The 55043-nt window shown below is 63.5% G+C and carries 59 protein-coding genes and 1 pseudogene (1 of these 60 running past the window's edge); 26 read left to right on the top strand and 34 right to left on the bottom strand.

Features of this window, described 5'->3' with window-relative positions:
• Window positions 1-736: the 3' portion of a flagellar hook-associated protein FlgL gene (gene flgL, locus OP497_RS12980; protein ID WP_280549038.1), read on the top strand. The gene continues 482 nt to the left of window position 1, outside the view; the window shows 736 of its 1218 coding nt (coding positions 483-1218); its start codon lies beyond the left edge, outside the window; the stop codon is at window positions 734-736.
• Window positions 737-838: 102 nt separating this feature from the next.
• Here the strand turns inward: flgL and fliR are convergent, their stop codons facing one another.
• The 13 genes from fliR to fliF all read right to left on the bottom strand — a co-directional run bounded on the left by fliR (window position 839) and on the right by fliF (window position 12045).
• Window positions 839-1639 (bottom strand): flagellar biosynthetic protein FliR, encoded by an 801-nt coding sequence (gene fliR / locus OP497_RS12975; protein ID WP_280549037.1) that lies wholly within the window; start codon window positions 1637-1639, stop codon window positions 839-841.
• Window positions 1640-1673: 34 nt separating this feature from the next.
• Window positions 1674-1943, bottom strand: a complete 270-nt coding sequence (fliQ, locus tag OP497_RS12970; protein WP_280549035.1) for a flagellar biosynthesis protein FliQ — start codon at window positions 1941-1943, stop codon at window positions 1674-1676.
• Between the two features lie 22 nt (window positions 1944-1965).
• The gene (gene fliP / locus OP497_RS12965; RefSeq protein WP_280549076.1) at window positions 1966-2688 is read right to left on the bottom strand and encodes a flagellar type III secretion system pore protein FliP; all 723 of its coding nucleotides are present in this window, start codon (window positions 2686-2688) and stop codon (window positions 1966-1968) included.
• 32 nt (window positions 2689-2720) lie between these two features.
• On the bottom strand, window positions 2721-3161 hold the full coding sequence (gene fliO, locus OP497_RS12960; RefSeq protein WP_280549033.1) for a flagellar biosynthetic protein FliO: 441 nt from the start codon (window positions 3159-3161) through the stop codon (window positions 2721-2723).
• Window positions 3158-3667, bottom strand: a complete 510-nt coding sequence (fliN, locus tag OP497_RS12955; RefSeq protein WP_280549031.1) for a flagellar motor switch protein FliN — start codon at window positions 3665-3667, stop codon at window positions 3158-3160. Before fliN ends, fliO begins: the two co-directional genes overlap by 4 nt.
• Window positions 3660-4703: a flagellar motor switch protein FliM gene (fliM, locus tag OP497_RS12950; protein ID WP_280549030.1), complete on the bottom strand. Its 1044-nt coding sequence runs from the start codon at window positions 4701-4703 to the stop codon at window positions 3660-3662. The genes fliN and fliM overlap by 8 nt, the downstream gene beginning before the upstream one ends.
• A gap of 21 nt (window positions 4704-4724) precedes the next feature.
• The gene (fliL, locus tag OP497_RS12945; protein ID WP_280549028.1) at window positions 4725-5204 is read right to left on the bottom strand and encodes a flagellar basal body-associated protein FliL; all 480 of its coding nucleotides are present in this window, start codon (window positions 5202-5204) and stop codon (window positions 4725-4727) included.
• Window positions 5205-5336: 132 nt separating this feature from the next.
• Window positions 5337-6707, bottom strand: a complete 1371-nt coding sequence (locus OP497_RS12940) for a flagellar hook-length control protein FliK (RefSeq protein ID WP_280549026.1) — start codon at window positions 6705-6707, stop codon at window positions 5337-5339.
• Window positions 6708-6726: 19 nt separating this feature from the next.
• On the bottom strand, window positions 6727-7188 hold the full coding sequence (gene fliJ / locus OP497_RS12935; RefSeq protein ID WP_280549023.1) for a flagellar export protein FliJ: 462 nt from the start codon (window positions 7186-7188) through the stop codon (window positions 6727-6729).
• On the bottom strand, window positions 7185-8576 hold the full coding sequence (gene fliI / locus OP497_RS12930) for a flagellar protein export ATPase FliI (protein WP_280549021.1): 1392 nt from the start codon (window positions 8574-8576) through the stop codon (window positions 7185-7187). The genes fliJ and fliI overlap by 4 nt, the downstream gene beginning before the upstream one ends.
• A complete protein-coding gene (locus OP497_RS12925) occupies window positions 8576-9307 on the bottom strand; it encodes a flagellar assembly protein FliH (RefSeq protein ID WP_280549019.1) in 732 nt (243 codons plus the stop codon). Before OP497_RS12925 ends, fliI begins: the two co-directional genes overlap by 1 nt.
• Before the next feature lie 16 nt (window positions 9308-9323).
• Window positions 9324-10328, bottom strand: coding sequence for a flagellar motor switch protein FliG (gene fliG, locus OP497_RS12920; RefSeq protein WP_280549017.1), 1005 nt, complete (start codon window positions 10326-10328; stop codon window positions 9324-9326).
• Entirely contained in the window at window positions 10321-12045 is a 1725-nt protein-coding gene (gene fliF / locus OP497_RS12915; protein WP_280549016.1) for a flagellar basal-body MS-ring/collar protein FliF, read from the bottom strand. Before fliF ends, fliG begins: the two co-directional genes overlap by 8 nt.
• A 253-nt stretch (window positions 12046-12298) precedes the next feature.
• Here fliF and fliE point away from each other — a divergent pair, with 253 nt between their 5' ends.
• The 6 genes from fliE (at window position 12299) to OP497_RS12885 (ending at window position 19057) form a co-directional block, all read left to right on the top strand.
• A complete protein-coding gene (gene fliE, locus OP497_RS12910; protein ID WP_280549015.1) occupies window positions 12299-12628 on the top strand; it encodes a flagellar hook-basal body complex protein FliE in 330 nt (109 codons plus the stop codon).
• Between the two features lie 229 nt (window positions 12629-12857).
• The gene (locus OP497_RS12905) at window positions 12858-14180 is read left to right on the top strand and encodes a diguanylate cyclase (RefSeq protein WP_280549013.1); all 1323 of its coding nucleotides are present in this window, start codon (window positions 12858-12860) and stop codon (window positions 14178-14180) included.
• Window positions 14181-14225: 45 nt separating this feature from the next.
• Entirely contained in the window at window positions 14226-14405 is a 180-nt protein-coding gene (locus OP497_RS12900) for a hypothetical protein (protein ID WP_280549011.1), read from the top strand.
• Between the two features lie 231 nt (window positions 14406-14636).
• Window positions 14637-16298: a methyl-accepting chemotaxis protein gene (locus tag OP497_RS12895; RefSeq protein WP_280549009.1), complete on the top strand. Its 1662-nt coding sequence runs from the start codon at window positions 14637-14639 to the stop codon at window positions 16296-16298.
• Between the two features lie 13 nt (window positions 16299-16311).
• Window positions 16312-18081: a bifunctional diguanylate cyclase/phosphodiesterase gene (locus tag OP497_RS12890; protein WP_348533116.1), complete on the top strand. Its 1770-nt coding sequence runs from the start codon at window positions 16312-16314 to the stop codon at window positions 18079-18081.
• Window positions 18082-18295: 214 nt separating this feature from the next.
• Window positions 18296-19057, top strand: coding sequence for an Rpn family recombination-promoting nuclease/putative transposase (locus tag OP497_RS12885; RefSeq protein WP_280549072.1), 762 nt, complete (start codon window positions 18296-18298; stop codon window positions 19055-19057).
• Window positions 19058-19172: 115 nt separating this feature from the next.
• On the opposite strand, the pseudogene OP497_RS12880 reads toward OP497_RS12885, so the two are convergent.
• Window positions 19173-19307 (bottom strand): annotated as a pseudogene (locus OP497_RS12880) (methyl-accepting chemotaxis protein); the annotation flags it as partial.
• A 101-nt stretch (window positions 19308-19408) separates the two neighbouring features.
• On the opposite strand from OP497_RS12880, the gene fliD reads away from it, so the two are divergent.
• The 4 genes from fliD (at window position 19409) to OP497_RS12860 (ending at window position 26312) form a co-directional block, all read left to right on the top strand.
• Complete coding sequence (gene fliD, locus OP497_RS12875) at window positions 19409-20773, top strand: flagellar filament capping protein FliD (RefSeq protein WP_280549007.1); 1365 nt, start codon at window positions 19409-19411, stop codon at window positions 20771-20773.
• Window positions 20774-21056: 283 nt separating this feature from the next.
• The gene (locus tag OP497_RS12870) at window positions 21057-22256 is read left to right on the top strand and encodes a FliC/FljB family flagellin (protein WP_280549005.1); all 1200 of its coding nucleotides are present in this window, start codon (window positions 21057-21059) and stop codon (window positions 22254-22256) included.
• 113 nt (window positions 22257-22369) lie between these two features.
• Window positions 22370-25888 (top strand): tetratricopeptide repeat protein, encoded by a 3519-nt coding sequence (locus tag OP497_RS12865; RefSeq protein WP_280549003.1) that lies wholly within the window; start codon window positions 22370-22372, stop codon window positions 25886-25888.
• A gap of 46 nt (window positions 25889-25934) precedes the next feature.
• Complete coding sequence (locus tag OP497_RS12860; RefSeq protein ID WP_280549001.1) at window positions 25935-26312, top strand: hypothetical protein; 378 nt, start codon at window positions 25935-25937, stop codon at window positions 26310-26312.
• Window positions 26313-26339: 27 nt separating this feature from the next.
• Here OP497_RS12860 and OP497_RS12855 read toward each other — a convergent pair whose 3' ends face one another.
• Entirely contained in the window at window positions 26340-26576 is a 237-nt protein-coding gene (locus OP497_RS12855) for a hypothetical protein (protein WP_280549000.1), read from the bottom strand.
• A gap of 147 nt (window positions 26577-26723) precedes the next feature.
• On the opposite strand from OP497_RS12855, the gene OP497_RS12850 reads away from it, so the two are divergent.
• Together OP497_RS12850 and OP497_RS12845 are read left to right on the top strand one after the other, a co-directional pair.
• Window positions 26724-27800 carry an XRE family transcriptional regulator gene (locus OP497_RS12850; protein WP_280548999.1) on the top strand — a complete coding sequence of 359 codons (1077 nt, stop codon included), beginning with the start codon at window positions 26724-26726 and terminating at the stop codon, window positions 27798-27800.
• Entirely contained in the window at window positions 27790-28281 is a 492-nt protein-coding gene (locus OP497_RS12845; protein ID WP_280548998.1) for a hypothetical protein, read from the top strand. Before OP497_RS12850 ends, OP497_RS12845 begins: the two co-directional genes overlap by 11 nt.
• Window positions 28282-28436: 155 nt before the next feature.
• Here OP497_RS12845 and OP497_RS12840 read toward each other — a convergent pair whose 3' ends face one another.
• The 5 genes from OP497_RS12840 to OP497_RS12820 form a co-directional block, all read right to left on the bottom strand.
• Window positions 28437-28724 (bottom strand): HigA family addiction module antitoxin, encoded by a 288-nt coding sequence (locus OP497_RS12840; protein WP_280548996.1) that lies wholly within the window; start codon window positions 28722-28724, stop codon window positions 28437-28439.
• Window positions 28725-28734: 10 nt separating this feature from the next.
• Complete coding sequence (locus OP497_RS12835) at window positions 28735-29016, bottom strand: type II toxin-antitoxin system RelE/ParE family toxin (RefSeq protein WP_280548994.1); 282 nt, start codon at window positions 29014-29016, stop codon at window positions 28735-28737.
• 265 nt (window positions 29017-29281) lie between these two features.
• Entirely contained in the window at window positions 29282-29695 is a 414-nt protein-coding gene (locus tag OP497_RS12830) for a type II toxin-antitoxin system HicB family antitoxin (protein ID WP_280548993.1), read from the bottom strand.
• 35 nt (window positions 29696-29730) lie between these two features.
• Entirely contained in the window at window positions 29731-29913 is a 183-nt protein-coding gene (locus OP497_RS12825) for a type II toxin-antitoxin system HicA family toxin (protein WP_280548991.1), read from the bottom strand.
• A gap of 93 nt (window positions 29914-30006) precedes the next feature.
• A complete protein-coding gene (locus OP497_RS12820) occupies window positions 30007-30162 on the bottom strand; it encodes a hypothetical protein (protein ID WP_280548989.1) in 156 nt (51 codons plus the stop codon).
• A gap of 260 nt (window positions 30163-30422) precedes the next feature.
• Between OP497_RS12820 and OP497_RS12815 the strand changes: the two genes are divergently transcribed.
• Both OP497_RS12815 and OP497_RS17520 read left to right on the top strand, forming a co-directional pair.
• A complete protein-coding gene (locus OP497_RS12815) occupies window positions 30423-30716 on the top strand; it encodes a hypothetical protein (RefSeq protein WP_280548987.1) in 294 nt (97 codons plus the stop codon).
• 625 nt (window positions 30717-31341) lie between these two features.
• Complete coding sequence (locus OP497_RS17520) at window positions 31342-31746, top strand: OmpA family protein (RefSeq protein ID WP_348533118.1); 405 nt, start codon at window positions 31342-31344, stop codon at window positions 31744-31746.
• 8 nt (window positions 31747-31754) lie between these two features.
• Here OP497_RS17520 and OP497_RS12805 read toward each other — a convergent pair whose 3' ends face one another.
• Entirely contained in the window at window positions 31755-32294 is a 540-nt protein-coding gene (locus tag OP497_RS12805) for a FlgO family outer membrane protein (RefSeq protein ID WP_280548985.1), read from the bottom strand.
• Between the two features lie 144 nt (window positions 32295-32438).
• Here OP497_RS12805 and OP497_RS12800 point away from each other — a divergent pair, with 144 nt between their 5' ends.
• From OP497_RS12800 to OP497_RS12785, 4 genes are all read left to right on the top strand, one after another.
• Complete coding sequence (locus OP497_RS12800) at window positions 32439-33398, top strand: tripartite tricarboxylate transporter substrate binding protein (protein ID WP_280548983.1); 960 nt, start codon at window positions 32439-32441, stop codon at window positions 33396-33398.
• Window positions 33399-33689: 291 nt separating this feature from the next.
• A complete protein-coding gene (locus OP497_RS12795) occupies window positions 33690-33917 on the top strand; it encodes a DUF2835 domain-containing protein (protein WP_280548981.1) in 228 nt (75 codons plus the stop codon).
• A gap of 293 nt (window positions 33918-34210) precedes the next feature.
• The gene (locus tag OP497_RS12790) at window positions 34211-38188 is read left to right on the top strand and encodes an EAL domain-containing protein (RefSeq protein ID WP_280548979.1); all 3978 of its coding nucleotides are present in this window, start codon (window positions 34211-34213) and stop codon (window positions 38186-38188) included.
• 238 nt (window positions 38189-38426) lie between these two features.
• Window positions 38427-39587 carry a Fic family protein gene (locus OP497_RS12785; protein ID WP_280548978.1) on the top strand — a complete coding sequence of 387 codons (1161 nt, stop codon included), beginning with the start codon at window positions 38427-38429 and terminating at the stop codon, window positions 39585-39587.
• 12 nt (window positions 39588-39599) lie between these two features.
• Here the strand turns inward: OP497_RS12785 and OP497_RS12780 are convergent, their stop codons facing one another.
• The 7 genes from OP497_RS12780 to OP497_RS12755 form a co-directional block, all read right to left on the bottom strand.
• Window positions 39600-40346, bottom strand: a complete 747-nt coding sequence (locus tag OP497_RS12780) for a M15 family metallopeptidase (protein WP_280548977.1) — start codon at window positions 40344-40346, stop codon at window positions 39600-39602.
• Between the two features lie 16 nt (window positions 40347-40362).
• Window positions 40363-40551, bottom strand: a complete 189-nt coding sequence (locus OP497_RS12775; protein ID WP_280548976.1) for a hypothetical protein — start codon at window positions 40549-40551, stop codon at window positions 40363-40365.
• 76 nt (window positions 40552-40627) lie between these two features.
• Window positions 40628-40843: a hypothetical protein gene (locus OP497_RS17515; protein WP_348533115.1), complete on the bottom strand. Its 216-nt coding sequence runs from the start codon at window positions 40841-40843 to the stop codon at window positions 40628-40630.
• Between the two features lie 62 nt (window positions 40844-40905).
• Window positions 40906-41049, bottom strand: a complete 144-nt coding sequence (locus tag OP497_RS17510) for a hypothetical protein (protein ID WP_348533114.1) — start codon at window positions 41047-41049, stop codon at window positions 40906-40908.
• A gap of 102 nt (window positions 41050-41151) precedes the next feature.
• Window positions 41152-41442 carry a type II toxin-antitoxin system RelE/ParE family toxin gene (locus OP497_RS12765; protein WP_280548975.1) on the bottom strand — a complete coding sequence of 97 codons (291 nt, stop codon included), beginning with the start codon at window positions 41440-41442 and terminating at the stop codon, window positions 41152-41154.
• Window positions 41430-41708, bottom strand: a complete 279-nt coding sequence (locus OP497_RS12760; protein WP_280548974.1) for a CopG family ribbon-helix-helix protein — start codon at window positions 41706-41708, stop codon at window positions 41430-41432. The genes OP497_RS12765 and OP497_RS12760 overlap by 13 nt, the downstream gene beginning before the upstream one ends.
• A 503-nt stretch (window positions 41709-42211) precedes the next feature.
• The gene (locus OP497_RS12755; RefSeq protein WP_280548972.1) at window positions 42212-42424 is read right to left on the bottom strand and encodes a hypothetical protein; all 213 of its coding nucleotides are present in this window, start codon (window positions 42422-42424) and stop codon (window positions 42212-42214) included.
• A gap of 162 nt (window positions 42425-42586) precedes the next feature.
• On the opposite strand from OP497_RS12755, the gene OP497_RS12750 reads away from it, so the two are divergent.
• From OP497_RS12750 to OP497_RS12735, 4 genes are all read left to right on the top strand, one after another.
• Complete coding sequence (locus OP497_RS12750; protein WP_280548970.1) at window positions 42587-43528, top strand: IS1595 family transposase; 942 nt, start codon at window positions 42587-42589, stop codon at window positions 43526-43528.
• Between the two features lie 86 nt (window positions 43529-43614).
• Window positions 43615-43803 carry a hypothetical protein gene (locus OP497_RS12745; protein WP_280548968.1) on the top strand — a complete coding sequence of 63 codons (189 nt, stop codon included), beginning with the start codon at window positions 43615-43617 and terminating at the stop codon, window positions 43801-43803.
• Between the two features lie 189 nt (window positions 43804-43992).
• Window positions 43993-44847, top strand: a complete 855-nt coding sequence (gene purU / locus OP497_RS12740) for a formyltetrahydrofolate deformylase (protein WP_280548966.1) — start codon at window positions 43993-43995, stop codon at window positions 44845-44847.
• A gap of 12 nt (window positions 44848-44859) precedes the next feature.
• Window positions 44860-45531 (top strand): energy-coupling factor ABC transporter permease, encoded by a 672-nt coding sequence (locus tag OP497_RS12735; protein ID WP_280548964.1) that lies wholly within the window; start codon window positions 44860-44862, stop codon window positions 45529-45531.
• A 624-nt stretch (window positions 45532-46155) separates the two neighbouring features.
• Here the strand turns inward: OP497_RS12735 and OP497_RS12730 are convergent.
• The 3 genes from OP497_RS12730 to lexA all read right to left on the bottom strand — a co-directional run bounded on the left by OP497_RS12730 (window position 46156) and on the right by lexA (window position 48759).
• Entirely contained in the window at window positions 46156-46530 is a 375-nt protein-coding gene (locus OP497_RS12730; RefSeq protein WP_280548962.1) for a transposase, read from the bottom strand.
• Window positions 46531-47022: 492 nt separating this feature from the next.
• Window positions 47023-48081, bottom strand: a complete 1059-nt coding sequence (dinB, locus tag OP497_RS12725) for a DNA polymerase IV (RefSeq protein ID WP_280548960.1) — start codon at window positions 48079-48081, stop codon at window positions 47023-47025.
• A 24-nt stretch (window positions 48082-48105) separates the two neighbouring features.
• A complete protein-coding gene (lexA, locus tag OP497_RS12720) occupies window positions 48106-48759 on the bottom strand; it encodes a transcriptional repressor LexA (RefSeq protein ID WP_280548958.1) in 654 nt (217 codons plus the stop codon).
• Window positions 48760-48978: 219 nt separating this feature from the next.
• Here lexA and OP497_RS12715 point away from each other — a divergent pair, with 219 nt between their 5' ends.
• Window positions 48979-49647 carry a TetR/AcrR family transcriptional regulator gene (locus OP497_RS12715; protein WP_280548956.1) on the top strand — a complete coding sequence of 223 codons (669 nt, stop codon included), beginning with the start codon at window positions 48979-48981 and terminating at the stop codon, window positions 49645-49647.
• Complete coding sequence (locus OP497_RS12710; RefSeq protein WP_280548955.1) at window positions 49647-50165, top strand: L,D-transpeptidase; 519 nt, start codon at window positions 49647-49649, stop codon at window positions 50163-50165. The genes OP497_RS12715 and OP497_RS12710 overlap by 1 nt, the downstream gene beginning before the upstream one ends.
• 210 nt (window positions 50166-50375) lie before the next feature.
• Here OP497_RS12710 and OP497_RS12705 read toward each other — a convergent pair whose 3' ends face one another.
• The 3 genes from OP497_RS12705 to pilB all read right to left on the bottom strand — a co-directional run bounded on the left by OP497_RS12705 (window position 50376) and on the right by pilB (window position 54001).
• The gene (locus OP497_RS12705) at window positions 50376-50567 is read right to left on the bottom strand and encodes a DUF2283 domain-containing protein (protein ID WP_280548954.1); all 192 of its coding nucleotides are present in this window, start codon (window positions 50565-50567) and stop codon (window positions 50376-50378) included.
• A gap of 123 nt (window positions 50568-50690) precedes the next feature.
• Window positions 50691-51923: a type II secretion system F family protein gene (locus tag OP497_RS12700; RefSeq protein WP_280548953.1), complete on the bottom strand. Its 1233-nt coding sequence runs from the start codon at window positions 51921-51923 to the stop codon at window positions 50691-50693.
• Between the two features lie 281 nt (window positions 51924-52204).
• Window positions 52205-54001 (bottom strand): type IV-A pilus assembly ATPase PilB, encoded by a 1797-nt coding sequence (pilB, locus tag OP497_RS12695; protein WP_280548951.1) that lies wholly within the window; start codon window positions 53999-54001, stop codon window positions 52205-52207.
• Window positions 54002-54362: 361 nt separating this feature from the next.
• Here pilB and OP497_RS12690 point away from each other — a divergent pair, with 361 nt between their 5' ends.
• Window positions 54363-54806, top strand: coding sequence for a pilin (locus OP497_RS12690; protein ID WP_280548949.1), 444 nt, complete (start codon window positions 54363-54365; stop codon window positions 54804-54806).
• Window positions 54807-55043: the final 237 nt, after the last annotated feature.

Below are 55043 nucleotides of genomic sequence, written 5' to 3'. Positions count from 1 at the left end.
CCGCGAGCAGCGCATCGACGCTTCACGGTTGATGAAGGTCAGCGACAATGGCAAGACCATCTTTCAAAGCGTGCCCAGCGGTGCCGGCTATGTGGCCGAGGCGGACCCTGGCAATGCCGGCAGCGTCACCTTCTCCGGCCCACAGGTGATCGACAACGAGGACGCCGACTACGGGGAGGCGTTTCGTGTCATCTTTACCAGCGATACGGACTATGACATCGAAAAGAAAAACTCGACTGGCGGCTGGGACGCGCTGACTAGCGGCAACCCATACAACGGAGAGTCCGGCATCGTGGAAATCGGCGGTCTGCGTCTCGAGCTCAAGGGCGAGGCCGTTACTGGCGATAGGGTCGAATTCGCCCCGGCTGACGAGATGAACACCGATCTCTTCAGGTCCTTCGAGAAGGCCCTGGGGGTGCTGGAGAGTCCCGCCGAGACGGAGGGGGAAAAGGCCGCGCTGCGCAACACCCTCAATACGGCGATGCGCGAGTTCGATAACAGTCTGGATAACGTCCTGACCACTCGAGCTTCCGTCGGGGCGCGCCTCAACGAGCTGGACGTGGTCGACAGCGTGGGTGGTAACCGCATGCTCAATTACGAGCAGACGCTCTCTAATCTGGTCGACCTCGACTACGCCCAGGCGATCTCCGATTACAGCCTGCGCCAAGTGGGCCTCCAGGCGTCCCAGAAGACCTTTGCCGACATGAAGGGCATGTCACTCTTCAACTATCTTTGATAACAGGTCTCTGACATTCGGTCCCTGATGACCATGGTGACGGGCCTAGCTCAGCCATGGTCTTTTACCGCTTCGGTGCCTTTCATGGCCGGGGCGGTTTTTTTAATTCGCTATCGGCAGCGGTGCCAAGATCTCCAGCAGGTTCTGCAGGAAGGCCAACCCCTGGCTGAACAGTCGCTCCAGGAAGCTTGCCAGGTCGGTCATCAGGACCATCAGCAGGGTCAGGCCGACGGTCAGCGATGTCGGGAAGCCGATATTGAAGACCGTCAGCTGGGGCGCTGAGCGGTTGAGGATACCCAGTGACAGGTTGATGATCAGTAGCGATGCCACCAGTGGCAAGGCAAGCAGCATGCCCGCCGTATAGATGGTGCCGCCGTAGCGGGCCAGCATGATGAAGGCGTCTGGATTGAAACGGCCGATTCCGATTGGCAACGTCTGGAAGCTGGTGACCAGAACTTCCAGCACCATCAGATGGCCATTGAAGGCCAGGAACATCAGCAGCGTGACCATGTAGAGGATGCGTGACAGCACCACCATGTTGGTACCGCTGGAGGGATCAAAGAAGGTGGCGAAGGCCAGGCCCATCTGCAGCCCGATGAAATCGCCTGAGGCCTGCACCACGGCCAGCATCACTCGTACCGTGAGCCCGATGGCGGCGCCGATCAGCAGTTGCTCGACCAGGATGCCGAATCCCGCCCAGGAGAAAAGCGGCACCTCCGGCATGGGCGGCAGTACCGGGGCGATCACCACCGCTACGGCGCCGGCCAGGGCCAGCTTGGCCTGGCGCGGTATGCTGGAATGGCCCCACAGCGGGGCGCTGAGCATCAACGCCGTGATCCGTGCGAAGGGCCACAGGAAAGCAACCAGCCAGATGTGGAGCTGGTCAAAGGTAACCTCGACCATCAGCGGGCGCTGCTCTTCACAAGCTCATTGGGAGTCACGAGATCATCGAGGGGATGTTGGTGAACAGCTCGATGGTGAAGTTCGTGATCAGCTTGAGCAGCCAGGGCCCGGCCAGCACCAGTACCGCGAACACGGCGAGGATCTTGGGGATGAACGAGAGGGTCATCTCGTTGATCTGGGTGGCCGCCTGGAACAGGCTGACCAGCAGGCCGGTGGCCAGGGCGGTCAGTAGCAGGGGGCCCGCCAGCAGCAGCGTGACACGCATGCCCTGGTAGGCAATGTTCATTACCTCTTCCGGTGTCATGTTGGCCTCCTCGGGCGTGCGTTCACAGGTAGAAGCTTTCCGCCAGCGACCCGATGATCAGCTGCCAGCCGTCCACCAGCACGAACAGCATCAGCTTGAAGGGCAGCGAGATGGTGATCGGAGGCACCATCATCATCCCCAATGACATCAGTACGCTGGCCACCACCAGGTCGATGATCAGGAAGGGGATGAAGATGGTGAACCCGATCTGGAACGCTGTCTTCAGTTCGCTGGTGACGAAGGAGGGCACCAGCACCCTCATCGGCACGTCTTCAGGCCCCTGAAGCTCTCCGATATCGGCGAGGCGGGCGAACATCGCCAGGTCGGGTTCGCGGGTCTGGGCCAGCATGAATTCCCGGAAGGGGCCCTGGGCCAGCTGCAGAAACTCATCGAAGTTGATGTCGTCATTGGAGAGCGGTGCCCAGGCCAGTTCGTGCACCTGACTCAGCACCGGCGCCATGATGAACAGGGTGAGGAAGAGGGCCAGCCCCAGTAGCACCTGGTTGGGTGGGGTAGCCTGCGTGCCCATGGCCGTTCTCAGTAAGCTCAACACGATGATGATGCGCGTGAAGCAGGTCATCATCAGCAGCACGGCAGGCAGGAAGGCCAGTGAGCTGAGCAGCAGGAGCGTCTGCAGCGATAGCGACCACTGTTGTCCCCCATCGTCCAGGGGGCGGCTGACGATACCGGGGATCTGCTGGGCCAGGGCCAGTTCGGGCAACGTCAACAGGACCGCCAGGGCCAGCGTATAAAGCACATGTTTGGCCGCGACTTGCCTCACGCCTTCCCCCGTCGTCCCAGGCCGGCATTGTGTCGGACGGCCTTGGCGAAGCGCGTCCCGAAGGCGTCTCCTGCATCAAATCCCGGTCCGCCAGAGGTGACGGATTCCCGATGCTCGTCCGGGGCCGGCATGTCATGCAGTTTGTTGACCTGGCCACCGCCGACACCGAGTACCAGCCAGGTGTTTTCCACCTCGACAATCACGACGCGTTCCTTGGTACCCACCGCCGTGCTGCCGACGACTCGAAGGTGGCGGCCATGGCGCTGGTGGGGGAGTCCCCAGCGGCGTAGCACGGCGGCGGCCACCAGGATAATGACCAGTATCAGTCCCAGCGCAGCAGCGGTCTTGCCAAGCGTGGCCATGCCGATCAAGGCCTCTCCACCGGTTACGGCCGCATCCAGGCCCGCCTGGGGCTCATCGGGTATTGCCGCGGTCATCGATTCAGCTTCTGGACCCGCTCGGAGGGGGTGATGATCTCGGTGATACGGATACCGTACTTGTCTTCGACAACCACGACCTCGCCCTGGGCGATCAGGTAGCCATTGATCAGGATATCCATGGGCTCGCCCGCCAGACCGTCCAGTTCAATCACCGACCCCTGGGCAAGTTCCAGCAGCTGCTTGATGGTCAGCTTGGTCCGGCCGAGCTCCACGGTGAGCTTGACCGGGATATCCATGATCATTTCCAGGTCGCGTCCCTGGGCCACCCCCTGGCCCGCCTCGAGAGGGCGGAAGACGCTGCTGCCCGCGGACTGAGCAGCGGGCGCAGCGGTGGGCTCTTCTGCCTCCTGCTCCTGACCGGCAGACTCGGTGGCCGCCTGCTCGGCCATCGCCTCGGCCCAGGGGTCGTCATCGTCAGCGGGGGCGTCGTCCTGCTGCTCCGACATGGCGGCGGCCCAGTCGTCTTCGCTGATATTCTGATCGGGGTTGTTGGGATCAGTCATGGTTGGATTCCTTGGATTGCGGCCTGGAGCCTTTGACGAAGGCATCGGCCGGCGCATGGTCGGCGGCATGGTCGAAGATGTGCAGCACGCGCAGGGCGCGCTGCTCATGCTGGCTGCCGTATTCGCACTCCATCACGGGCACGCCATCCACGCTAGCCGTCACCATCTCGGGAAGTTCCATGGGCAGCACATCGCCGGTCTTCAAGGCCATCACGTGGGCGATGCGACTCGCGATATCGGTAAAGTTGGCCACCAGTTCCACCTCGGAGTGGCGTATCTCGCCGGCAATGCGCTTCGTCCAGGTACCGTCCTGATCCTGGCTGCCATCACTGAGCGGGTTGGTCAGCAGGTCGCGCAGCGGTTCGATCATGGCGTAGGGCATGCAGATCTGGAAGCTGCTGGCAAGATTGCCCACCTCGAGATTGAAACTGGTGTTCACCACGATCTCGTTTGGCGAGTTGGTGATGTTGGCGAACTTGGATTGCATCTCCGAGCGCAGGAAGCTGATCTCGAGGGGGTAGACGGACTTCCAGGACTCGCTGTAGGCGTCGATGGCCAACTGCAGCAGGCGCTGGATAATGCGCTGTTCGGTGTTGGTGAATTCACGCCCCTCGGACTTGGTCACGAAGCGTCCGTCACCGCCAAAGAGGTTGTCCACCACCATGAAGACCAGGCTGGGGGGGAACACGATCAAGGCCGAGCCCCGCAGGGGCTTCATGGCGATCATGTTGATATTGGTCGGCACCGGCACATTGCGGGAGAACTCGCTGTAGCTCTGGTAGCGCACCGAGTCCACGGTGATATCGGCGCTGCGACGAATCAGGTTGAACAGCCCCATGCGAAAGTGACGCGCAAAGCGCTCATTGATGATGTCCAGGGCATGCAGGCGCTCGCGGATGATGCGATGCTGGGATGCCGGGTCATAGGGGCGCACGCGTGATGTCCCGTTGCTCTTGGCCTCGGGTTCGTCATCACCGCTCACCCCCTTGAGCAGGGCATCGATCTCTTCCTGGGACAGCAGATCATCTTGGGACATGGCGTCTTGGCTACCCTCTGCCTATTGCACGATGAACTCGGTGAAGAGCACGTCGTCGATGGCCACTTCCGGCTGGCTTTCCGACATGGGTGCCTCCAGGGCGGCAATCACCTGGGCTGCCAGGCGTTGCTTGCCACCTGGCGAGGTCAGGTCGCTGGCCTGCTTGCCGGAGAACAGCATCAGCAGGCGGCTGCGAACCTGGGGCATGTGCTGCTCGAGGATCTCCTGGCTGGTCTCGTCAGCCAGCTTCAGTGACAGGCCGGTATAGAGCAGACGAGGCCCGTATTCGTCATCGGCAAGGTTGACGGTGAAAGGCTTGATCGGCAGGAAAATCGGCGCCTTCTGTTCAGGCATCTCCTGGGTGTTGATCGCCGATTGCGCCTCGCTGCCCGGCTGGGTAAAGACCATATAGAGCGCTACCGCTGCCACGGATGACGACAGGATCAGCAGCACCATCATCGACCACAAAAGCTTGCGGGAGCCACCACGCGATTTCGCCATTCTCTTTCCTAGGTTGCAGTGTGTTGCCGATGCTGACCTCGCAGTATGCGTGTCGCATCGTGATCACGATGACCCGAACAGCCCCGCTGATTGCGCCTATCTTGTCCGTTTGGCGCCTAGCGTAGCTGGGGGTCAGGCATAGAGGTCCACGCTACCATCCAGATTCAGCTCACGCGTCACCTTGGCATCGATGGCGCCTGATGACCCTTCATCACTCCCTTCCACCCCGGCTGATGCCAGCATGTCGCCTGGCTGTCGAGGGGCGCCGTCGCCGTCGCCGTTACCGGTTCGCTGTTCGCCTACCGACGTCTCACCCAGGCTGATGCCCTGTTCGGCGAGGGCATCACGCAATTGCGGGATGGCCTGCTCCAGCGCCTGGCGGACCTGGGCATGGGCGGAGATGAACTGCGCCTGTGCGCCGTGGTCGCCCATCTTCAGGGACACTGACAGAGGCCCGAGCTCCGCTGGATGCAGCTGCAGCTCGACGCGTTGTTCACCGCCCTGCTGGCTCAGTCGCACCAGCTGCTGACCAAGCTGCTGGGGCCAGGCAGGGCTGGCGACCGGCGCCGGCAGGCTGGCCTGGGCCGGCATCGATGAGGCGCTGGTCATCGCCCCGCCCGTCGCACCGTTCATCGCATTTGCCGCGCCCTGGCCGGCCAGTTCGAGGGCGCCGGCGCCCCCCGACGCCTCGCCATGCTGGGCCAGCTGCGCGTCGCCGGCGGTCGCGACGCGCAGCGCCTCGTCGCTCGCCGCTGAAGCCTGGCCGGCGCCGGCCAGGGAGGGGACGAGTCGCTCTGCCGCGGCGGAGCCTGCCGCCGCGTTCGGCTGGGGCGCGCGGCGATCGGCGGCGATCGCCTCGAGCAGCGGATTGGTGCGCAGCGCCTGACTGGCCTCGCGAGACTCAGGGCCGGCGACACTCGCCGCGTTGGGCGCGTCGGTACTGCCGGTGGCCGGGAACCCGGCGGCGGCCAGGGGCAGCAGCGCGAGGGCGTCGTCCGCCTCGGGACGGCCGGCCTGTTCGATCAGCGCGAGGCGCTCCTGCAGCGCGTTCCAGACGCCGTTACCGGCCGCGTCGCTGCCGCCTGGCTGCGGGTCGCCCTGCTCGAGCGACTGGAGGGCCGACTCGACGTCTTCGGCCGAGAGGCGCGACCAGGCGGCCCTCCCGGCCTCGGCGCCAAGCAGCGGGGTCAGGCCGGCGCTCTCGCCCGTCTTCCCGTGCTCGACCTTGGTGTCCGTCGTGCCCGATACCTCGGCCAGCCGAGCCTTGAGCGCCTCGTCCCGCATGGCGGCGCCGGCGGGCGTATCGCCCTGGCCGTGCGTTGCGGCCGCTGGCGCCTGCGAGGACGACGCCTGTGGCGTCGGGGTGCCGGCCCCCTCGCCGCGGGCCTGGCTCGCCCCGGCCAGGTGGCGGGCGAACGCGTCCCCCGGTGCCTTGTCCCCCTCGGGCGAGGCGCGGTTTCCGGCGGCATTCACGGGGGCATTGACGAGCAACTGGATATCCATCGACAGTCTCCTTGCTGGCTCAGTACTCGCCCTGGGGCGAGCGCTGGCGAACCAGGCGGTTGTTGACCAGGTCGTCACTGACGTGCTGTTCCCGGCGTTGTTCATCGCGGCGGCTGGCGATATTCCGCCGTTCGGCCAGGGTGTCGTAGGACGACAGGCGTTGCTGCTGTTGCTGCCAGTGCTGGCGAGTCTTCTCGACCCGCTGTTGCTGGGCGGCCACTGCCTGCCGGGCACGCACCAGGGCGTCGTCCAGCGAGGCGAGGAATTGCTGGTAGTTGCGCATGGTGGCCGGGTCGATGCCATCGCGCATGGCCGCATTCAGCTTTTCGGCATACTCCTGCCGATAGCGATGCAGCGACTCCAGCTGCTGGCTGACCTGCTGGCTGGTGCGCTGTTCGCCGGCCAGGTTCTGCCCGGCCTGGTCCCGGTCATTCCGGGCGAGGTCGACGAGGGTGTCGAGCGGCGAGTGGCGGTGACTCATGACGTGCCTCCCACGACGCCCGCCAGGGCCTGGCGGGCGTTTTCCAGGCTGCTGTTCTCCTCGATGCGCTGCTGCAGGAAGCTCTCGAGGTGCGGATAGCGCCGCACGGCCTCATCCAGTTGCGGATCATGCCCCGGTTGGTAGGCACCGACACTGATCAGGTCGCGGTTGCGCTGGTAGCGCGAGAAGAGCCCCTTGAACTGCTGGGCCTGCTGCTGCTGTGGTGGGTCGATGATGGCGGTCATCGCCCGGCTGATGGAGGCCTCGATGTCGATGGCCGGGTAGTGGCCAGCTTCGGCCAGCGTTCGGGACAGCACGATATGGCCATCGAGGATGGCGCGTGCCGAATCGGCGATGGGGTCCTGCTGGTCGTCGCCCTCGGTGAGTACCGTATAGAAGGCGGTGATGGAGCCGCCGCCGCGCTGGGCATTGCCCGCGCGCTCGACCAGGTTCGGCAGCTTGGCAAAGACCGAGGGCGGATAGCCCTTGGTTGCCGGTGGCTCGCCGACGGCCAGGGCGATCTCGCGCTGGGCCATGGCGAAGCGGGTCAGGGAGTCCATGATCAACAGGACATTGCGTCCCTCGTCACGAAACCCTTCTGCCAGCCGGGTGGCATAGGACGCCCCTTGGAGGCGCTGCAGTGGGGAGGTGTCCGCCGGTGCGGCTACCACGACGGCACGGCGAAGGCCCTCTTCGCCCAGGATGTTATCGATGAAGTCCTGGACCTCGCGACCCCGTTCGCCGATCAGGCCCACCACAATCACGTCGGCGCGGGTGTAGCGAGCCATCATGCCAAGCAAGACCGACTTGCCGACACCGGAGCCGGCGAACAGCCCCATGCGCTGGCCACGGCCCACGCTCAGCAGGGCATTGATGGCACGGATGCCCACGTCGACCTGCTCTTCGATGGGCGCGCGCGCCAGGGGATTCAGCGGCGGTGTGGCTAGCGGGGCGCGGGGGGCATCATCGAGCGGACCCATGCTATCCAAGGGCGTCCCGTTACCGTCCACGACACGCCCCAGCAGGGCCTCGCCGAGCGGAAAGCGGCGGGCGCTATTGTGGGCTCCATCGGCAAGGGGGAAGACTCTGGCTCCCGGCATCAGGCCGGTGATCTCGGCCAGTGGCATCAGATACAGCCTGTCGCCGGAGAACCCCACGACCTCTGCCTCGGCGAAGCGGCCCGCTTCCTGACGACCGGCCGGAAGCTCGATACGACAGGCATTGCCCAGTGCCACCTGCAATCCCACCACCTCGATCACCAGCCCGGTGGCACGCACCACCCGACCGCTGGCGCGGCAGGGGGGTAAGGGCTCCACGCGGGCACGTACGCCACGCAAGGCGCACTGCCAATGAGCCTGGTGAGGGTTGGTGGACAGCGGCTCGGTCACTAGTGCTCGTCCCCTTGTGCCTGATGCGTGGTCGGGCTGCGATGTCTCACCTGGGTCTTCACGGCTTGCCAGCGACTCTCCCAGGTGGCGTCGAGTTCGCCATTGGCGCTGGTCACTCGGCAGCCGCCACGGCTGAGCTGGTCATCGGGCTGCAGCGTCCAGCCGGCAGCCGATAGCTCTTCGCCCAGATGCTTCTGTACCAGCTTGTGGTCCAGCGGATGCAGCCAGAGACGTTGCTGGCCGATGAGCGGGGGCTCGGTATGCAGCAGCGTGCGCACCAGTTCCAGCACCTGGCGAGGTCTCGCTTTCAGGGCCTCGCCGGCGAGCTGATGGCCGGTGGCCAGTGCCAGGTCGACCAGATCCTCGGCGATGGTGTCGTCAAGTTGCTCCAGGGCAGCACCGAAGGCGGTAGCCAGGGCCGCGATGGGTTCCAGCGCCTCGGCGAGGCGCGCCTCCAGCTCGTCCTTCGCCTGCTGGCGCCCTTCCTCGAGCCCACTGGCCAGTCCCTCGGCATGGCCCTGTTCGCGGCCCGCTTTCAGGCCCTCTTCATGGGCTTCTCGCCGGACCCTCTCGCGCAGCGCTTGCAGTTCCGCCTGGCGCTTGAAGGCCTTGCGTCGCTCGTCATCTGGCGTCGCTTGCGAATTGCCCTGGGACTCGGATGGAGCAGCGCGCCGTGGTCTCTGCAGCTCCCCCATCTGCCAACGGCGCCAGGGTGTCTGGTCCTCTGCCATGCCTGATTCACCACGCTCAGACATAGGTTTCGTCTCCGCCGCTCAGCACGATCTCGCCACCATCGGCAAGGCGACGCACCACCTGCAGGACGGCTTTCTGTTCGGCTTCGACCTGGGAGACACGGATCGGCCCCCGGGCCTCCATGTCCTCGCGCATCAGGTCCGCGGCGCGCTGGGACATGTTGCGCATGAACTTGTCCATGAGGGTTTCCGGTGCCCCCTTGAGCGCCACCACCAGGGAGTTGGTGTCGATCTCCTTGAGGATGAGCTGGATGCTGCGGTCGTCCAGGTCGATGAGGTTTTCGAACAGGAACATCTCGTCGATGATCTTCTGGGCCAGGTCTTCGCTGTGCGAGCGAACCGTCTCGATGGCAGCCTCTTCCTGGTTGGAGTTCATCAGGTTGAGGATCTCGGCGGCGGTACGTGCGCCCCCCATCTTGCTGCGCTTGAGGTTCTGGCCATCCAGCATGTTGGTGAGCACCTCGGTGAGCTCCTGCAGGGCCGCGGGTTGCACGCCGCTGAAGGTCGCGATGCGCAGCACCACATCGTTGCGCAGCTTCTCGTCGAACAACGCCATCACGTCCGCCGCCTGGTGTCGTTCCAGGTGGATCAGTACCGTGGCGATGATCTGCGGGTGCTCGTCGCGGATCAGCTCCGCCACCATCGAGGCTTCCATGAGATTCAGGGCATCGATGCCGGAGCCGGTGCCGCGGGTTTCCAGCACGTCCTCGATCAGGCTGGACGCGCGATCGCTGCCGAGCGCCTTGGTCAGCACCGAGCGGATATGCTCGCTGGAGTTCAGGTTGAGCGCGATGAACTCCTCGGTTTCGTCATGGAAGGCCTGTAGCACCTGGTGCATGTCATCGTGGGAGACCTGGTCCAGTCGGGCCATCTCCGTACTGATCTGCTGGATCTCGGTCGGGGAGAGGTACTTGAACACCTCGGCCGCACTATCCTCGTCGAGTGCCAGCAGCAGGATCGCGCTGCGCCGCGCGCCGCTTATCTCCTGGAACTTAGTCATGCTTGTTCATCCAGCCGCGAACGATCATGGCCACCATGCGCGGATCCTCTTCTGCCATCTCGCGAAGATCATTGAGGTTGTCCTCGTAGCCAGAGGCCTTGCGCTTGCGTCGCGGCTTGTTGTAGGTGGATTCATCTTCCTGCCCTTTGACGGAGGCGTGTTCCTCGTCATCCTCGCCGACCCTGGTCTGGAAGGTCGGTGCGGGCTGCGTGGCCGCCTGGGGAGCCTGGCTGGCGCGCTTGACCAGCGGACGCAGGATCAGCAGGTAGAGCAGCAGGACAGCCAGGCCCACCAGCAGATAACGGCCCAGGGTCATGGCCAGCTGCTGGACGTCGGGCTGCTGCCACCACTCGAGGGGCTCGATCTCCGGGGCCGCCCGAGTGAAGGGGCTGTTGACCACGGCAATTTCGTCCCCACGGGCCTGGGAAAAGCCCATGGCCCGGCGTATCAGCCGCTCGACCTGGTCGATCTCGGTCTCGCTGAGCGGTGTTGGCTGCATGACGCCCTGATCGTCAGGGGTTGGGCGGTAATTGACGACGATCGCTGCCGAGAGTCGCTCCACCTGGCCGCGACGGTACTGGACGTGCGAGATGCTGCGGTCGACCTCGTAGTTGATCACGTCATCACGATCGAGGTTGCGCGTCGCCGCCGGGGTGTCCCCGTTTGCCTGCCCACCCGCGGCATCCGCGGCATCTCCCTCGGCGGGCGGATTCTCCACCAGTGACGGCGCGGCGCCGGGAGGGGTGTTGCTCAGTGCCCCGGGGATCCCGTCGGCCAGGTCGTCACTGCCGTTGTAGCTGACGCTGCTCTGACGGCTGCGCACGGCGGCCTCGTTGGGCGGCTGGTTGGGGCCATAACGCTCCGAGGTTTCCTCGCGGCGGGAGAAGTCCACCTGAGCCGTTACCTGGGCCTTGACGTTTTGACTGCCCAGGATCGGCGTCAGGATGGACTCGATGCGCCGCTGGTAGGAGCGTTCCACCTCGGCGATATAGTCCAGCTGCGTGCCGTCCAGCCCCAGGCCGTTGGCATCAGGGGCCGTCAGCAACCGGCCATTCTGATCGACCACGGTGACGGCCTCGGCTGCCAGGTCAGGAACGCTGCTGGACACCATGTGCACGATAGCGTTGACCTGTCCCTCGCCGAGCGTGCGCCCGGCATGCAGCGTCAGCACCACCGAGGCCTTGGCCGGCTCACGGTCGCGCACGAAGACCGACTCCTTGGCCAGCGCCAGGTGAACCCGGGCCCTGTTGACCGGCCCCAGTGATTCCATGGACCGCGACAGCTCGCCCTCCAGGCCCCGCTGATAGTTGATCTGCTCGGCGAACTGGCTGATGCCGAAGGCCTGGTTCTCCATCAGCTCGAACCCGACGTTCCCGCCTTGTGGCAGTCCCTGTTCCGCCAGTTGCAGGCGCAGCGTGTGAACCTGGTCACCGGGGACAAGCAGCGCCTGGCCACCCTGGCTGAACTGGTAGGGGATGCCACGGGTGTCGAGCTCGTTGATGATGCTGCCCCCGTCCGCTTGGCTGAGGTTGCTGTAGAGCACGCGGTAGTCGGGGCTGCGGGCCCACATCAGCAGGGCGACAAGCAGGGCGATCGAGGCGGCACCGGCAATCAGCAGGACCAACAGCGGGTTGCCACGCAGCTGATCCTTGAGGCGCGCAAGGCCCGCCGAGCCCTGGTTGGCTTGGCTATCGGTGGCTGAAGCGCCACTGCTCATGTGGGCCTCCAGACGCGGCTGGCTCCATGAGCAAGATTCATTGAGGAAGAAGGCATCGAGTGCGGTCCGTCCATCGCGGTTGGCCGCCCCTGGAGTGGGCGGAACTCTGATGGAGGCCATTATCCGCGGCCGCTGTCACCCTAAAGGTCAGAAAAGCCCAGTTTTTATGGGGCATTTGACCGCATGGCCGAGACATTCCGTCAGGTAGTCTGATGTCTCTTTTCTCGTGACCCTATAGGCCAAGGTGGTTGTGATGAGTGCTCCCGCGATCGAGTCAGTTCTCTCCCAGATGCAGTCATTGTCCAGTCAGGCGGCATCCCAATCGTTCAGTGGTCAGCGGGTGGACACCCAGGTGGGGGCGGGCGGCTTCACCGGCGAGCTGCAGTCCGCCATCCACCGCATCAACGAGCTCAAGCTCGATGCCGATGCCAAGGCTCAGGCCTTTCAGGCCGGAACCCCGGGCGTGGCGCTCAACGATGTGATGGTCGACATGCAGAAGGCGAGCGTGGCCACCGAGATGGGAATCCAGGTACGCAACCGTCTGGTCACGGCCTACAAGGACATCATGAACATGCAGGTGTGATCGGGCCTCCCCCTCTTCCGGACATGACGGGCGCCGGCTTTAATGTCGGCGCCCTATGTACCGTCTTGGGCCGTTCGGGCCCGATGTCGCTCGTTGATGATGCGTCTCGCCTCGGCACAAACCTCATTCGACTTCGTGGGTCAGTCGTCCCTCGCCTTGCTGGCCATATGCCCGGGGATAGCTGGAGAGGGACGGCGGGGTGTGTCCGAAAAGAAGAGGAAATCGTTTGATGAGCGAAGCCTGGGTGGGCCCCGTGACAGGGCCGGATTGCGTTCAGGGAGGCGTATGCGAGGACATCACGTCGCTGCGCAAGCGTTTCTACCAGCTCTATATTGCCGTCGAGCAGAGCCCGGCGGCCACGGCGATCACCGACGTCAAGGGACGCATCGAGTTCGTCAATCAGCGCTTCCTGGACGTGACGGGATATTCGCGCGAGGAGCTGATCGGGCAGACGCCGGCGATGATCCAGTCCGGTGAGACATCCGACGCGGTCTATCGTGACCTATGGCAGACCCTGCAGGCCGGTCGCGTGTGGCAGGGCGAGCTGCTCAACCGGCGCAAGAACGGTGAGCTCTACTGGGAAGCCGAGGTGATCACGCCGGTGCGTAATGACGCGGGCGAGGTCGTCAATTTCGTCGCGGTCAAGGAGGACGTCACCGAACGCAAGCGACAGGAGAGCGAGCTCAAGCTGCTGGCCACCGCCTTCGCCACCGGGCAGGCGACGCTGATCACCGATGCCCATATGCAGATCGAACGCGCCAACCAGGCCTTCACCGACATCACCGGCTATCGCGAGCATGAGGTGCTGGGCAAGACTCCGCGGCTCTTCAAGTCCGGGCGCCACTCTGCCGATTTCTATGCGCGACTTTGGGATGACCTGCTAAACAATGGGCACTGGCAGGGCGAGATATGGAACCGCAACAAGTACGGCGATATCTACCCGCTCTGGCAATCCATCACCGCGGTTCGTGACGACAGCGGCCAGATCCGCAACTTCGTCGCCGTGTTTCACAACATCGCCGAACGCAAGCGCATGGAAGATGAGTTGGAGCGACAGGCGACACTCGATCATCTCACCGGGACCTACAATCGACGCGCCTTCGACACCGCCCTACGTCAGGCCATCTTCCAGGCCGAGCTCGGCGATGAGAGCTTCTCGCTGCTGCTCTTCGACATCGACCATTTCAAGGAGGTCAACGACCGACATGGCCATGATACTGGCGATGCCATCCTCAAGCAGTTGGCCGATCGTGTTTCCAGCAGCCTGAGGAGTACCGACGTCCTCTCACGCTGGGGTGGGGAGGAGTTCACCATCCTGCTGCCCGACACCCGGCTACGAGGAGCCAGCACCTTTGCCGAGCGATTGCGCTGTCAGATTGCCGAATCACGCCTGCAGGGCCTGACCATCACCATCAGCACCGGTATCACCGAATATCGTCCGGGTGATGGCATGGACAGCATGCTGGCGCGGGCCGATGAGGCGCTCTATCGCGCCAAGTCAGCGGGCCGCAACCGTGTGGTGGTCGATGACACCACACGGGTGGAGGAGTAGGGCAGAATGCATCGAGGTGGTGTCTCAGGGGCAGAAGAGAGAAGGATGGCGCGCGAGGCTCTGGAGCAGCGTGATCAGGCGCTCGCTCAGTCACGCCGAAACCTGCAGCTGGAGGCGCTTTCCCGCTATCACGTCACCCTGATTCAGGGGTATCTCACCGGTCGCCCGGTGGATCCCGAGACTTTCGCCGAGCGCTACCTGAATACCCAGCACGTAGGTGCCTGATCATCCTCGCTGCCGTGTCGCGGGGGGATGACCTCGCGCTGTCAGGCACCGGAACAATCGCGTGTGTGCGTCTCTCCTCGGGCGGCCGACTGAGGGCCATGGCGGGCTTCCGCGCCCATCGTGGCCGGGTTGTATCGCATTGCCATCGGAATGTCATGAAGCGCTGATATAAAGTCTGCGCATGCCGGCCGTTGTGACCGGTCGACCGACTTACCAGCGACAGGACCCCCGATGCGACGTCTCGACCGAATGACCATCCGGCTCAGCTGGAGCCTGGTGCTGCTTGCCTTTGGCGCCATCATTCTCGGCATCGGTGCCCTCGGCCTCTATGCCAATCATCACGGTCGCACCGCCTTCGGGGACCTGCACGAGGTTCAGGTGCAGCAGTCCCGGGCCTTGAACCAGGCCTATATCGCCACCCTGAGAGCCCAGGTCGCCATGGACCGCGCGGCTCATCTGATGCGTGTGCCCTCATTCGATCGTCCCGGGCCGGTCGTCGACCAGGCCAGGGCCTACATGCGTGATGCCGAGGCGGCCTTCGAACGCTTCCAGGCCCTGCCCGATGCAACGGCCCAGCAGGGCGCCATGGACGACCTGGCCTCGCGCTTCCAGTCGCTGTTGAACACCGGGCTGTCGCTGCAGCTGATGCTCCTCGAGGAGGAGGATCTTGGCGGCTACGACGCAGGGAAGTCCCGGGTAGCGGAGTTGAGCCAGGTCTTCATGGACGCTGCGGATGATTTCTTCGCCGCCAAGGCGGAGCGTGGCGATGCCCTGGCCGAGCGCTTCAATGCCATGGCCGGTTGGCTCAACCTGGCACTGGCCGGCGCCCTGAGCGGCGCGCTGCTGCTCATGTGGGTGGTGATCTGGGGCGTGCGGGCCAATGTCATTCGGCCACTGTCGCGCATCATCGAGCACTTCCGGTGTATTGCCGACGGTGATCTGGCGACTCCAGTGGAAGCGCGAGGCGACAATGAGATCGGTCAGCTTTATGCCGAGCTCGACGGCATGCGACGGGCCCTGGCAGAGACTGTCGAGCGGGTCCGAGACGGTGGCGATCGAGTACTCGACAATGCCGCGCACCTGAGCGAGGGCAATCAGGAGCTGTCGGCCCGCACCCAGCAGCAGGCGGCCTCTCTCGAGCAGACCGCCTCCAGCCTGGATGAAATGACCGCCTCGGTTGCCGACACCGCCGGCCATGTCCGCGAGGCCAATACGCTTGCCGAGCAGGCCACCGGCAAGGCCCGTCAGGGCAATGATGGGGTAGGCGCATTCGTCGAGACCATGGCCGAGATTCGCGAGCGCTCAAGCCGAATCGGCGAGATTGTCGGATTGATCGATGACATTGCCTTCCAGACCAACCTGCTGGCACTCAATGCTTCGGTAGAAGCCGCCCGGGCAGGCGAGCAGGGGCGCGGTTTCGCGGTCGTGGCCGAGGAGGTCCGACTGCTGGCCTCGCGCAGTGCCCAGGCGGCCCAGGAGATCCGGGCGCTTATCGAGGCCTCCCGGGGCAGCGTCGAACGGGGTGATGGGCTGTCGCGTCGGGCCAGCGAGGACATGGCCGCCATAGTCGACGCCATCCAGAGGCTCGGCGAGTGTACTGACTGGATCGCGCACGCCGCCACCGAACAGCACCGCGGTCTGGATCAGATCAACCAGGCCATGCATCAAATGGGCATCGTCACGCAGCGCAATAGCACCATGGTGGAGCAGGCCAATCGAGCCGCGGCGGCCCTGGAGGATGAGGCCGGGCGCATGCGGGACTTCACCGCGCGCTTTCGCCTGCCATCATCGACCCGGTGGCAGGGGGATGTGGATGGCCGCGATGCGGCGGAGGACGCGTCTCGCGACATCGAGGCGAGCAAGCCAAAGGAACTCGAGGCACTGCCTGCCTGAGGGAGAGAACGCGATGCACGATGCCACTACCCAGGCGAACAACGTGCCCGATGCCATGATCGATCACGAGGCCCAGGAGCTTGACCACATCCTCAAGCAGGGCCGCATCACGCCACTCTTCCAACCCATCGTCGATGCCAGCTGCCAGGGCGTCTTCGGTTACGAGGCCCTGTCCCGGGGGCCGTCGGACTCGGCGCTGCACTCGCCGCTGACGCTGTTCGACACGGCTCGGTTGACCGGTCGGCTGGTGGAGCTGGACCTGCTGTGTCGCCGCGCGGCCATCGAGGCCTTCGCGCGGCTCGAACTCCCGGGGCGGCTCTTCCTCAACGTCATGCCGACCTCGCTCCTCGAGGACAACTTTCGCGAGGGACTGACGCGCGCCTATCTGGATGGGGTAGGGCTGTCGCCCGAGCGAGTGGTGATCGAGTTGACGGAGCATCTGCCGATCCACGACTACGCCCTGATGCGCCAGGCCGTGGACCACTACCGGCGCATGGGCTTCCAGGTGGCGCTGGATGACCTGGGGGCCGGTTATTCCAGCCTGCGCCACTGGGCCGAGCTGCGTCCCGATTTCGTCAAGATCGATCGCCACTTTGTCGAGGAGATTGACCGTGACCCCGGCAAGAGCCAGTTTCTCGGTTCGCTGCTCGAGGTGTCGCGCAGCCTGGGGTGTCAGGTCATTGCCGAGGGCATCGAGACCGCCGGCGAGCAACGCTGCCTGTGGGGCATGAACTGTACTCTGATGCAGGGCTACTATTTCGCGCGGCCGGCCCGAGAACCCCTTCGCCGGCTCGAGCAGCCCCCGTCGACGCCCAGGGCCGTCTCGGGCAACTTCGGCACCAGCGCCGCCATGCTATGTCGCCACCTGCCCCCCGTGGCGCAGGGCACGCCGGTCCCCGAGGTGGTGACGCGTTTTCGCGAGGACCCCGGCCTGCGCTGCCTGGCCGTGCTGGACGACGACCAGCGCCCCGTGGGCGTGGTTCGCCAGCACGAGTTCCTGTCCGAGTTCACCAACCCCTTCAGCCACTCTCTGCATGCCCGGCGTTCCATTGATGCGCTGATGGACCGCCGCATGCTGATCGCCGAAGAGTCCATGCCGCTGGAGACGCTCAGCCGCCAGATCACCGGCTCGAGCCAGGGGCGCCAGGACGACTTCGTGATTGTCGATGCTGACGGGCGCTATCGCGGACTGGGTCAGGCCATCGACCTGCTACGCGAGATTACCGCCCTTCAGGTGCGTAGTGCCCGGCAGGCCAATCCATTGACCGGGCTGCCGGGCAACGAAGTGATCAACGACACGCTGGCGGCGCGACTGGCTGCCGGGGAGCCTTTTGTTGCCGTCTACGCCGACCTGGACAGCTTCAAGGCCTACAACGACGTCTATGGCTATGCTCGGGGCGACCAGGTGATCCTGGCATTAGGGCGCATGCTCCAGGAGGTCTGCGGGGATCACGGCTTCGTTGGCCACGTCGGCGGCGACGACTTCATGCTGGTGCTGGACCCTGCGGAGGCTCGGGCCTGCTGCGAGGCAATCCTCGAGCGCTTCGCACGCTTCATCCCCACCTTCTACACCACGGCGCATCGACAGACCGGCGGCTTTCCGGGGCGAGATCGCCACGGACGGGAAGTGATGGTGCCGCTGATGACGCTGTCGATGGCCTATCACGCGGTGTCGCGTGGCTCGGGGGCGACCGCAATGGACATCGCCAGCGTTTTGGCGGAGCTCAAGGGCCAGGCCAAGCGCCAGGCGGGCAACAGCCTGTTCATCGACCGACGTCGATGAGGTGGTGATCAGCGGCGCCACGCCGCTGCCGACCATCAAAAACAGCATGTCGCCACCGGCCTGCCGGGCGTGCGGCATGGTCATCACCCTTAGGCTGGTGGGGGTGGGGTACTCCACGGGGTTGATTATTTCGCGCATCGTCACCCTTGATCGGCTGTCACGCGAACATGGAGGCCCTGGTAGAGGTTTGTAGGTAGGGACCAGCTACAAGGAGCTGTTCAGCTATCCAGAGTTCGTTCAGCAGCTGATCGAGGGCTTTACGCCCAATGAGATCGCTGGGCTGATGGACTTCTCGACGCTCAAGAACCATAGCGGTCATTACATCACCCCGCTGTTCGAGGAGAAGATCGAAGACGTGGTGTGGTCGGTGGAATTGACCTGGCAGGGTACGTCCCAGCGAGTGTTCCTCTACATACTGCTGGAGTTCCAGTCGGCAGTTGATCGCACCATGCCGATACGTCTCCAGCCTCACCTGCGCTACTATCTGGTCGACGAAGGGCGATATACTGACGCGGATTTGGGCTTGCGCCAGACGCCACTGAGCGGCGTGTTCAGTGTCGAGAACGCCGGGGAGAGCTGGGAGTCCCTGCAACGTGCCGTGGACCGCGTGGTGGCGATCATCCAGACCGGCCCTGACAAGGAGCGCATCGACCGGATCATCACCCGCTGGCTCAAGCGCCATTTGCATCGGCTGGGGGCCGAGGTCAACTTGAATCGGCTCGAAAGCCTGGTGGAGGATAAAGATATGTTGGCAGAGAATCTCGGGAATCTGGTCAAGAAAGAACGCCTGGAAGGCCGTCAGGAGGGCCGTCTGGAAGAGGCGCGTGACATGGTGCGTACCCAGCTCACCTTCAAGTTCGGTGAGGTGCCAGAGTGGGTAGAGGCGAGACTCGCCCAGGCCGACCATGAACAGTTGAAAGGCTGGATGCGTGACGTCCTGTTTGCCAACAGCCTGGAAGAGATGATGAAACGCTGACTCCTCCTGGCGGATCACGCCTCGATCCGCCATGCACTCCTTGGCAAACAACTCTCTGGTCCCTCTTCTTCCGATGCCCGCCTGACGGCGTGAGCCCTACGCCGCGCCCTGCTCGGCGGTGGGCGAGCTGGCGCACCTCGCCGGCCACCACCGCGAAGCCCCGGCCGTGCTCGCCGGCGTGGGCCGCCTCGATGGTGGCGTTGAGCGACAGCAGGTTGGTCTGCTCGGCGACACACTCCTGGACCACGTCGCGCGCCTCGACTTGAGCAGGCACCACTCGGCCTAAAGTTCCCCGGAACCTCGCCGATATGATTTACGATATCGCTTCAGTCGCTCGACAGGGGGCTTCGCATGGCAAGCATTTCATCTCTCGGCATCGGTTCCGGCCTGGATCTCAACGGCCTGCTCGACCAGCTGCGCTCTGCCGAGCGCGAAAAGCTGGCGCCGTTGACGACCCAGAATACCCAGGAGCAGGCGAAGATCTCCGCCTATGGTCGGCTGCAGTCCGGTCTGAGCAAGTTCCAGGACGCAGTGGCCAAGCTCAACGACACTTCGCTCTATGAAAAGCTCGCCGCCAAGGTGCAGGGGGAGGGTATGACCGCCAGTGCCAGTGCCGACGCCAGCCCCGGTAGCTACGAGATCGCCGTGACCCAGACGGCCCGTGCCGGCAGCTTGGCCAGCACCCGAGTGACGAATCTCAACGATCAGCTGACCGCAGCGAACGCCACGCTGGATCTGACCTTCGGCGATGGCGGCACGAAAAGCATCGCCCTGGCGGAGGGCGCGACCCTCGAGCAGATCCGAGACACCATCAATGCCGATGCTGCGGCCGGGGTGGATGCCTCTATCATCAACGATGGCACCGGTAACCGCCTGGTGCTCAGTTCCCGCGAGAGCGGTGCCGATGCTGGCATCACGGATATGGCCTTCACCAACCTGGCGGGGGGCGTCACCCTGGGCGGGGATGCCAACACGGCTCAACTGGGCCGTAACGCCGATCTGGATATCAATGGCATCACCATCACCAGCGCTACCAATACGGTAGAGGGCGCCATCCAGGGCGTGACCCTGCAGCTGGATCCTTCCTCTACTGGTCAAACTCTGAGTCTGGACGTGTCGCGTGATACCGGCGCTCTCAAGGAAGCCGTCGGCAAGCTGGTCTCCTCCTATAACGAGCTGCAGTCCACCATCGGCCGCATGACCGCCTACGGCGGCGGTGATAGCGCCTCCGGTGAGCTGATAGGCGACCGTACTGTACGCAATATCGAATCGGACCTGGTGCGCGACCTGACCAGTAGCGTGGCGGGGAGCGAGCTCACGATCATGTCGCAGCTTGGCGTCTCGCTGAACGAGAAGGGCCGCCTGGAGCTGGACGATGTCAAGCTCGACAAGACTATCGCGAATGATCCCCAGTCGCTGTCGGATTTCTTCGCCGGTGCCGATGAAGCGGGCGGCATGGCCGGCCGCATGGAGGTCACCCTGGGGCGCTTCCTGGACGATGGTGGGCGGATCGACAGTGCGATCGACAGCTCCGCGAGCCGCGTGGAAAGTCTCGACCGCCGCTATGCGCGCATGGAGCAGAGCGTGGAGCGCACCATCGAGCGCTATCGTACCCAGTTTGGCCAACTGGACAGCATGATCGCCAGCATGAACCAGACCAGCAGCTACCTGATGCAGCAGTTCGACTCCCTGAATGCCCAGCTCGGCCGCGACTGAACCTTTCCCTGCCCACCGTACTGCGCAAACTTGCGTCCCGGCCATTCGGCCGGGGCGATGGCGTTTGCGGGGGCTCCGCCAGGCCTCGTCAGGCGTAGTGCCGTGTCAAGGCTTTCGCGCCCCGGCGGCAAAAAAATGGCGATTTTCCCTAAAGTCCCCCCACGGGCTGCCGTTATAGAGAGTAACGGCCAACGGCGCCGTTGTGGCAGGCCCGCTGGGCCTTGAACACCCATCGCAGCGGGCCCGCCAATGGAGCCCTCAACTTACGGGAAGGAATCACACCATGTCCGTGATCAATACCAACATCACCTCCATGATCGGCCAGCAAAACCTGATGAAGTCGCAGAACGACCTCGCGACCTCCATGGAGCGCCTGTCTTCCGGCCTGCGTATCAACAGTGCCAAGGATGATGCGGCCGGTCAGGCCATCGCCAACCGCATGACCTCTCAGATTACCGGTCTGGCCCAGGCGCAGCGCAATGCCAACGACGGCATCTCCGTCGCGCAGACCGCCGAAGGCGCCCTCAACCAGGTCAACGACAACCTGCAGCGCATCCGCGAGCTGTCCGTTCAGGCCCAGAACGAGACCAATTCCAAGGACGACCTGGAGTCCATCCAGGGTGAGATCAACCAGCGCCTCAACGAGATCAACCGCATCTCCGAAGAGACAGACTTCAACGGCGTCAAGGTGCTCGCCAACGACGCCTCCCTCTCCATCCAGGTCGGTGCCAACGATGGCGAGACCATCGATGTCTCCCTCGAGGAGATCAACTCGAACTCCCTGAGCCTGGATACCTTTAACGTCGACGGTCCGGCCAATGCGGCCGCAGCGACCAATGTTACCGCCGCAAATGACTTTGTCTCCGCCAGCGTCGGCACTACTGTTGCCGTAATCGATACCGTCGCTGCCATGACTGGCACGGATTTCGGCTTCGCCAGCGCGACAGCAGCCAGTGGCTCCACCACCCTGTTCACCGCTGACGATGGTGGCTACTACGCCAAGGTCACCCTCGACGGCACCGCACTCACCGACAGTGAGGTCGAAAGCCTGGCCGCAGAAGGCATTCGCGTCGACACCACTTCCCAGACCAATGTGACCTACATGTCGCTGCAGGCGGACGAGGCGTCTGTCACTGCGACAAACGGCACGCTGACCTTCGACGCGACCGGTGCTAATGCGAACATCTCCGAGCTCTCCTACGAGCGCACCACCGGCTCGCTGGCGGCCATGGATTCGTCGCTGAACCAGGTGGACAGCCTGCGCTCCGACCTGGGTGCCATCCAGAACCGCTTCGAGTCGGCGATCACCAACCTGCAGACCAACGAGACCAACCTCTCGGCGGCGCGGTCCCGCATCGAGGACGCTGATTATGCTTCCGAGGTGGCCAACATGACCCGCGCGCAGATCCTGCAGCAGGCCGGCACCTCGGTTCTCGCCCAGGCCAACCAGACGCCGCAGAACGTGCTCTCGCTGCTGGGCTGATCTGGCATCGCCACAGCGAGTGTTGCACCATACGGGGTGGCCTTGGCCACCCCGTTTTTTATCGGGTCATCCTGTCGGCCAGATCGCCCCCACCTTCCGGAGAAAGCTGTACCATGGCACGCAAGAATCGTCTCTCTCGCCGCCAGTCGTCCCCTTCGGCGCTGCGGCGCAAGCTGGATTCCCAGGCCGAGGCATTCCTCGCGTCCTATCAGCGCCGTGACTTCGCCTCGGCCCGGCTGGCGGCCGATACGCTGACCCGCGATTTTCCCGGTGTGGCCTTCAGCTGGAAGGCCCTGGGGACCTGCCTGCTGGAAAGCGGCGACGCCGCACAGGCCCTGCCGGCCCTCGAACGTGCCCTGGAGATCAAGCCCGAGGATGTCGAGGCCCTGGCCAACCTGGGCAAGGCCCTGCAGACGCTGGGGCGCTACGAGGATGCCAAGCACTACCTTCAGTGCGCTCTTGAGTTCGAGCCCGACAACCACCAGGCGAACCTCAACATCGCCCATGTCTACAGCCAGCAGGATGATCGTCGCGAGGCCATAGCGCACCTCGACAAGTCCATCGAGGCTACACCGACCAACTTCTTACCAAGAATGCGCAAGGCCACGGCACTGGTCGAGGAGCGCAACTACGATGCCGCCCTGGACATCCTCGAACCCCTGGCGCAGGCTCACCCCCGAAACCCTGGCGTACAAAGCAACCTGGCCAACCTCTACAGCACCATGGGGCGATTCGACGAGGCCGAGCACCATTACTGGGAGGCCGTCGAAATGGCACGGGGAAATCCGCTCCCTTATTCAAACTACTACTTCACGGCTCACTACAATCCCCGGCATGATGCTGCCGCCTTTTTCGAGATGGCCGAGGATTGGCGGCAACGCTACAGCCCGGCACGGCGCCCGGCGCGCCCCATCACCCCGCGCGAAGCGGACCGCTCCCTGCGCGTGGGACTGGTATCCAGCGGGCTTCGTGTTCACCCCGTGGGGCAGATGATCACCGTGGCACTGGAGCGCATCGGCAGTGAGCACCTTGAGTTCGTCGCCTACTCCGACAAGCTTGCCAATGATGTGCTCGCCAGGCGCATCCAGAACACCGTGGCGGACTGGCGCGATGTCGGCCACCTTTCGCATGGCCAGCTGGCGGAGCAGATCCGCGAGGACGAGATCGACATCCTCATCGACATGACCGGCCACACCTCTGGCAATCGATTGATGGCCATGGCCCAGGAACCGGCCCCGCTGATCGTCAAGTGGGTAGGGGGGCTGTTCAACACCGTCGGGCTCGACGCCTTCGACTACCTGATCAGCGACAGCATCGAGACACCACCCGGCGTCGACGGGCTCTACTTCGAGAAGCTGATTCGTCTGCCCGACGACTACATCTGTTACATGCCGACCCGCGATGCCCCGTCTGCACCGGGGCCGCTGCCGGCATTGGGCAATGGCTATATCACACTGGGCTGCTTCAATAACCCGGCGAAGCTCAACGAGCCGCTGCTGCGGGAGTGGGCCAGTCTACTGCACCAATTGCCGAAGTCCCGCTTGTTCCTCAAGGGGGGGCAGTTCACCAACGAAGCCTACCGGGAGAGCATTCACCGGACCCTGGAGAAGGCGGGCATCGAGCGAGAGCGGATATTGCTGGAGGGGCCTTCGTCCCATGCCGAGCTGATGCGGGCCTATCAGCGAGTGGACATTGCCCTCGACTCCTGGCCCTACTCCGGCGGGTTGACCACCTGCGAGTCGCTTTTGATGGGGGTGCCGGTCGTCACCCTTCCGGGGCCATCCTTCGCCGGTCGTCACAGCGCGACGCATCTGATCAATGCGGGTCTGCCGGAGCTGGTGGCGGATAGCTGGGACGAGTATCGCCAGCGGGTGGTCGAGCTCGCCGGCGACCTGGATAGCCTGGCGCTGATCCGCCAGGGGCTGCGCCAGCAGCTGCTGGACTCCCCCGTCTGCGATGCGCCCCGCTTTGCCCGCCACCTTTTAAAAGCCCTGCGCGCCATCTGGCAACGCCGCTGTGAAGAAAAGCCGCCCGCCGCGCTCACCTTCAACAAGGAAGGCGAAGCCCGGTTCGAGGGGGAGGCGCAACCCGTCGCCATCGACATCCCGGAAACCGCCACGGCGTCTCCCGCCGCGAACGCGAAAAGCGGCGAGGCGTTCCACTGGCAGCTGCCGGGCAAGATCGTGGTCATCGATAACAGCGCCAAGCTGGTTCGTGAACAGGATTTCGAACGATTGATAGGACTCGATGCCTTCGGGGTGGTGGCCTTCGATCCAGCCAGTCGGGTAGCGGAGGCAAGCCGGTTCGAGGGAAGCGGCGATGTTCAGCTCTTTCCCCACGCCGTGTTGGGGGATGGCCGGCCGGCGACGCTGCACGCCTGCCTGGACCCGGCCATGAGCAGCACGCTGCGCCCCTTGCCAGTGGAGCAGCTGGATGACTCGCAACGCCAGGGCAGCCGGGTGCTGACCGAACTGCCCATCAATACCATCACGCTCGACAGCATCGAGGGCCTGGAAAGCCTCGACTGGCTGATCCTGGACGACCTGAGCGATGCCGTCGCCATCCTCGAGAACGGCGAAGAGGCGCTGCAGGATACCCTTCTGGTCCAGGTGCGTATCGCCTTCCAGCCGACTCACGAGTGCCAGCCCAACTTTGCCGAGGTGAGTCACTGGATGGTCCGCCATGGTTTTCGCTTCTACCGTTTCAATGACATGGCCCATAAAAGCCACTTGCCGGAAAGTGTGCTTTTCAGTCAGCGTCAGGCATCCGACTTGATGGGTGCCGATGCAATATTTATCCCTAGTCATGCGCGGATCGCCGATATTGGAAAGAAAGGGCGTGTCAAGCTGGCCTTTCTGCTGCATGCCATCTTCGGTATCAAGGACATGGCTCACCTGCTCTTGTCTTCAGTAGATGAGGGCAAGGCACAGCAATACCTTGTGGCTGAGGGATTGGTGCAGCCACTTGCTGAAGAAGAAGCAGGGGAAGAAGCAGAAGCAGGAGCTGAAGAAGAGAATAAAGAATCATCAGGTGATGCACATGAAGAGTCAGGCTTTACAGTTCCCCAGGCACCCTTCATGTCGTCAGCGGAGCGCGACCTTTTCAGAAAGTCGCTCTTTCGAGCAAAGCATTATTTCGAGTTTGGCTCTGGTGGCTCGACTGTCTGGGCGGTAGAGCAGGGGCTGACAGCGTACGGGGTGGAGAGTGATGCCAACTGGGTCAATGCGTTGAAAGCCAAGCTGGGGGATGGTTGCCAGGTCAAGGTTGTGGATATCGGGCCGACCCGGGAGTGGGGCTATCCAGTCTCGCTCGATCACAGCGAGCGATTCCCCGACTACAGCCGTGCGATCCATTCCCACGATATGGCCTTTGACTTGATTCTCGTGGATGGTCGCTTCCGGGTTGCCTGTGCGCTTTCCGCAGTGAAGCATCTGTTGAAACATCACCCCGATCCTACGGAAGCGAGGATATTCATCCACGATTTCTGGGACAGGCCTCCCTACCATGCTGTGCTGGAGTTCCTGGAGCCCCTGGAAAGTGTGGAGACAGCTGGGCTTTTTCGGCTGAAGGAAGACATCGACAAGCAACGCCTAGACCAAGTATGGAAGGTGTTCTCCCGTCAGCCAGCCTGATGCAATGACATCGCTTGAAGCCTGAATTCACGAATAAGGACCGGGTATGAGCGCAATCGCTCCATCTCTCACAACCCTGCGCGAGCTGCTCCACGAAATCCTGCCCAAGCTCAAGGCTTCCGAGCGGCTGCTCGGCAATACTCTGCATGCCATCATCGAGGCGGCTGAGGATCCCCGAGAGCGAGCCCGGCGCCGTGAGCAGAAGGACGCCCTGGAGCTGGAGCTGTTCACCATCCGGCTGAACGTGGAGAGCCTGCTCAAGCGGCACGCCCAGGCGGTGCGGGACGCGGAACGGCAGGAAGGGGAGGGCGAAGATGCGGTGCTCTCCCTCGACGCCAATGAGGCTGCAGCCATCGAGAAGGCGAGGGACTTCCACGAGAAAGTTCAGGCGCTGCAGCAGGGGCGTTCGGTCTGGCAAGAGTAGGGGTAGTGCGGAACGCTTGATCGGGTTTTACGCTACGGCGCGCAGCAACGCTTCGGTGTCGCCGTCGCGGCTGGTTGCCTCGATCGCCGTGTAGTGCTCGACTCGCGGATCGCGTTGTGTCGCGGGTGAGTCGCTGCCGTCCCTTCCTCCAGCCTGCGGGGCCGATTGGCGCTCTGCGCTTTGCTGCTGGGCGAGCTCGAGCTGGACCGTCAGCAGCCGCTGACGCGCCTGAGCCGCGACCTGGTGGTCCTTGGGGGAGGGCACGACACTCATCCTGACAGTGGGGGAATGTGGTCCGTGAGTGAATCGGGCTGCTCATGAAGGTGGCGGGTGTGTGGATGGGTTGACGTTTAGACAACTTGATCCAAAAATGTCAACCTAAGCATGTAAGACCCGGGAAGGAGATGAACCATGCTGCATGAACGTATCCGCCGTGCGCGTACCCTCAAGGGGATGTCCCTGCAGCAACTTGCCGACGCCATGGGCGACATCACCAAGCAGGCTTTGTCCAAGTTCGAGCAGGGCAAGGATGTGCCCAACTCGACTCGTCTTCTGCAGCTGTCAGATGCCATGGGTATCAGTGCCGAGTTCTTTTTCCGCCGCGATAGCGTGGAGCTGGGCGAGGTGGACTTTCGCAAACACTCGGCCTTCGGAAAAAAACAGCAAGACGCGGTAAAGGAACAGGTACGTGAGCACTTGGAGCGCTACCTGGTGGCAGAGCAGCTTTTTGCGAGTGAAGCACCGATTCATGATTTCGCCTATTGGCGCAAGAGTTATCAAGTCAACGACATTGAAGACATAGAGCCTGCGGCAGAACAGCTGCGTGAAGAGTGGGAGTTGGGATTGAACCCTATCAGCAACCTCACCGAGGCTCTGGAAGAACGCGGCATCAAAGTGGTTGGGTTGGCAGCCCATGAAAAGTTCGATGGTCTTTGTGCTTTGGTGAATGGCGGTGGTGACGCTGTCATTGTGAGCAATCTTGAGCGACCCGGTGAGCGACAGCGTTTTAACCTTGCCCATGAGCTTGGTCATCTGGTGCTGGAGATCCCGAATGAAGTGCATGGTACTCGTGATGAGGAGAACTGGTGCCACCGCTTCGCTGGTGCCTTCCTCTTTCCAGCCAAGCAGGTGAAAGAAGTATTTGGCCAGAATCGAAAGCATGTGCTGTTGGAGGAGTTCTTGCTCGCGAAGCAGGAGTGGGGGATCTCGATTCAGGCGATCCTGCGTCGCCTTTATGACCTGGGTATTGTAGGCCCCAGTTTTTACCGGCAAACCGCAAAACGGTGGTCGATAAAGGGCTTTCGCCGAAATGAGCCAGGGCCGTTGTCGTCGGAATCTTCCTGTCGACTGAGGCAGCTCGTATATCGGGCTTTGGCAGAAGAGCTCATTACACCTTCCCGTGCCGCCGAGTTGCTGGACACCTCGTTATCCGAGATCGAGGTGATCATGCGAAACAGCCGTGACGGTGAGGGCGTTGATGGCCGGTAAGGTCGTCGTCTCAGATACCAATATCTGGATCGATTTGTATCGTGGCGGTTTGCTGTATATGGTCTTCCAGCTCGACCATCGGTTTGTTACGACAGATTTCGTGTTGCGGGAACTCCAGCGTCCGGATGGGCAGGAACTTGTTGGGTTGGGGCTAGGCATCGAGGCGCTGTCAGGAGTCGAGGTGCTCTCGTTGTATGAGCTGAGGAGTTCACTGGGCAACTCCTCCCTCGCTGATGTGTCCTGCTATTTTCTCGCCAAAGAGCGAAACTGGACTCTGTTGACAGGAGACGGTTCTCTTCGACGTTCCGGTCATCAAGGGCAGCTCGATGTGCGTGGTGTCCTCTGGATACTCGATCAATTGTATGACACTAAACTGGTATCCGGTGGGGCGCTTGCCGACTCACTGGAAACGATGTTGGAAAATGGCGCTCGTTTACCGGCAGGTGAATGTCAGCGCCGGATAAAAGCGTGGCGGTGTTGACCCCTGGAGTAAAGACCATGCACAGAGTGACGCAGGTAGAGCCCTTGCCGGGCCGCTGCCGGTAGCCCCCAGGATTGCTGCCTTGCCCTCCATCGACGTCGTCATCAGCCTTTCCCCCGAGGCGTACCTTGCCCACTACCAGGGGGCAGGTGAGGCTAGGCGGCGTGCGGGCGGATGCCGTTGAAACGTCCTTTGCGCTTGGCCTGCTCCAGGTCGTAGGCATTCTGCAGCCGCAGCCAGTAGCCTTCGCTGGTACCGAAATAACGGGACAGGCGAAGATCGGTGTCGGCGGTGATGGCGCGCTCACCGCGGGTGATCTGGCCGATGCGGGTGGCCGGTACGCCGATGGCTGTGGCCAAGGCGTTTTTGGTCAGCCCCATGGGCTCGATGAAGTCCTCGAGGAGGATCTCGCCCGGGTGGATGTTGGGCAGTCTTTCCGTCATGGTCGCCTCCTCAGTGGTAGTCGACGATTTCAACATCATGGGCATTGCCGTCTTTGAAGCGGAAGCACAGCCGCCATTGAGCGTTGATGCGGACGCTGTACTGGCCTTCACGATCGCCGTGCAGCGCTTCCAATCGATTGCCGGGTGGAATGCGCAGATCGTCAAGGTTGTCGGCAGCTTCCAGCTGGCGCAGCCCCTTCAAGGCATTGCGCTGCATGTCTTGTGGCAGCTTGCGTGACATCCTGCCGCTAGCGATGGTGGCGGTCTGCTTGTCCTTGAAGCTCTTGATCATGTCGCGCCCTGCGATGCCCTGATCTCAACATAACGCATGGCGGCATATAACGCAATGCGGCATATTATGCGGTTGCGGTAGAGTCGGGCAAGAAGAGCGGCTCGCTGGGTGTGCTGAAGCGAATCGCCGGGGCTCTGGGCGTTGAGCTTGGTGATCTGACATAGAGTGGCAGCTCAGCGCAAGGCGCCCCTGGCCCGCTTGGCACGCCGTAGGGCGTTGTCGCCATTGATAAATGATGTGCCCCGTACATCCCGGGGCGCTAACGTCATTGGGCGTGGCGTTCGAGTTCGTGCAGGGCGGCGCGGGCGAGAAATCCCGAGCGGCTCTTGAATTCAGCGTGGCGCTCGACAGCGGTATCGATGCGCTTGATCAGCAGGTCGGGCAGGGTGACGTTGACCTTGTGGCTTTTCCCTAGATAGGGCGTCATGTCGATCTCGACGGCAGCCCATACCCAGCCGGCATAGTCGGGATTCGCCAGGTGTTGTTCGATGGCGGTGGCCGTAGGGATGGGGTCCCCGTGCTCGGCCAGGCTCTCGAGATGCCCCTCGATGGCCTCGCGGGCATTGATGATCGCCTCGTCGAAGGTGTCACCGGCAGAGAAGCAACCCGGGAGGTCAGGCACTGCCACGCCATAGGCGTGCTGATCGTCGCCGACTTCAATGGCAATGGGGTAATGCATGTCGTTTCTCCTGTGGTGAGCCGGAGTGGTCGGCCTCACCTGAGGCCAGCCTGCTTTCTGATTCCCTGTACCAAGCCTTTCTTGAGGTCCTTCTTCGGGTGCGGCACGGTGATGGTGCCGGGCTTGGTTGGGTGTCTGAAGTGGTGGTGGCTGCCTTTGATGCGGTCCAGTATCCAGCCGTCCGCCTCGAGTTCCTTGATCAGCTCGCTGCTCTTCACTTCAGGCTCCGTTCGTATATGGGGTTATAGTAACCCTGAGGCCGTAGTTGGTCAAAAACTACAACTCCAATAACTCCGCCATGTGACAACGCTTCAGCGCGAGACGTCGCGGGCCCGCTTGGTTCTCAGCAGGGCACGGTCGGCGCGCTCCACCAGCGAGGCGAAGTCGTCGTGTGGCGTGAGGTCGGCGATGCCCAGGCCGAGGGTGCAGCCGCAGCGCTGGGCCACTGCCGCGCGCAGGCGCTCCACCAGGTGGCCGCGACCGCCTCGCGCTACCAGGGGCAGCTGGCCTCCTGCGAGGCGGAGTTTCGCTGCGACGGGCTGCTCGAGATCTGGCCCTTCTGCCGATGACGCCGCTTGGATGATGTATCGCGGCTGAACGCCTTGAGCGTCGCCCATCCCATGGCGAGGTGCGATACCATATCAGGCTTTAAGGCAATGACGCCGGATCGGCGTGTGGGCGTCAGGGCGCTGACCACCGCAGGATCAATGGGCTGAAGGAGGAAAGCATGCAGCGTCGGGAGTGCCTTGCCTTGCTGGCCGGGATGGCCAGCCTGCCGCTCGGGCTGTCCGGCTGCTCGCTGCGCGACGACCTGACGTTCGGCCTTCACCCCTGGCCCGGCTATGAACCTCTCTTCCTGTCACGCGGTTTCGGCTGGCTGCCGGACGGCATCACCCTTCAGCGCGGCGCCAATGCCGGTGAATCGCTGGGGGGGGTTGCGTCGCGGCGGCCTGGCCAGGTTGTTCGGAGCCTCTGGCCGTTGGGCTCAGGAACGGTTGTGCCGGGCGTCACTTGCGCCTAAGGTTGGCGGCTTTCTGAACGTGCCTGATGAGTGCCGGAGAGGGCTGCATGATCGAGGAGCACCGTGGGCAGGGCCGCCACGATAACCTGATGCGACCCCTGCCGCCGGACGAGGACGCCAGCGGCTGGATGGTCAGCTATATCGACGTCATGACCCTGCTGGTGGCACTGCTGGTACTGATCATCACGTTAGGCGAGATTGGCACTGGCTCCGGGACGGAGGATGCAGCTGTAGAGCCGCATGCCGGGCCGTTGGCGGCGGTGAATCACGGCGTGCCGCTACCCGAACCCTTGCAGCGGGTCGTGGCGGGCCGAGAAAACATGCCTGTCGAGCGCGGGAGCGTATCGGCCCGTGCCATCTCGGCCGCGTTGGGGGTGGCCGGCTTGCCAGCGTCTCGTCCTGCGCAACCCCCGAGGTTGCTGGCCCGTGCGGACTCGGCTGTGGCGCGAGGCGAGGCGTTATCTGATGGGCCGCAGTGGCTGATGCCCACCGAGGTCGACCCCTCGCGCCCGCTGGCCGACTATCTGGTGGTGTTAACCGACAGTCCTCCCTTGGGTGTCGAGAAGGTCGATAACGCCGCCATCGATGGGGCACGCTTCGTGACGGCGTCGCTCGAAGACGCCCAATACCTGGCGGATCTGGCGGGCATGGAGGTCTCGCGGATTCCCGAAGGCGTCCGGTTACGGGTCGAGGATCGCCTGCTTTTCCCGACCGCCGAGGCCGAGCTGACCGAGGCGGGGCGCGCCCTGGTCACCGAGAGGCTGCACGAGATGGTTCAGCGTCACCCTGGCGAGGTGGCGGTGGAGGGCATTCCGACAGTCGATCGATCAATACCGACCGTTTCCCCTCCAACTGGGCGCTGTCCAGCGCCCGGGCCATCGCCATCGTCGAGGCGCTGGTGGAGGCCGGCGTCTCCCCGGCGAGGCTGCGCGCCGTGGGCCTGGCCGATACGCGCCCCCTGGCAAGCAACGATACCGCCGAAGGACGTGCCTGCAACCGCCGCGTGGAAGTGGTGATCCAGGCGCGGTGAGTCACGGGTCAACGTGCGCGCAGTAGCTCACGCAGATTGCCGTCGAGCGTCAGCGAGAGACTGCTACTGCCCAGCACCCGGTTAGTGCGCAGCTCCACTACGCGCAGGGCCAGGTAGAGGCGGTCATGCCCCTGGGCATAGGTGCCGATCAGCAACGTCCTGGCACCTTCCCACTCCCCCAGGCGACGCACCCGGCGGCTCAGCAGGCCGTCACTCCCGCTCACTTCCAGCAACTGGCCGCCCTCCAGCAGGAGCTCCCGCACCGGCACACCCTCACGGGCCAGCGCCGCGGCCGAGAGCTCCGCGGCGATGCGGTCGAAGGGCGAGGCCCGTCCTGTGCCATCCACGTCGATGAACGAGGCCGTGATCATCGGGCCCTGATCGGTGAGCTCCGGGAAGGCTGCGACCATGTCACGCATGGCGTCGTCGAGGGCATCTGCCAGCCCCGGCTCGGGCGGTGCGTTGTACAGGGCGCCTTCATGCTGGGCGCAGCCGGTCAGTCCCAGCAGGAACAGCAGGAGACAGGCCAAGCGTAGAGAGTAGGGCATGATGGGAAAACTCCGGGGACGATTTCGCTGAGTAGATCGGCGCGTTCTCCGCTAACTTGAAGACGAGTGACCCGAACGTGACTGCTTGCATTCCACGCCTATCAAGGCAAGCCTTTAGGCTGATATTGCGCAGGAGAATCAAGGATGCCCCGATCGGGCTACAGTTGGCTGTCGATGAGTGTGCTCTGGGTAGTGCTGTCGGGGTCGGCATTGGCCGATGAAGACAGCAGGGGTGATGTTAGCCTGATCATTCCTTTCGGTCCCGGCGGCGCGAGCGATGTCCTGTTCCGGGACCTGGCCAGGGCCGCCGAGCCTCATCTCGGTTTCTCTCTGCAACCTGTGAATCGACCTGGCAATGGAGGCGTTCGCGGTGCTCTGGAGGTCAAGGAGGCGGAGCCGGATGGCCAAACCCTTCTGGGTAGCCATCAGACGCTGTCGCTCTCTTTCCTGTCGGGTGCCGCACCGTTTTCGCATGACGCCTTCGAGCCGGTGGCACTTCTCACCCGGACCGTGAATATTCCGGCAGCAAGTCGCAGACTTGGCATTACCACGGCCGCAGAACTGGTCGTTCATCTACAGGAACAGCCTGAGGCGCTTCGGGTCGGGATGATTCGAGGTGCCACGGATCACTTTTTCTGGCGACAGTTCTTGCGCACGACGGGCCAGGCGGTCTCTGACGTTGGCTGGGTCGGCTACCCCGACACCGGCGCCCAGGTGGCGGCCTTGCTGGCAGGCGAGATCGACCTGGCGATGCTCAACCTGCCCTCTGGCGAGTCACTCTTCACGCATGGCGCCCTTGTCCCGCTGGGGGTCGCCGATGAGTCGCGGCTCTCGGCATTGCCCAAGGTGCCAACCCTGAAAGAGCAGGGAATCGATCTGGTCAACACCACCGATCGCGGGCTCTTTGCGCCTCGAGGCAGTGATCCCGCCTTTCTGGAGAAAGTCGCAGCGGCCTTCGGTCAGGCGCTCAAGCAGCCGGCAATGGTCGAGCATCTCGAGAGTGACTACGGCACCCGGGTCGATTTCCGGCCATTGGACGCGTATGAAACCTACCTGGAGACTCAGGCGGAGCAGCTGGCCTTCTTGATGCTGAAGGCACCTTGACGTCGTTTGGCCGCGTCCGTTCCTTCCCCGCGGGGGTTCTCGCGGCTGGGGGCGCATCGGATCGGGCGGCCTCGCCACGCTCGCCGCGTGAGCCGTTCTCCTGGCTCAAGGTCGTCGCACCCGCCACGACCTGGTTGGAGGGGAGGGGGACGGGGCCAACGACGGTGGAGGCGAACATGGCAGTGTCCTGATAGCGCCCGGCAGCGAGGGCAATTGATGATGGCAATTGATGATGGTAATTGATGATAAAGTATCAGCGACCTTAGTGCGGACGACAAGTCAGTATTCCCCATGCCCAGTATCGATGTGGTGATCGAGCTCTCCCATGACGCCTGCCTGGCGCACTACGCGGGGCGGGTGCCCAACGTCCAGACCCGCAGCCTGGACGGCCGTCTCGTGGTATTTCCCGCCGAAGCGCTGAGACGGGTGGTGACTCGCGACGGCGTGCATGGTCGCTTCAGGCTGACGTTCACCGAGATGGGGCGCTTCTGTGCGATCCAGCGCCTGGTGTCATCATAAGGTCGGCCATTACTGGCGCGAGGTTCGTCGAGCCCAGAACGCTGTATCACCCTGTCTACGGGGTCGTCGAGCCGAGGCGCATCACCCGGTGTTTCATCAAGTTGCGACGAAAGCCGCCGATAATCCAAGAGGTCGTGAATGATACGCTGAGAACTCTCAGCCCATTGGATGAGGACACAGGCTGGTGTCCTCGCGCGACACCCCGCCCCATCCTGGGCACATAACAACAAGGAAGCGACCGGACGGGTTTGGTTCAGGCCCCTGGTTGACCATGCGCAGGGAGCACAACGTTCATGCCGTTCAAGACCCGCGATATCGCCCTGGATAGCTGGCTGCTGATGGTCTCGGCGGCGTTTGTGCTGATGGGGCTGGCCGGGATGGTGCAGTGGGTATACGACCCCTTGCACACCTTGCTGGTGCCGGATGCCTCGCTGGCGGCCATATTGTCCGGTGTAGGCCTGCTGGCCGTGGCCCAGCACTGGCATCGGGCGCGTCTTGTGGCAGGTAGCGCCCTGCTGGCCCTAGTGCTGTATACCCTGCTACCCATTGCTGGGACCGGCGGGAGTCGGGTGGGCGTCTCGTGGCTGTTTGAGAAGCCGCGGGTTTCCTCATGGGTCGCCGCCACGCTGGTGATGGTAGCCACCGGCTTGTTGTTGGGGCTCGGGCGGCAGGTACTGCGTCGGTTGTGGCAGCTATCCGGGTGTCTGCTGCTGCTCGTCGGACTCTCCGTGCTGGTGCTCGTCTTCTCGGCCGATGGTCCTGAATGGGCGGCCATGACCTCATCCCCGCTGGTGGTGGCGCTGTTCGCGCTGATGTATGGCGCCGGGATGCTGGCGGCGAGTGCCAGGACGGGCCACAGCAGGCTCAAGCTGGGAAGGGCGGCAATCACGGTAGGCCTGGCAGGGGTGTTGGTCAGTACTCTGGCGTGGTGCTTGCTCAGCTGGCAGCAGCAGCAACGGATTTACCAGCAGGCAGAGTATCTGCTCGACAACGTTCGGCTCAACGCCGAGCAGGTGCTGGGCTCGCATTTGATGCTAATGCAGCGCATGGCCGAGCGGCTGGATGCGTCCGCTGTTGGATTGGAAGCCGCTGTACTCGATCGCGATGTGGCCAATCACTTGCGAGATACCCCCAGTCTCGAGGTCATCGGCCTGCTGGATAGCCACCAGGACTGGCGCTGGCGCCGGGCGCGCAGCGCTGAGGCACAGCGCTGGTTGACGCAATGGGCGGGCTCCGAGCGCGTTCGCGACTGGTTGCGCATGCCGTTTCCCCAGCCCCGTCTCATGGTGCCCGATGACGAAGCGCCAGGCCTGGCGATCATGGCGATCGCGGTACCGCGGCGCGACCGGCAACTGGTGGCCGTGCTGGACATGGCCACTCTCCTTGATCGTGAGCTACGCATTCAGCTGGCCGGCTTTCAGGTGAGCCTGTCCCGTGATGACGAGGTGCTTATCTCCCTGGCAGCACCGGGCAGGATTGCCCGTGATGTCACCGGCTCGCCAGCACTTGCATCGCGACACATCGGCTTACCGGGCGGCCCGATGCTCAGCCCCTCCGTGCATGCCGGTCCCGAGGCGGGCTGGCTGCAGGCTGGTATCGGACCGTCAGCCATTGGCATTGGGGGCCTGACGTTGACGTATCTGCTGGTTTTCAGCCTGGGGATGGTGCGCCTGGTACTCGGGCATTCCCGGGAGTCGATGGCTGCGCGGGAGCAGCTCGAACAGCAACAATCCATCCAGGCGATGATAGCCGAGGAGGTCCCGCGCGATCAGACGCTCGAGGCCATCTGCATGATGCTCGAGGGCCAGCTGCCAGGAGCGCTCTGCTCGATCATGCTGGCCGACGACGACGGCCGCGAGCTGCGCCTGGTGGCAGGTAACAGCCTGCCGTTGCGTTACCGGGAGGCGGTCCGCTCGGTTCCCATCGGGGCCGGGATTGGCGCCTGTGGCAGCTCCGCCCATGGTCGGGAAGTGGTGGTCTGTGAGGACATCGAGCATGATCCCCGCTGGAAGGGGTTCAGGTCCCTGGCCACCAACGAGGGGCTCAGGGCCTGCTGGTCGTATCCGGTGATCGCCAGCGAGGGTCGGCTGCTGGGGACCTTTGCGACCTACCATCGACGCCCGGCAAGGCCGGGCAGCAGCGAACTGGACATGATCCGTCAGGCCGTGGACCTGGTCGCACTGGCGGTGGAGCGCGAGCAGGATCGGCGTTCATTGTGGGAGAGCGAGCAGCGCTATCGGTCGCTGTTCGCCTACAACCCGGATGCGGTGTTTTCGCTGGATCTACAGGGACACTTCGTCACGGCGAACGATCATTGTGCTGCACTGACCGGCTCCCCCGTCGAGCAGATACTCGGCACGCACTTTTCAGAATTCCTGAACCCGGACGACCTGGCGCATGTTCAGCAGAAATTCGACATTACGGCGGACGGTGAATCCTGCCGCTATGAGCTGCAGATTTTGCATCGGGATGGCAAGGTCAGGCGGCTGGATATCACCAACCTGCCGATTATCGTCGGCCAGCGTATCAAGGGGGTCTATGGCATCGCCAAGGATGTGACGCAACGGCGGGAACACGAGACCCGCCTGCGGATCCTCGAGCGCGGGGTGGAAGCCAGCGTCAACGGGGTGTTGATCGCTGACGCGGGCGAGCCCGATCTGCCGATCATCTACGCCAATGACACCTTCCAGCGCATGACGGGCTACACACGCGAAGAGATCATCGGCCGCAATTGTCGCTTCCTGCAGGGCGCCGAGACCGACATGGCGGTGGTGCAGCAGATTCGCCAGCAGTTATCTCGAAAGCGCGAGGTCCATGTCACCCTGCGCAACTATCGCAAGGACGGCACCCCCTTCTGGAACGACCTGTATATCGCACCGGTGCGCGATGAGCAGGGGCGGGTCACCCACTATGTGGGCATTCAGAATGACATCTCCGAACACAAGGCCTATGAGGCCCGCCTGGCCTACCACGCCAGTCATGATGCCCTGACGGGGTTGGCAAACCGCGCGTTGCTCGAGGATCGGCTGGTCCATGATTTCGAGATGGCCAGGCGTCAGGGGCACCTGCTGGCGGTGCTCTTCGTCGACCTCGACGAGTTCAAGCCGATCAATGACAGCCTGGGCCATGCCATCGGCGACCAGCTGCTGCTGGGTGTCGCCAAGCGCCTGTCCGCGACGATGCGCCCGGGAGACACCCTGGCGCGTCTGGGCGGCGACGAGTTCGTGGTGCTGCTGCCGGACCTGCACCATGCAGAGCAGGCGCTGCAGGTGGCCGAGCGGCTGCTGCCGATCATTGCCCGGCCCTATCGGGTCGGCGAGCATGAGCTTTCGCTGTCTTGCAGCATCGGCATCGCCATCAGCAGCGCGGACGTCGCCCAGCCCATCGAGCTCATCCAGCAGGCGGACATGGCCATGTACCGGGCCAAGCAGCAAGGTCGCAATGCCTACCAGTGGTTCACGCCCGAGATCACCCGCCGGCTGGGGGATCGCGTCGCGCTTCGCAATGAGCTCCAGGAGGCGATCGATGCCCAGGCCTTCGAGCTGCACTATCAGCCGTTGATCGATCGCCAGGGACGGGTCGCGGGCGTGGAGGCGCTGTTGCGCTGGCCAAACCCCGTGCGCGGTTATGTCTCTCCCGCACAGTTCATTCCCCTGGCCGAGGAGACCGGCCTGATCATTCCCATCAGCGAGTGGGTGCTCTCCCGAGCCTGTCAGGACCTGCGCATGCTCGACCAGGCGGGGCAGGGCATCCTGAACGTTGCGGTCAACCTCTCGCCGCTGCAATTTCACCGTTCGAGCTTTCTCGGCAACCTGCGCCAGACCCTGGCGGTGACCGGGTTGCCAGCGCCCAAACTGTCATTGGAGCTGACCGAAGGCGTGCTGATGAACGATACCGAAAGTGCCATCGACATCTTGCATGCCCTCAGGGGCATGGGCGTGGGCGTCGCCATCGACGACTTCGGGACCGGCTTTTCCAGCCTCAGCTATCTCAAGAACCTGCCCATCGACAAGGTGAAGATCGACCGCAGCTTTGTCAGTGAGGTCACTCACAGTGCGGAGGATGCCGCGATCATCCAGGGCATCATCTCCATGGCCCACCACCTCGGGCTGAAGGTGGTCGCCGAAGGCATCGAGCATGAGCGGCAGCACCACCTGCTGATGACGCATGGCTGCGATCTCTTCCAGGGCTTCCATTTTGCGCGGCCCATGCCACTGGAGCGCCTCATCGAATTCCTCGAAGAGACCCGAACAGTCCCCTTGGGTGAGTAGCGTTGCCGGCAGTGTCTGCATCCCCCCGATGAGAACTATTCTGTTCATGCGATAGCCCGTGGAACACGGGGCAAGAAGGGCTACCGGTGGGGGTGCAATTGATCGCCGACCGCTGGCAGCCATTAACAAGGGGACCTCACCACTTGCCTGCTGAGTCGAATGGGCGCATGATTCAAATCAAAATGTGAGCCGAATATGGTTTGTATTCGGCTCTCTGTCTTCATAATGGCGATTTGAAATGACTGTTCAAGCTCCGAGATGGATCTGGCAGCATCCCGACTGGCCTTGTTTCACCTGGCAGGCGGGAGAGGTTCAGCCTCGTCTACAGAAGTGCTGGAGGAATCTGGGCATCTTGCTTGGCCGATCAGGAGCTCTCAGCCTCGGTGATGAACAGGAGGCAGAAGCGAGGGCGGCGTTGGATACCCTTTTGCAGAACATCGTCACCTCATCGGCGATTGAAGGCGAGCGCCTCAATGTCGCCTCTGTACGTTCTTCTCTTGCACGGCGGCTTGGCATTGAGGAACAAGATGGCCCACCCTCGCTGCGGGCCGAAGGCCTGGCCGAATTGATGCTGGATGCCATCCTGAATTCTGATTCACCGCTTGAGTCAGAGAGACTGCTTCAGTGGCATCGATGGCTATTCCCTGATGCTGAATTTTCTCTGACGGAACGGCGGCCTGGCCAGTGGCGCGGACGGGAGCCGATGCAGGTTGTGTCGGGCCGAATTGATCGACCCAGGGTGCATTTCGAAGCGCCGCCCGGAGAGGGTTTGGAGGTAGAGATCGATCGGTTCCTGGATTGGTTCGAGTCCAGCCGCCATGATCCCGTGCTGGACCCTCTCATCCGAGCGGGCTTGGCGCATTTTTGGTTTGTGACCCTTCATCCGTTCGAGGATGGCAACGGGCGTATCGCTCGGGCAATCGCCGATCGCGCCTTGGCGCAAGCGGACCAGCAGAGTATTCGCTTGTATGCCATGTCAGCAGCGATTCTGGCGCGCAGAGACGAATACTACCGCTGCCTGGAAGCGAGCCAGCGGGGAAGCCCAGACCTCACCGCGTGGCTCGCCTGGTTCTTGGATACCTTGGACGCCACGCTGTTGGATGTACTCGACAGGATCGGTCGTACCCTGGTCAAAGCCCGTTTCTGGCAGCGCTTCAGTGTGGCTGGTCTGCTCCCCGAGCAGATCAAGGTGCTTAACCGGTTGCTTGATGGAGGGGAAAGGGGTTTTGCGCAAGGTATCAGTGCTTCTCAGTATCAGAAAGTGACAACGGTCAGTAAGGCAACGGCCACGCGCCACCTGGCCGGGCTTGTGGAGAAAGGTTGCTTGGTAAGGCTCTCTGCTGGAGGTCGAAGCACGCGCTACCAGATTCCGGAACGGCTTCGTCAGGAAGAGGGTTAGTAGGCCCCTGGCTCACAGCTGTCGCCGCCAGCGGCTTTCGATGGTTTCCCGCTCCGCCGGCCCGTAGAGGGCCTGGGCATGGCCGCTGTAATGGGCCCATAGCTGGTCGCCGGCATCGTAGTGCCACCACTCGCTCGGCAAGTTGGTAAAGCCCTGTTCCCGCATGGCGCCATGGAGGCGGCGGCGGTTGTCGCGGGCCTGCCGCTGTCGGGCGTCCGGGCGAGAAATCGCTTCCAGCGCGACCGTATGGGAGGCCGGCACGGCCTCGTCGAACAGGGTGCCCATGTCCAGCGGCAGCCCGTCGGCATCGCTCAGGGTCACATCCACGGCACCGCCGGTGAGGTGGGGGCTCGGCGAGCTCGCCTCGCGACTGGGCACGGAAACGAATTCTCGCGTTCGTTCCAGCAGTGACTCGTCGCTGAGTTCGGGATGGTGAGAGCGGATGGCCTCCTGCAGCGTATCGAAGAGGTACTGCTGCACGCGCCAGGGCCGCCAGCCGTCCAGGATTACCAGCCCGACCTCCGCGGGCAGGGAGCGTGCCACCTTCAGCAGCCGCCGATAGACCCCTTCACGGACATAGCATTCGTTGATTGCCCCGGGAATGTCCTGCTTGGCATAGACCGGGAAAACCTTGATCGGTGACGGTGCCAGGCTCAACGGAACCAGGGGCTCGTCACTTCCCGTGATGGGGATGCGGCTCACCACCGACCAGTCGGGGTCGGGGTGGCGGACGATGGGCGATGACAGTGAGCGGTTCACGACGGTCTCCATGGGGTCAGCCAAGCTGGGTCGGTAGCCAGAGGTTCAGGGAAGGGAAGAGGATGAGCAGGATCAGTACCAGTATCGCCGTCACCACGAACGGCCCGAAGAGGATCACCGCCAGATCGATGAGCAGCAGGCTGCTGGCAACAGTTAAAGACACGGACCGGCAGATGGCCAGTACGCGAGAGTTCGAAAACGCCATAGTGGATGCCATCTGTCATGGGGCAGGGGGGAGTAGCCCCTGCCCGAACTGCAAGACGTCTTGAGGACGGCGCGGCTTACTCGGCCAGGTGGGTCATCCCGGCATCCTCGAGCGCCATGTCGATGAAGGAAGGATCGATGTCCTGCTCGCCGAGCCATTCCAGGTAGGCCGGCTGGCCCTGCTCGCGGAACGCTGCCAGCGCGTCCTCGGATGGCCGGATCACCTCCATGCCCTGTTCCTCGAGGTAGGCGATGCGCTCGTCGACCCGGGTCTCGTTGTGCTCGCGGGCCATCTGGTTGGCCTCCGAGACCGCCTCCAGGAAGGCCTCGCGCGTCGCGTCGTCCCAGCCGTCGATCAGGCGCCGTTGCCGACCAGGAACTGGTCCGAGTACTGGATGTTGGCCAGCGTCAGGTAGTCCTGCACCTCGTAGAGGCTGCCCATGATGATGTACATCGGCGGGTTCATCTGGCCATCGGCGACACCGGTCTTCAGCGCCATGTAGACCTCGGTCCAGGGGATCGGCGTGCCGGCTTCCTAAAGACCGCTTGGGAAGCACGCGAGATCGTGGCGGTGAGTCGGCTCGCTATCGATTGCTGCCCGTTAGAAGCCGGCTTCTCTCTGGTGACGGATGGCCAGTACCACCACAGTGTCCCCATCGAGACGATACCGGGCGATGTAAGCGCTATTACCAAAATCAATCAGCCAATCCCGGTATTCCTCGGATAGATCATCAATCGGGCGGCCGATATGTGGGAATTTTCCAAGCTCCTCGAGGCCCTGGATGAGCGCCTTAGCGGCTCTCTCGGCTGCTGCTGGATTCTTCGGCCGCAGGAACTCACGCAGTCGCTCCAGATCCCGTATTGCTGACGGGGAAAAGATCACTTGTGGCATGTTGGTGCGGACACCTCATCATCCTTTCCCCAGCTGCCCAGCCACTGCTCGACTTCGTCAGCGGTCGTATGCACGCCAGTCGCTTGGTAATCCTCCCAAACCTTGAGCGTTTCCTGCCTGAACATCTCTCGTCTTTCCTCTCGCTCCACATACTGCTCAATGGCCTCACGCATGAGCCAGTGTGCCGAGCGCTGACGGGCGTCGGCCAGATTCTGCACCCGTCCTTTCAGATCGTCGTCGAGTTTGATGGATGTTGGTTTTGCCATGCCGACCTCCGTAGCAAAAGGTAATACCTATTGTTACTATAGGTCTTGTCGGCTGATCTGTCGATGGCCAGCCCACAAGAAAGAAACCCTTGGTGCCGCGAGCATCGTAGCTGCTTGGCAATTCTGTCGCGGCACGGCCGACAACCCTGGAAACCCATGGAAGAGGAGAGGAGGCGAGACTCGCGGCCGACACCATGCCGGCACTGGCTCGATCCGATCATCCGGGATCCTACTTCATCGGGCCCCGTGTGATTGACCACCCGATTGGTTCGGGAAGTAGCCTGCCAAAGCTGATGTTGGTGACGGTTGAGCGAGCGGCTCGATAAGCCTCTTTACCGATACAGAATAGATCAATGTCGACAGATTCACGAAACTCATCAAGTTCGAGCGCGATGCGGGTTCCTCCCCCGAACAAAATGTTGTTCTCACAAAGGAAGTCAGGATCAAAACTCGCGAGGATATTGCTGATCGCTTTATGATAAGGGCGGCTATACATTACGTCATCAAGCCACGAGAAGATGGCCGTGACCGTAGATGCGGGCCAGTTTTTTAATTAATGCGAGTTCATCCTCGCTCAGCCGTTTTTTCTCAATAAAACGCCATCTCTCTTCATAGAGGCGAAACGCTATCTCGGGATCGACATAATCCTCTGCACGATCCCAAAGAATGGCATCGAGCTCTGGATAGGCATGTCGATTGATTGGAGGGATAGTCATAGATGCGCCAACGGTTAATCGGAGGGTGGTTTGCAATTAATTTTAATTATAGCTGGTTGGGCTGGTGAACGTCAAAAAGCTACCTGATTACTCATGTTGATCAGCCCCCACCACGCCAGCTTGTCCTATACTGAGGTTATATCCAGTAGAGGAGCCGACGTCATGGCACGTAATCCTATCCAGTTTCAGCCCGGCCTGTCGCTGCCGGCCTTCCTCGACCAGTACGGCACGGAAGAGCAGTGCCGGGCGGCGCTCTATCGGTATCGTTGGCCCAAGGGCTTCGTCTGCCCCGACTGCGGCAACACGACCTGCTGCCAGCTTTCGCGGGGGCTCTACCAGTGCCATCGCTGCCATCATCAGACCTCGCTGACGGCCGGTACCATCTTCCATGGCACGCACTTGCCGCTGACCACCTGGTTTCTGGCGATCTACCTGCTCACGCAGCGCAAGAGTGGCATCTCGGCGCTGCAGCTGTCCCGGGAGCTCGGCGTCGCCTACAACACCGCCTGGAAGCTCAAGCACAAGGTGCTGCAGGTCATGCACGAGCGCAACCAGGGAGAGACGCTCTCAGGACGCATCGAGATCGATGATGCCTACCTGGGCGGCGAACGGCCGGGAAAGCGCGGGCGCGGCGCTGAGCGCAAGTTCCCGTTTGTCGCCGCCGTGCAAACCGATGAAGACGGCCATCCGCAGCGTGTCCAGCTGCGCCGCGTGAACGGCTTTACCCTTGACGAGATACGTCGCTACGCCCACCAGGCCATTGCGCCCGGGAGTCAGGTCATCAGCGATGGCCTCGGGTGTTTCCGAGCCTTCGACACGCCCACCTACGTCCATGATCGCCACGTCACCGGGGGTGGGCGTGCCAGCGTGGCGAACCCAGAGTTCAACTGGGTCAACACGCTGCTCGGTAACGTGAAGAACGCCATCACTGGCACTTACCATGCCATCCGCGGGCAGCATGCCACACGCTACCTGGCCGAGTTCGAGTACCGCTTCAATCGGCGCTACGACCTCAAGGCCATGATCCCCCGCTTTCTCACCGTGGCGGCGAAAACGCCGCCTATGCCATACCGGTTCCTGAAGATGGCTGAGCCTTATGCGTAATCAGGAAAAGCTATGCGTGCCAGAGGGTCGCGCTTTATTGCCAGGCCTACGCTAGATTCGCAACCCCCGCCTCACAGGAGCGCAAGATGTTTGCCATCGATACCGATGCCCTGGTGGCAGATCTGCTGGCGATTCCCTCGCCCTCCCTGCATGGCCAGCCCATGGTGGACTGGCTGGTGCCCCGGCTGGAGGCGGCAGGACTGACGGTGGCGACGACTGCCCGCGGTAACCTGTATGCGCAGCGGCCGGGCGATACACCGTCTCGCGCGGGGTAGGGCAGGTCGTAGATGCGCTGGCAGGTGGTCATGCTCATCAGCAGGCGAATCGGGAAGCGGCACATCAGCGCGAGCAGCGGGGCGGGGCAGTGGATCGGGTGGGCGTTCGAGGCCGTCCCGGGCGTGCCCGAAGCCCCTGTTTTGGCTACACTGTCGCCCCCAGCCACCGCCGCAATCCGGGATCATCCGATGTCACACTACTACCGCCTGGTGGTTTCCTGTCCCGACCGCCTGGGCATCGTCGCCAGGGTCTCCAACTTCATCGCCGGGCACGGCGGCTCGATCACCGAGGCCAGCCAGCACTCCGACCTGGAGGGCGGGCGCTTCTTCATGCGCTACGAGATCCTGGCCGACTCCGTGGGCATGCCGCCCGACGCGCTGCGCGAGGCGTTCGCGCCCGTTGCCTCCGAGTTCGAGATGACCTGGGCGCTTACCGATACTCGCCAGCGGCGGCGGGTGGTGCTGATGGTGTCGCGGGAGACCCACTGCCTGGTGGACCTGCTCTATCGCTGGACGGCGGGGGAGCTCGACTGCGACATCGCCGGCGTGATCTCCAACCACGAGGACATGCGTGGCCTGGTGGAGTGGCACGGCATCACCTACCACCATGTGCCGGTCAAGGCCGACGACAAGCAGGCCGCCTTCGCCGAGGTGCAGCGGCTGGTCGACGAGGCCCACGCCGACTGCGTGGTGCTGGCGCGCTACATGCAGATCATGCCGCCCGAACTCTGCCAGCGCTTCCAGGGGCGGATGATCAACATCCACCACAGCTTCCTGCCATCGTTCGCGGGCGCGAGGCCCTACCACCAGGCCCACCAGCGCGGCGTCAAGCTGATCGGCGCCACCTGTCACTACGTCACCGAGGAGCTCGATGCCGGGCCGATCATCGAGCAGGACATCCACCGGGTCAGCCACTGCCACACGCCCAGCGACCTGGTGCGCTTCGGCCGCGATGTGGAGAAGGCCGTGCTGGCCCGCGGCCTGCGCTGGCACCTGGAGGATCGCGTGCTGATTCACGGCAACAAGACCGTGGTCTTTGCCTGACGGAGTGACCTCATGACGATTGCCGAGCCGGTTCTCGCCCCCTGGCTGCTGTGGCTCTGCGGCCTGGTCTCGCTGGCGGTGGTTGGCCTGGCGTTGAGCCGCCGGCCGTGGGTCGCGCTGCTCGACGACCACGCCCTGCAGCACCGCTGGCTCGCCGCCACCGTGATGGTGATGCTGCTCTGGCAGCTGCGCGCCCAGGCGGTGGACTGGCTGACCCTGCACCTGATGTTCACCGCCCTGCTGACCCTGGTCTTCAAGGCACCGCTGGCGCTGCTCTCGATTACCGCGATCAATATCGCCATGGTGCTGCTGGGGCGCATCGAGTGGCCGCTGCTGGGCGTCAACGTGCTGATCACCGGAGTGGTACCGGCGCTGGTGATGGGCATCGTCTGGCGGCTGGTCGACCGGCGCCTGCCCGACAACCTGATGGTCTTCCTGTTCGTCTGCGCGTTCTTCGGCTCGGCGCTCGCCACCCTGGCGGCGGGCCTGGCCGCCGTGGGGCTGATGGCGCTGGGCGCCATGGATACCGAGGCGTTGCGCCAGGCGCTGGAGTACGCCCGCTTCCTGCCGCTGCTGATGCCCTCCGAGGCCTTCATTACCGGCATGCTGATGAGCATCCTGCTGGTCTATCACCCCGGCTGGGTCGCGACCTTCAACGATCATCGGTATATCGATACCAAGTGAGTGGCCTGACACCAAGGGTTTAGCAACCAATCTCTGTGCAAGTGCGGTTCCCAGACTAGGTTCAGGTCACCTGTAGGAGCGGTGCTTGCACCGCGAAATGCGGAGATCGGTAGACAATCGCCATGCAAGCACGGTTCCTACAAGGAGTTCAGCGGTGGCTTCAGCCCCCTGTAGGAGCGGTGCTTGCACCGCGAAAGGCGGAGGTCTCCAAATCTGTGGGAGCGGTCGGTTCGACGACTCGACTTGCACCGCGAAAGGTGGAACACACAGTCAATGGGAATTGGCAACCTATCGCCGTGCAAGCACGGCTCCCACAAGAAGTTCAGTGGCGATATCAGTACCTGTGGGGGCGGGCGGTTCGACGGCATTGTGGGAGCGGTCGGTTCGACGACTCGACTTGCACCGCGAAAGATTGAGCGCACTGAATCGCCGTGCAAGCACGGTTCCTACAAGGAGTTCAGCGGTGGCTTCAGCCCCCTGTAGGAGCGGTGCTTGCACCGCGAAAGGTGTAGGGCTCCGAATCTGTGGGAGCGGTCGGTTCGACGACTCGACTTGCACCGCGAAAGTCGGAGCGCACAGACAATGGGAATTGGCAACCTATCGCCGGCTCCCACATCCACCTCCCTACAGCCACGCCGCATTCCAGTATGGGTAGTCCATGATGTTGTCCACCAGGCCTGCCCGCAGGGGATTGGCCACGATATAGCGGGCAACCGACTTCAGGTCCTCCTCCTTCCTCAGGGCATGGTCATGAAAACCGCGCTGCCACACGGCTTCGCCGATATCGCAGGCTACCTTGGCCTTGTAGAGCTTTACCGTGGTAGAAATCGAAGCCCCCTTGAGCTGAATCAGCCAGTGCAGGTGGTCAGGCATCAGCACAAAACTCAGGGTATCCGCATGCCGTTGAACCGCATCGCAATACAGGTAGCGGCAGGCCAGGCATGCCTTGAGCGGGTTCCGGAAATGAGGTTCCCGATCATGGGTGACGATCGTCAGCAAGTAGCAGTACCCGGGAATGGACCTGCGGCCCTTTCGAAGATCATGGCTGTGGGGTTGTGGCATGCATTTGGATCCCTCTGATTGCCGTGATTTTCAGTCTAGCGACTTGCACCGCGAACTGCGCAGGCCGGCAGCCAATCGCCGTGCAAGCACGGCTCCCACAAGGAGTTCAGTGCAGGCTTCAGCCCCCTGTAGGAGCGATGCTTGCACCGCGAAATGCGCAGGCCGGCAGCCAATCGCCGTGCAAGTCGAGGCGTCGAACCGACGGCTACCACAACAGGTTCATGTCACCTGCCCCCTCCCTGTAGGAGCGATGCTTGCATCGCGAAATGCGCAGGCCGGCAGCCAATCGCCGTGCAAGCACGGCTCCCGCAAGGAGTTCAGTGCAGGCTTCAGCCCCCTGTAGGAGCGATGCTTGCATCGCGAAATGCGCAGACCAGCAGCGAATCGCCGTGCAAGTCGAGACGTCGAACCGACGGCTCCTACAAGGTCCTAGATTGGCAGTGAGAGCTGCTGTCGTGCTTCCTCGGGCACCAGGCGCACGCCGACGCCGAGCAGGCGTACCGGGCGTCGGGCGCGGGCCCAGGCCTGTTCCAGCAGGCGGGTGTAGCTCTCGGCATCGGGGCTGAGGCCGCGGCTTTCCAGGGTGGTGAGGCTGAAGTCGTCGAAGCGCACCTTGACGAAGAGTCCGGCCATGGGCGGGTGGCCGTGGCGTTCCAGGCGGCCCTGCAGCTTGTCGCAGAGCGGGGCGAGGGCGGCGCTGGCGGTGGCGAGGTCGGGGAGGTCGTGGTCGAAGGTGCTCTCCACGCTGACCGACTTGCGCTCACGCTCGATGCGCAACGGGCGATCATCGATGCCGCGGGAAAGCTCATACAGCCGGCGGCCGAACTTGCCGAAGTCGTCCAGCAGGCGCTCGATGGGACGCGTTCGCAGGTCGGCGCAGGTGCGGATGCCCATGGCGTCGAGCTTCGCGCCGGTGGCCGGCCCCACGCCGTGGAGCTTCTTGACCGGCAGGTCGCGCACGAAGGCGTCGACCTGCGTCGGCGGGATCACCGTCAGGCCGTCGGGCTTCTCCCAGTCGCTGGCGATCTTGGCCAGGAACTTCGACGGCGCCGCGCCCACCGAGACGGTGATACCCGTGCGCCGATAGCACTCCTCCTTGAGCCAGCGGGCCATCCAGGTGGCGCTGCCGCGAAACCCCTCCACCTCGGTGACGTCAAGGAAGGCCTCGTCCAGCGACAGCGGCTCCACCAGCGGGGTGAGCTCGTGGAACACCGCCTGGATCTGCCGCGACACCTCGCGGTACTTCTCGAACTGGCCGCGCATCAGCGTCAGGTGCGGGCAGAGGCGCAGCGCCCGGGCGGTGGGCATGGCGGAGTGGATGCCGTAGGTACGGGCGGGGTAGTTGCAGGTGGCGATCACCCCGCGCTGCTCCCGCGAGCCGCCGATGGCCAGCGGGATGTCGCGCAGGGCGGGGTTGTCACGCATCTCCACCGCGGCGAAGAAGCAGTCACAGTCGGCGTGGAGGATCTTGCGGACGCGCTCGGTCATGGGGCGAGGGGCAGCCGGCGTCGATCAGAGCGCCTGGCCGCTGCCGCCACGGATCACGCCCACGCCGATGCCCTCGATCTCCAGCGGGTCATGGCGCAGGTCCACCTCGAGGGGCGCGAAGTCGGGGTTCTCGGCCTCCAGGGTGACCACATGGCCCTGGCGGTGGAAGCGCTTGACGGTGACTTCGTCCTCCAGGCGCGCCACCACGATCTGGCCGTCGCGGATGCGCTCGGTGCGGTGCACGGCCAGCAGGTCGCCCTCGAGGATGCCGGCATCCTTCATGGAGAGGCCGCGCACCCGCAGCAGGTAGTCGGCCCGAGGGGTGAAGTACTCCGGGGGCAGCGGGCAGTAGCGGTCGATGTGCTCGGCGGCGAGTATCGGGCTGCCGGCGGCCACCTCGCCGATGATCGGCAGGCCCTGGACCGGCTCGTTCAGCCCCTCCTCGTTGGCCGCCTCCGGCTCCTGGGCGGGCAGGCGGATGCCCCGGGAGGTCCCGCGGATCACCTTGATCGCCCCCTTGCGCTCCAGGGCGCGGAGGTGCTCCTCGGCGGCATTGGGGGACTTGAACCCCAGCGCCCGGGAGATCTCCGCCCGAGTCGGCGGGTAGCCCAGCTCGTTCATGGTCTTGACGATGAAGTCGTACACGTTCTGCTGCCGGGCCGTGAGTGAGCGACTCATGGGGCCTCCAGGGTCGTTAACCAGGGGGTGGCGAGCGCCTCGCCACATGTCTGATCAAGTATACAGCATGTCTTTCTGTCCAGTAAAAGTGTAGCCGCTCGACGCCGTGTATTGCCGTTTCAAACACCCACCCCCCTGCGGCATTGAGCCGCGCCCTTGGCTGTCATACACTCGCGGCATATTCAAACAATTGTTTCCAATGATGTGGAGCCGATGCCCATGGCCCAGCAGCCCGACACCGTCACGCGCATCCTCGATACCGCCGAGGTGCTGTTCGCCGAACGTGGCTTCGCCGAGACCTCGCTGCGTCACATCACCAGCAAGGCCAAGGTCAACCTGGCGGCGGTCAACTACCACTTCGGCTCCAAGAAGTCGCTGATCCAGGCGGTGTTCGCGCGCTACCTCGATCCCTTCACCGTGCGCTTCCACGCCGCCCTCGACGAGCTCGAGGCGGACCACGCGGGGGGCGTCATCCCGCTGGAAGAATTGCTGGAGACCATGGCGCGCAGCGTGCTCGAGGTGCCGGCGGAGCGCAACAGCCTCAAGGGGTTCATGCGCCTGCTGGGGCTCGCCTACAGCCAGGCCCAGGGCCACCTGCGGCGCTACATCCAGGAGGAGTACGGCAGCGTCTTCACCCGCTTCACCGAGCTGGTGCGCCGCGCCACGCCGGAACTGCCCGATGCCGAGCGCTTCTGGCGGCTGCACTTCATGCTGGGCACGGTGATCTTCACGCTCTCCGGCCTGGATGCCCTGCGCGACATCGCCGAGAAGGACTACGGCGAGCACGTCAGCGTGCGCGACCTGGTGCGTCGTCTGCGCCCGGTGGTGGTGGCGGCCATGAACGCGCCGCTGCCCGAGCCTGCCCCGGCCCGGCGCGAGGCCGGCTGATGCGCACGCCCTTGCTCACCGAACTGCCGCCGGCGGAGGGCGTGTGGCTGGAGATCGACACGGCCGCCCAGCGGCTCAGCGTCTGGCGGGGGCGCGAGGTCGAGTGGTCCTGCGAGGTCTCCACGGCGGCCAACGGCACCGGGGAAGAGGAGGGCAGCGGCGCCACGCCGCTGGGCTGGCACACCATTCGTGCCGCCATCGGCGCGGGCAACAAGCCGGGGTCCGTCTACCGCGGCCGCCGGCCCACCGGCGAGGTCTACAGCGAGGCCCTGGCCGCCGAGCACCCGGGGCGCGACTGGATCCTCACCCGCATCCTCTGGCTCAGCGGCCTGGAGCCAGGCCGCAACCGCGGCGGCAGCGTTGACTCCCAGCGGCGCTATATCTACCTGCACGGCACCCCGCCGAGCGAGCCCATGGGCATTGCCCGCTCCCATGGCTGCATCCGTGTGCGCGATAGTGAGCTGCTGGCGCTGTTCGAGATCGCCCTGCCGGGCACACCGGTCTGGCTGCATGGTTGAGGGGTAAGCGGCCAAGCAGCCAAGCAGCCAAGCAGCCAAGCAGCCAAGCAGCCAGACTTTGCGACTTTATAGAGATCTTTCATTGACGCCTTGATGGGCGATGCCATCATCCTGCTCGGCGCTCGGCGCTCGGCGCTCGGCGCTCGGCGCTCGGCGCTCGGCGCTCGGCGCTCGGCGCTCGGCGCTCGGCGCTCGGCGCTCGGCGTTAAATCACGCCGCCTCGCTCTTGAGCAGCGGCCAGGCGCCCTGTTTAGAGGCTTCCAGGATCACCACCTCGACGATGGTGCCATCCTTTGCGTAGCTGATATGCGTATTCCAGTCCTGTGAGCGTTCACGAGCTATCGGCTTGTCGGCAAGGTGCAGTACCAGGATGTCATCCGCCTCGTCATAGGTGGTGCGCATGATCAAGCCTCCCATTGGATCAGGTTCCTGGTCCTTTATATCCTCGGCTGGCCGCTTGGCCGCTTGGCCGCTTGGCCGCTTGGCCGCTTGGCCGCTTGGCCGCTTGGCCGCTTGGCCGCTTTGTCAGATCACGCTCCCCAGCTCGAAGATCGGCAGGTACATCGAGATCACCAGGCCGCCGACCAGCACACCCAGCACCACGATGATGAAGGGCTCGAGCAGCGAGGTGAGGGTATCCACCTTGTTGTCGACTTCCTCCTCGTAGTAGTCCGCCACCCGGTTGAGCATGGCGTCCAGCGAGCCCGCCTCCTCGCCGATCCCCACCATCTGCACCGCCAGCGCCGGGAACTGGTCGGTCATGCGCATGGCGAAGTTGAGCTGCTGGCCGGTGGCCACGTCCTCGCGGATCTGGGCGATGGCGCGCTCGTAGACCATGTTGCCCGCCGCGCCCTCGGCGGTCTCCAGCGCCTCCACCAGCGGCACGCCAGCGCCGAAGGTGGTGGCGAGCGTGCGCGAGTAGCGCGCCACCGAGGACTTGTCGAGGATGTCGCCGATCACCGGGATGCGCAGCGACATCTTGTGCATGCGGTAGCGGAAGGCCTTGGATTTCTTCATGCCGGTGCGGAGGAAGAAAACAAGGGCCATCACGCCGAGCACGCCCCACCACCAGTATTGCTGGGCGAACTCCGACATCGATATCGTCATGCGGGTCATGGCGGGCAGCTCGGCGCCGAAGCCCTGGAAGAGGCTCTCGAACTGCGGCACCACCTTGATCAGCAGCAGGGCGGTAACGCCGATGCCCACCGCGATGACGGCCGCCGGGTACCAGAGCGCCTTCTTGACCCGGCTCTTGAGCGACTCCATCTTCTCCTTGTAGGCCGCCACCCGCTCGAGCATGTGGTCCAGCGAGCCCGACTGCTCCCCGGCCTCCACCAGGTTGGCGAACAGCCGGTCGAACTGGTCCGGATGGCGCCTCAGCGCCTCGGAGAAGCTCGACCCGGCGGCCACGTCGTTCATCAGCTCCTGCACCAGCGCGCTCATCGCCGGCTTCTTGAGGCTCTCCGCCACCACCTGGAAGGCCTGCAGCACCGGCACGCCGGCGCGGATCATGGTCGCCATCTGGCGGGCGAAGAGCATGATGTCCCGCGGCTTGATCGAGCCCATGCCGCCGCCAATGGCGCTCTTGCGACGGATGTTCTTGATCGCGATGCTCTGGCCCTTGAGGGTATTCTCCACCTCGACCCGCTTGGGCGCGATCATCTCGCCGGCCACCTTGCGACCGTTGGGGCCGAGGCCCGTCCACCGCCAGCGGTAGAGCTTGGTCTTCTGTGACTTGCGCATGGGCTTCGTTGCCATGTTCATTTCCCTGTCCCCGCGTTATGTGTTGTCAGGTCTTGCACGGCGGTTGTTGGATTTTGTGGGTGCCGATTGCTCCTGCAGTTGCTGTAGCCGCCACTGAGCTACTTGTGGGAGCGGTGCTTGCACCGCGAAAGGCGGAGAGCACAAATCGCCGTGCAAGTCGAAGCGTCGAACCGACGGCTCCCACAAAACACCACCCCCAACAAGCACAGCTCTTACAATACCGCGCCGCTTGGCCGCTTGGCCGCTTGGCCGCTTGGCCGCTTGGTCGCTTTTCGCTAGTCCTTCGTCACCCGGTTGACCTCGGCCAGGCTGGTCAGCCCCTGCATTACCTTCAGGAGACCGCTGCGCCGCAGGTCCGGGTGGCCTTCCTTTCTGGCCAGCTGATCAAAGTCCCGCGAGTTGCCGTTGGTCATGATCAGGTGGCTCATGTCGTCAGTGATCGGCACCACCTCGTAGATGCCCACCCGGCCCTTGAAGCCCTGGGTGCAGTGCTTGCAGCCCACCGGCTCGTAGATGGTGGCGCCGGCCACCTCCTCCTCGGTGAAGCCCTGCTGCCGCAGCACCTCGCGGGGGATGTCCGCCGGCTGCTTGCAGCGCTTGCAGAGCCGCCGCGCCAGGCGCTGGGCGATGATCAGGCTCACCGAGCTGGCGATATTGAAGGGCGCCACGCCCATGTTGGCCAGGCGGGTCAGCGTCTCCGCCGCCGAGTTGGTATGCACCGTGCTGAGTACCAGGTGGCCGGTCTGGGCGGCCTTGACGGCGATCTCGGCGGTCTCCAGGTCGCGGATCTCGCCGACCATCACCACGTCCGGGTCCTGACGCAGGAAGGCGCGCAGGGCGCTGGCGAAGTCCAGGCCGATCTTGGGCAGCACGTTCACCTGGTTGACCCCCGGCACCTTGATCTCCACCGGGTCCTCGGCGGTGCAGATGTTGCGCTCCACCTGGTTGAGGATATTGATGCCGGTGTAGAGGGTCACCGTCTTGCCGCTGCCAGTGGGGCCGGTGACCAGGATCATGCCCTGGGGGTCGTCGAGCACCGCCTCGTACATGTCGCGCTGCTCGGGGGTGAAGCCCAGCTGCTCGATGCCCATCTGGGCGGAGCTGGGGTCGAGGATGCGCAGCACCATCTTCTCGCCGTAGACCGTGGGCAGCGAGTTGACGCGAAAGTCGATGGAGCGGGTGGTGGAGAGCTTGAGCTTGATGGCGCCATCTTGCGGCAGGCGGCGTTCCGAGATGTCCAGCCGCGACATCACCTTGAGGCGCGCCGAGATCCGCGAGCGCATGGCGAAGGGCGGGTGGGCCACGTCGTGGAGGATGCCGTCGATGCGAAAGCGCACCCGGTAGCTAGTTTCGTAGGGCTCGAAGTGGATGTCCGAGGCGCCGCGATGGATGGCGTCCAGCAGGATCTTGTTGACGAACTTGACGATGGGCGCGTCATCGCCGGCCGCGGCCACCGCCGCCTGCTCGTCGGTGGCGTCCACCACTCCTTCGTCGTAGGCCAGCTGGCCCACGGCGTCGTCGACGTCGCCCAGCTCATCGAGCATGCTGCGCTCGCTGCGCGCCAGATACCCCTCCAGCACCGGGCCGAGCTGGTCCACCGGGGCCAGCACCCCCTCCGGCGTGAGGCCGGTGGCGAACTGCAGCTCGTCGAGCAGGGCAAGGGTCGAGGGGTAGGGCACCGCCACGGTGAGCCGATGGCCATGGCGCACCAGCGGCAACACCCCCAGCCGGCGCAGGATCTTGTCCGGGTACTCCGCCGCGGGAGGCAGGCTCTCCAGGCGGATGGCGTCCAGGTCGATGATCGGCAGGCCATACTCCCAGGCGGCGGTCAGCGTGGCCTTGCGCGCCGGCACCATGCCCGCCTCGATCAGGTGCTCGAGCAGCGACATCTCCGCCTCGCGGGCTTCAGACTCGGCGCGTACCGCCGCCGCCTCGCCCAGCAGGCCATCGCTCACCAGGCGCCGGGCCAGCCCGCGCAGCCCGTGGCGATGGGTGGCGCCATGCAGCGCCGAGGGCATGGGCGCAGGCTGAGCCGGCGGCATCTCGGGGGACGGGGGACGGTAGTCGTTCATGGCGCCTCATGGTGTCGCAGCAGGGTGCCGCTGGAATGTGTCGTCTGCGCTGATTCTAGCCCCTGTGGCCACCCCCCGCCCAGCGCGGCACCACGATCCTTCAACCTTTTCCTCGCACTTCGGCTCATACAGTAGTATGAAAATTCTGCTACTCACTCACCTTTCGGCTACAATACCCCTTGCAGGGTTGCGAAGCGTAAATTAATGTAACCCTTACCGGGCGGCATGACGCCCGATGAACCCGGTGGCAGGGCAAAGGCTGAGACGGCTCATCCTGCCCACCTAACGTGAACCCGCACGGGCGGCGAGAAGAAGGCAGATGCCAGACGCGCCACGGCGGACAGGAGCAAGGGGCAGGGCCATGAAGAAACAAGGCATGCAGAAATACGTGAAGACCGGGCAGGGCGGTTTTACCCTGATCGAACTGATGATCGTGGTGGCGATTATCGGGATTCTGGCGGCGATTGCGATTCCGAGGTATCAGGATTATACGGTTAGGGCTAGAGTAACTGAAGGTTTAAGTTTAGCTTCTCCTGCGAAAGTTTTAGTTGCGGAGAATGCTTTTGCTGGTGAAGCTGATTTAAGTACTGGCTGGACAATACCTGGCGCAACTACAAATGTAACCTCAGTTGCAGTTAATGCGGCAGGTACGATAACTATTACTTACACTGCTGAAGCCAACAATATTGTTTTGACACTAGTTCCGGCTAATACTGGCGTGGCTTCCACCGACAATATCACATGGACGTGTTCACAAACTTCAGCTGTTCCAGAGACCCAGTTGCCTAGTGAGTGCAGAGTGTGATGAGCTAGTTATGGGAAGACCTCCATTTCCCACCTAGCCTGAATCAACCAGCGGCCGGCAGAGATGCCGGCCGCTGGCGTTTTGGGCTTCTTTCCTTCCCACCTGGCCAGGCTAATCGGGGACAGACCCTGATGGATCCCCACGAAATAGATAAGAAAATCAGGATGATATGATTGAAAAGACCTGCATGGGTCGGCATGTTGTTAATCGCCAAACAAACAATATGCCTAAGGAGGA

Source organism: Halomonas sp. 11-S5 (genome assembly GCF_029889825.1).
Classification (GTDB): Bacteria; Pseudomonadota; Gammaproteobacteria; order Pseudomonadales; family Halomonadaceae; genus Halomonas.
The sequence above is the reverse complement of the archived record's forward strand: the minus strand, read 5'-3'. Positions and strand labels throughout refer to the sequence as shown.

Excerpts from the sequence above, each read along its gene's own strand:
- fliR (WP_280549037.1), bottom strand. The coding sequence starts at position 1,639 with ATGGTCGAGGTTACCTTTGACCAGCTCCACATCTGGCTGGTTGCTTTC.
- fliQ (WP_280549035.1), bottom strand. The coding sequence starts at position 1,943 with ATGACACCGGAAGAGGTAATGAACATTGCCTACCAGGGCATGCGTGTC.
- fliO (WP_280549033.1), bottom strand. The coding sequence starts at position 3,161 with ATGACCGCGGCAATACCCGATGAGCCCCAGGCGGGCCTGGATGCGGCC.
- fliN (WP_280549031.1), bottom strand. The coding sequence starts at position 3,667 with ATGACTGATCCCAACAACCCCGATCAGAATATCAGCGAAGACGACTGG.
- fliM (WP_280549030.1), bottom strand. The coding sequence starts at position 4,703 with ATGTCCCAAGATGATCTGCTGTCCCAGGAAGAGATCGATGCCCTGCTC.
- fliL (WP_280549028.1), bottom strand. The coding sequence starts at position 5,204 with ATGGCGAAATCGCGTGGTGGCTCCCGCAAGCTTTTGTGGTCGATGATG.
- OP497_RS12940 (WP_280549026.1), bottom strand. The coding sequence starts at position 6,707 with ATGGATATCCAGTTGCTCGTCAATGCCCCCGTGAATGCCGCCGGAAAC.
- fliJ (WP_280549023.1), bottom strand. The coding sequence starts at position 7,188 with ATGAGTCACCGCCACTCGCCGCTCGACACCCTCGTCGACCTCGCCCGG.
- OP497_RS12925 (WP_280549019.1), bottom strand. The coding sequence starts at position 9,307 with ATGGCAGAGGACCAGACACCCTGGCGCCGTTGGCAGATGGGGGAGCTG.
- fliG (WP_280549017.1), bottom strand. The coding sequence starts at position 10,328 with ATGACTAAGTTCCAGGAGATAAGCGGCGCGCGGCGCAGCGCGATCCTG.
- fliF (WP_280549016.1), bottom strand. The coding sequence starts at position 12,045 with ATGAGCAGTGGCGCTTCAGCCACCGATAGCCAAGCCAACCAGGGCTCG.
- fliE (WP_280549015.1), top strand. The coding sequence starts at position 12,299 with ATGAGTGCTCCCGCGATCGAGTCAGTTCTCTCCCAGATGCAGTCATTG.
- OP497_RS12905 (WP_280549013.1), top strand. The coding sequence starts at position 12,858 with ATGAGCGAAGCCTGGGTGGGCCCCGTGACAGGGCCGGATTGCGTTCAG.
- OP497_RS12900 (WP_280549011.1), top strand. The coding sequence starts at position 14,226 with ATGGCGCGCGAGGCTCTGGAGCAGCGTGATCAGGCGCTCGCTCAGTCA.
- OP497_RS12895 (WP_280549009.1), top strand. The coding sequence starts at position 14,637 with ATGCGACGTCTCGACCGAATGACCATCCGGCTCAGCTGGAGCCTGGTG.
- OP497_RS12890 (WP_348533116.1), top strand. The coding sequence starts at position 16,312 with ATGCACGATGCCACTACCCAGGCGAACAACGTGCCCGATGCCATGATC.
- fliD (WP_280549007.1), top strand. The coding sequence starts at position 19,409 with ATGGCAAGCATTTCATCTCTCGGCATCGGTTCCGGCCTGGATCTCAAC.
- OP497_RS12870 (WP_280549005.1), top strand. The coding sequence starts at position 21,057 with ATGTCCGTGATCAATACCAACATCACCTCCATGATCGGCCAGCAAAAC.
- OP497_RS12865 (WP_280549003.1), top strand. The coding sequence starts at position 22,370 with ATGGCACGCAAGAATCGTCTCTCTCGCCGCCAGTCGTCCCCTTCGGCG.
- OP497_RS12860 (WP_280549001.1), top strand. The coding sequence starts at position 25,935 with ATGAGCGCAATCGCTCCATCTCTCACAACCCTGCGCGAGCTGCTCCAC.
- OP497_RS12850 (WP_280548999.1), top strand. The coding sequence starts at position 26,724 with ATGCTGCATGAACGTATCCGCCGTGCGCGTACCCTCAAGGGGATGTCC.
- OP497_RS12845 (WP_280548998.1), top strand. The coding sequence starts at position 27,790 with ATGGCCGGTAAGGTCGTCGTCTCAGATACCAATATCTGGATCGATTTG.
- OP497_RS12840 (WP_280548996.1), bottom strand. The coding sequence starts at position 28,724 with ATGACGGAAAGACTGCCCAACATCCACCCGGGCGAGATCCTCCTCGAG.
- OP497_RS12835 (WP_280548994.1), bottom strand. The coding sequence starts at position 29,016 with ATGATCAAGAGCTTCAAGGACAAGCAGACCGCCACCATCGCTAGCGGC.
- OP497_RS12830 (WP_280548993.1), bottom strand. The coding sequence starts at position 29,695 with ATGCATTACCCCATTGCCATTGAAGTCGGCGACGATCAGCACGCCTAT.
- OP497_RS12815 (WP_280548987.1), top strand. The coding sequence starts at position 30,423 with ATGCAGCGTCGGGAGTGCCTTGCCTTGCTGGCCGGGATGGCCAGCCTG.
- OP497_RS12805 (WP_280548985.1), bottom strand. The coding sequence starts at position 32,294 with ATGCCCTACTCTCTACGCTTGGCCTGTCTCCTGCTGTTCCTGCTGGGA.
- OP497_RS12800 (WP_280548983.1), top strand. The coding sequence starts at position 32,439 with ATGCCCCGATCGGGCTACAGTTGGCTGTCGATGAGTGTGCTCTGGGTA.
- OP497_RS12795 (WP_280548981.1), top strand. The coding sequence starts at position 33,690 with ATGCCCAGTATCGATGTGGTGATCGAGCTCTCCCATGACGCCTGCCTG.
- OP497_RS12790 (WP_280548979.1), top strand. The coding sequence starts at position 34,211 with ATGCCGTTCAAGACCCGCGATATCGCCCTGGATAGCTGGCTGCTGATG.
- OP497_RS12785 (WP_280548978.1), top strand. The coding sequence starts at position 38,427 with ATGACTGTTCAAGCTCCGAGATGGATCTGGCAGCATCCCGACTGGCCT.
- OP497_RS12775 (WP_280548976.1), bottom strand. The coding sequence starts at position 40,551 with ATGGCGTTTTCGAACTCTCGCGTACTGGCCATCTGCCGGTCCGTGTCT.
- OP497_RS17515 (WP_348533115.1), bottom strand. The coding sequence starts at position 40,843 with ATGGCCCGCGAGCACAACGAGACCCGGGTCGACGAGCGCATCGCCTAC.
- OP497_RS17510 (WP_348533114.1), bottom strand. The coding sequence starts at position 41,049 with ATGGCGCTGAAGACCGGTGTCGCCGATGGCCAGATGAACCCGCCGATG.
- OP497_RS12765 (WP_280548975.1), bottom strand. The coding sequence starts at position 41,442 with ATGCCACAAGTGATCTTTTCCCCGTCAGCAATACGGGATCTGGAGCGA.
- OP497_RS12760 (WP_280548974.1), bottom strand. The coding sequence starts at position 41,708 with ATGGCAAAACCAACATCCATCAAACTCGACGACGATCTGAAAGGACGG.
- OP497_RS12755 (WP_280548972.1), bottom strand. The coding sequence starts at position 42,424 with ATGACTATCCCTCCAATCAATCGACATGCCTATCCAGAGCTCGATGCC.
- OP497_RS12750 (WP_280548970.1), top strand. The coding sequence starts at position 42,587 with ATGGCACGTAATCCTATCCAGTTTCAGCCCGGCCTGTCGCTGCCGGCC.
- OP497_RS12745 (WP_280548968.1), top strand. The coding sequence starts at position 43,615 with ATGTTTGCCATCGATACCGATGCCCTGGTGGCAGATCTGCTGGCGATT.
- purU (WP_280548966.1), top strand. The coding sequence starts at position 43,993 with ATGTCACACTACTACCGCCTGGTGGTTTCCTGTCCCGACCGCCTGGGC.
- OP497_RS12735 (WP_280548964.1), top strand. The coding sequence starts at position 44,860 with ATGACGATTGCCGAGCCGGTTCTCGCCCCCTGGCTGCTGTGGCTCTGC.
- dinB (WP_280548960.1), bottom strand. The coding sequence starts at position 48,081 with ATGACCGAGCGCGTCCGCAAGATCCTCCACGCCGACTGTGACTGCTTC.
- lexA (WP_280548958.1), bottom strand. The coding sequence starts at position 48,759 with ATGAGTCGCTCACTCACGGCCCGGCAGCAGAACGTGTACGACTTCATC.
- OP497_RS12715 (WP_280548956.1), top strand. The coding sequence starts at position 48,979 with ATGGCCCAGCAGCCCGACACCGTCACGCGCATCCTCGATACCGCCGAG.
- OP497_RS12710 (WP_280548955.1), top strand. The coding sequence starts at position 49,647 with ATGCGCACGCCCTTGCTCACCGAACTGCCGCCGGCGGAGGGCGTGTGG.
- OP497_RS12705 (WP_280548954.1), bottom strand. The coding sequence starts at position 50,567 with ATGCGCACCACCTATGACGAGGCGGATGACATCCTGGTACTGCACCTT.
- OP497_RS12700 (WP_280548953.1), bottom strand. The coding sequence starts at position 51,923 with ATGGCAACGAAGCCCATGCGCAAGTCACAGAAGACCAAGCTCTACCGC.
- pilB (WP_280548951.1), bottom strand. The coding sequence starts at position 54,001 with ATGAACGACTACCGTCCCCCGTCCCCCGAGATGCCGCCGGCTCAGCCT.
- OP497_RS12690 (WP_280548949.1), top strand. The coding sequence starts at position 54,363 with ATGAAGAAACAAGGCATGCAGAAATACGTGAAGACCGGGCAGGGCGGT.